Raw genomic sequence first — 52,565 nt, forward strand, 5'->3', positions numbered from 1 at the left:
ACGACGTCACCGCCGCCTTCGTTCTGGGCGGCTCGTCCCAGGAGAGCGTGATCAACGCGGGCTACGCCTACGCCGTCGTGACCTACGAGGCGGCCAACAAGCAACGCACGCTGATCGACTACATCACCAGCCTCGAAGTGGCCGCCGACGAGTGACCTACACCCCCGGCCGCGATCCGCAGGAGGAGGCCGCCATCGGCCATCACCACCGCCACCAGCAGACGGCGTTCCACACCCAGGACGCCTGGAACGCGGCCACCACCAAGTTCACCGATCTGGTGGCCCAGGGCGCTGCGCCCTGGATCATCGAGCAGTACCGCCTAGAGGCGGTCGCCGCCTTCGAGGCCCTCCTCGACAGCGCCAAGGCCGAGAGCGAAGCGCTCGCCCAGCTGGCCGCCCTCCAACGCCGCAAGAAGCGCTAGCCGCCCACCCATGCCCCACCTCTCCAACCAGAAGCACGAGCAGTACGCGCGCCACCGCGCTCGCAACATCCCCGCCAACAAGTCGGCGCTGGCGGCGGGCTTCTCGGCCGGCAGCTCCACCACGCACCTGGAGACCGACCCCGACATCCAGGCTCGCATCGTCGAGCTGCGCGAGGAGTTCGAGAACCAGCGCCGGCAACAGCGGCTGGCGGCCGAGGAAAGCGCGCGCATGGTCGGCGAGATGACCGGCATGGGGCGCGGCTGGGTCATCACCAAGCTGGCCGAGAACGCCCAGAACGCCGCCCACGAGGGCGACTTCAAGGAGAGCAACGCCGCGCTCAAGCTGATCGGCGAGGAGCTGGGCATGTTCAAGGGCGATCAGGGGGAAGCCGGCGGCTCGCCCGTGCCCCACACGCTCAACATGGACCTGCTGGAGGGCGTGCTCGACGCGGCGCAAGGCGCGCTGCCGGCGGCCGAGCTGAAGCCGGGCGAAGCCGAGCGGATCATCGACCCTGCCGTGGCGCTGACCCTGATCGAGGGCCAGGGCAAGAAGGCCGCCACCGAGGAAATCGCCGGCCACGAGCCGGGCGACTTCGGGAGCTTCGACGATGAGTGAGGTCCTGGGCGTCGCCGTCAACGTGCCGGCCCTGCTCCTGGGCGCAGTCTGCCTCGTCCTCTACGCCATGGTCGAGATGGCCCGCCGCCAGCTGGTCAAGGACGCCGCCGAGATGACCAAGGCGCGTCTCCAGCTCGACATCTACGCCGACGCCCTGGTCGAGATGGAGCAGGCCGTCGCCCAGGCCGCCCAGCTCGCCGACGAGCGCCGGCAAACCCAGGCCCGCTGGCTGATCTGCGCCGTCCAGATGGAAGCGCTGCATCAGCGGGCCGAGAACATCCTGACCGGCGCCCACCGCGCCATCGCCCGCGAGCCGGGCTGACCTTCCCTGCCGCCGGCTCCTGACGCCGGCGCCTTCGCATCCCACACATATCGACGCCGGGGCAGCGGGGGCCGCTCCGACCGGCGCCGCCCGCTCATGAGAGCCCCTTGACCTTGATCTACCCTCACGAGGATCGGGCGCGCACCCGCGCGGCCGTCTCTCGCCTCACCGACCTTGCCTCCAGCGCAAAGGGCGCGGCCCAGTCGGGCGTCCTGCTGCCGGAGATCACCCGCAAGTCGATCATCCAGCTGACCGGCACGAGCGACACCAGCCGGCAGATCGACGCGCTGATCTCGATCGGCGACGACATCCAGAAGAAGCACCTGGACAAGCTCCTGGTGCTGGCGCCGAACGAGTTCAACGCCTTCTGCGAGTACGTCAACCCGGACGAAGCGCCCGCCAGCCGCTGGCACCAATACCTCACCGACCAGCTGCAAGCGATCGAGGCCGACCCTCACTTCGACCGCTTCATCCTCAACTGCCCGCCGGGCCACGCCAAGCCCTTGCACGTGGACACGCCCGTGCTGATGGCGAGCGGCGCCTGGAAGCGCCTGGGCGACATCAAGGTCGGGGACAAGGTGATCTCCGACGCCGGCCGGGCCCGGCGCGTTACCCACGTCCATGAGCAAGGCGAGCTGCCGCTGCTGAAGATCACTACGGCCGCCGGCCGGGTCATCCATTCGGCGCCCGACCACAGCTTCCGCGTCCTCTACCGGGGCAAGTCCCACGACGAATGGGTCGAGGCCAGCCACCTGCTGCCGGGCGACCTCGTCGAGATCGTCGGCGGGCACGCCGCGCCCATGGACGCTCCGTCCAGCCCCGAGCAGCTCAAGCTCGCCCAGCTGGCGGGCATGTACGGCGCCTGCGGCACGCGGGCCCACCGCACCATCAAGACCGCCACCGGCGAGCGCCGCTACAGCTACCTGGACCTCTACCTCTTCGACCGCACCGACGCGGTCGCGGCCCAGGCTCTGGTGGCGTCGATGGGCTACCGCTTCCACGGCGGCAGCCAGCAGAAGGGCAAGTGCCACCAGCTGCGGCTCGCCGGCAGCCACACCAAGGCCCTGACCGATGTGCTGGGCCTGGAGGCGACCGTCTATGAGCGGCGCGTGCCGGCCTTCGTGTTCGAGGGCGGCGACGACGTGGTGCGGGCCTTCCTGCGCGCCTTCTTCGAGATCAAGGCCGTGGCGATCACGAGCCTGAAGACGCCGACCCTGCACGCGGCGCTGAAGTCGCCGGCCTATGCCGAGGACATCCAACGGCTGCTGGCGCGCCTCCAGGTCCAGAGCGTGCTCAAGCGGCGCGACGGCCGCTCCACCCTGGTCTCGATCTCGGCGGGCGCGATCAACAACCTGATCAACGCCGGCATCGAGCCCAAGGCGCTGAAGCTCTTGGAAGCGCGCCTGCCGCAGCTCGCCGGCCGCTGGCACGACCCTGAGGACGAGATCGCCTCGGTGGAGGTCGTGGGCAAGGGGCAATGCCGCTGCCTGACGGTGGAGAAGGACCACACCTTCCTGGCCGACGGCGTGGTCGTCCACAACTCCACCTACGCCTCGCGCCTCTTCGTGGCGTGGCGGCTGGGCCGCAATCCGAACCTGAAGATCATCGGCGGCGGCCACAGCCAGCGCTTCGTCGAGAACGAGTTCTCCAAGAAGATTCGCGGCCTCGTCAGCGCGCCGGACTTCCGCCGGGTCTTCCCCAGCGTGGTCATCGCCCATGACAGCCGGGCGGCCGACCAGTGGGCGATCGCCGGCGCCAACGGCCAGTACGTGGCCAAGGGCGTGGGTCAGGCCGTCCACGGCTTCCGCGCCAACTTCATCTGCGTCGACGACCCCTACGCCAAGGTCGAGGAGGCCGAGAGCCCGGTCCTGCGCGAGAAGATCAACACGTGGTTCATCTCCGACATCGGGTCGCGCCTGCTGCCGTTCGGCAAGATTTTCTTGATCATGACCCGGTTCCACGAGCACGACCTCACCGGGTACATTCAGGAGCTGAACCCGCGACTGCCGGAGTACGCGCGCTACAAGATCATCGAAGCGCCGGCCATCTGCTACGATCCTGAGAACGACGTCCTGGGCCGCAAGCTCGGGGAGGTCCTCTGGGACTACTACGATCTCAGCTACTTCGTGGCCAAGAAGATCGAGTGGAAGTACCAGCGCTTCGCCCTGGTCTACCAGCAGATCGCCGACGCTGCCTCCAGCGACAGCATCGCCGGCAGCTTCCAGTTCTATGAGCGCGCCCCTCACCAGACCGACGAGGCCATCCGCGAGGCCAAGGCCGCTGGCATGGTCGACGAGATGGGTCGCGGCAAGCCTGACCGGCGCGCCTACTTCCGCCGCATCGTCCTGTCGGTGGACACCGCCGCCAAGCCGACCGAGCGGGCCGACTACACGGTGATCCAGACCTGGGGCGAGACCCAGGACCGCAAGCACTACCTGCTGCGCCAGACGCGCCTGAAGGTCGACTTCAACGGCCTGATCCAGGCCATCGAGCGTCAGGCCAAGAAGGACGAGGTGGACGCCATCCTGGTCGAAGACAAGGGCCAGGGCACCGCCTACATCCAGGCGCGCGGCGCCACCGCTGCTCAGCGCCGCCTTGCGCCGGCTCCGATCATCCCGATCGACCCCAAGGGCCAGAGCAAGGAGTTCCGCTTCGACGAGATCACGCCGCTGATCGAGGCGGGCGAGGTCTATCTGCCGTCCGGCGCGGACTGGCTGGACGGCTTCATCAAGGAAGTGGGCCAGTTCCCCGAAGGCGCCAACGACGACCAAGTCGACACCATGACCCAGTACCTGCGCTGGGCGAAGTCCACCCGCACCAAGTACGGCTCCCGCAAGGCCAAAACCTTCGGCTAGGGCGCGAGCCGCGCCGGGCGAGACTTATCTCGGCTTATCTCGGAGTGCCTGGTTAATCGCGGGCCGTGGGAGCTGGGACGGGCGTTGCTCGGAAGAAAATACGGAGGATTTGGGGCAATTTCGTGAGATATGGTGGAAAAGGGCCTGAGGTTACAAGGGCTTAGACTCATCGACTCTCGGAGGGGGCTCTTAACCTTTAGGCGGCCGGGGTTAAGAGCGGGGGACCCTTGGAAATTAATGGCGGGGACCCTGGGGATTTCGCCTCGGGGACCCTGCCGATTTTCAGACGGGGACCCTTGGAATTCTCGGGCGGGGACCCTTGGGATTTTCGAGCCGGGGACCCTCGAAATTCATGGGCCGGGGACCCTGAGAATTTTCCCGCCGAAGGGCCCGGATTTTCGAAATCGCGCGCCAGCGAGCCAGGAAGGGGATTTTCGGGCCCAAATCCCCGATTTTCAGGCGATTTGCATGGATTATCCATGAATTTTCGCCCTAAACACCTGATTTTGCAAGGTTTCTCGCCCTCCCGACTCGAAATCCCTCCGCCACACCCCCGCCCGGCCTGGACGCCACCTCCCAGCTCCTCCAGGATGCACCAGGAGGTGAAGCCGCCTCGGTATCGGGTCCAGGGTCGGTGACCCTGGTTGTCTTCTGTGCGTAAGCTAACTGGGTCTGGCCTTCGGGCCTAAGATGTTGAAATTGCTCGGGTTGGCAGTTGTCTTTGTCGGATCGAGGCCTGGAGGGAGTGTTTCACGACCGAACGGCGTTCGACGAGACCTTGAAAGTCGCCCAAAATGGCTGTTTCACGGGCCCGTATGGGCCTCTCGGAGGCTGAAAGCTAACTGGATATCCATTCGCAACGGCCCCTGGCGGTCCAGCTGCCTCGGTTCTGCCCGGCGCGGCCTCGCGCCCAACCGCCAGGACGGGCGCGGTGTCAAATGGCCTAGTTGAGAGCGGTTGGCGAGTTGTCTTCTATGGCTAGGACAACAGTGTCGCCGGCGCCACGGCTCTGATTTCTCGTAAAGCCCTGCCCTGGCGGGGCTTTTGCCGTTTCTGGGCCCTGGATCGGTCCTGGGCGCATTCCCCGCACGATCTGCGGTGATTAGGCCCTCTATTCTCCGCATGGCGCGCCCAGCTGGCGGCCCGCCTTGACGCGGGCGCGTTCTGCCGGCTTGACGCGCGCCCATTACGGACTTGACGCGAGCGCATTTGCTGGCGCGCGGTCGACTTGACGCGGGAGCATTTTCTGGAACGGGCGACTTGACGCGAGCCCATTTTCTGGAGCGCGCGGCCGACTTGACGCTCGATCATTCTGACTTGACGTTGGTTAATTTGACGCGAGAGAATTCTGGAGCGCGTTTACCATGGCGCGGGAAAGGTTAATCCCAGTATTAACCACGTCCGGCCGGCCGTTAACCTTCAGGCCGTTAGGGTTAAGGCCCCGAGCGGGGTTCGGTAACCTTTCCAGCGTTAGGGTTAACACATCCGGCCCGACCTGTTAACCAATCGGCGTTTGGTTAACAGGTCCGCCCAGGCGGCCCAGGTAGGGCCGGCCCTAACCTCGCCCAGGCCGAACGCCGAAAGGCCGGCGGAGCATGGCCCCGCCGGCTGGAGATGGTGCAGGAAGCGCCGCCCTCGCGAGCGGCGCCCAGGCGGCGGGCTTAGGCCCGCTCGACCGCGAGCCAAGGATTGTTCGCCAGGGCGTCAATCCGGGCGCGGGCCTCTCGGATCGTCTCTAGCAGCGCCTCGACCTTGTCGCGGACGGCCTCGCAAACCGCCGGGGTGTAGCCGCCGGCCTTGCGTCCGGCCTTGGCCTCGCCGATCAGCGCCAGGGCCGCGCGGCGGGCGTCCTTGACCTCTTGGGCCTTGTCTTCCATCTCGCGTTCGGCTTGGAACTTGGCGTCATGCTCGCGAGCCGCCTCCGCCTCGATTTCGGCGTAGCGGTCGGCGCGGCCGGCGGCGTCGCGGACATCGTCGAAAATCTCCAGCGGATAGAGCGTCACCCCCGACCATTCGGAGTGCGCCACGGCCGCGATATAGCGCGCCGCGCCGCCCTTGCCGGGCAGTTGCAGCACGTGGCCGCTGTAGGTCTCGCCGGCCTCGTTATCCGAATACCAGCCTTTGTGATCCACGCGGCGCGAGCCCTCGCGCTTGCAAGCCTCTTCCGCCGTGCCCAGGTGGCGCCAGCCGGCGGGGAAGTCGTCGCAGTAGTAGGCGCGCGAGTCCGGCGCGGCAAAGGCGCCCATTGTCTCGCGATCCTGCCAAGCGCCGGCATGGGGCTTGGAAAAGCGCCCGGCGGCTTTGGCCCGCCAGTCGCCCGACCCGTAGGCGGCGACAAAGGCGGGGGCGGCGTCGGGATAGTGCTTGGCGATCGCGGCGGCGGACTTGGCCGCTTCGTTGCGGTAGCGGGCGAGGCGTTGGCGGGCGGTCATCACATCGACTCCAGTGTCTAAAAGCCGCGTCACTCGCGGCCGATGAGTGACGTGTATTCGCGACATATGGGCTTGTCAACGCATCGTGTCGGGATGTATGACGCCTTCACCGGTCATCGAAGGCCGGCAATTGGCGTCACTCGACGCCTAGCCCTTCGGAGTCGATATGTCCCGCCAACTCGACAGCGCGCTTGCGCACGACCTCGCCTTGTTCACGGTCAACACGGGCGACCTCTACCGCTCGCGCGCCGTGCCCATCATCGACAACCTCGCCCGCAAGATCGCCGCCGGGACCTATGACGCGTCCAAGGCTCTGACGCTCTGGGGGTATCTGGCGACGGACGGCGCCAAGCGGTACGCGAGCGACTTCCGCATGAGCGAAATCGCCAACGCCGCCACCCGCGCCGCCGCCGCCGTCGAAATCGCCGCGCACTACGCCGAGAACGTCCAAGAGCGCGGCGCCGACCTCACGGCCGAACGCGAGAATCGCAAGCGCTGGACCCTGGCGAGCGTGCGCGCCGCCAATGAAGCCGCCGGCCTCTATTTCTTCAGCCCTCAGACAATGCGCTTTTGGGGCGACACCATGAAATCGTTCGCCCTGGCCTTCGCCGGCCCGGCTATCTACGTCGTGCGCGTCAAGGCTCCGGCCAAGGCGCCCGACAGCCGGGCCGGCGCCCAGATGATCGGCGAGCGGCGTCTGTTCGATCCGACGACGGGTGAAATCGGGACCGTGATCCGCGAAAAGGCCGCAGCATGAGCGGCGTCGTGTCCGACCTCGCCGCCGTGGCCGCTGAAGCCCGGGCGGCCCTGATCTTCTCCGACGCCCGGGCCGATGACGCCCCGGCTTTCGAGCGGGTCCGCGTGGCCCTGGCCCGCCTCGATCGCGTGCCCATGGTCGCCGGCTTCGTCACCTGGGGCGGGGGAAAGCCGCCCCTCCCCGCCGGAACGCCCGTTGACGTGATTTACCGGGACGGCTCGCAAGCCCTGGCGTGCGTCCTGGGCAAGGATTGCGGCGGCGCCGACGACTGGACTCACGACTGGACGGACGGCGGGCCGGGCGACCCCTGCGATATCGTCGCCTATCGCTACGCCAGGACGGAGCCGAACCGATGACGCATCTATTCGCCGTCCCGCGCGAGCGGCTGGAGCACGCCAACGACGAGGAGCCGTTATCTAGAAGCGAAGGCCGGGCGCACTGCCCGGCCTTCGCCGTTTGAGTGTCGCCATTTTCTGACATTTGCCGCTTGTCAACGCATCGTGTCAGGATGTATGAGAGTCGGGCCGGGCGCGGTTGGCGCGCCCTCTAGCCTCTCTCGGAGTCGACATGACCACCGCCCGCCGCAAGCCCCGCAAAGACCGCCGCGTCCAAATGTCCGTTTGCCTGCCGTTCGATGGTTTCTATGAGTCGAACTATTCGCACGCAATCGACGGCATTGAAGAACGCGAGATTGAGTATCAGGCGAACGAACGTGAAAACGGCGAGCAATCTTTCGCGCCCGAACTGCGCCTTTCTGAGAGCGAGCTTGTCGATATCTACATGGACTGCACCGACTATGCGACGTGCTACGCCGCATTGACACGTATGTATGTTGACGCCTTCGAGGAACTGGCCAGCGACGCGCTTGGCCTAGGCGCCCTGGGCTTGAAGTTCGAAACCATGACTTCGCCCAAGTTCTACAATTTCGAGACCGACCGCATTTTCTGCGACATCCCGCAAGCTTCGGTTCGCGCCATGTTCAAGCTATCGGCCGCCGACAAGCACGCGACGCTAGCCAAGATCATTCGCCAGCGCTTTACGTCCTATGACGGGTTTTACTCGCATTACTCAAACTGCCTTGCCGATTGGCTGGATAAGCCGGTCAAGACTTGGGATCATAACGAGGTTCAAACCCTCTTGCTCGCCGCCCTGGCGATCAAGGGCGTTGACTACGAGTCCGAATTCCGGGGCGACCTCTTCGACGCGACCGTAGGTAACGAAGGCGACGACCAAGCTTGGAGCGAGGGCGTTGACTGGACCAAGTTGGAACGGAAGCTTTCGGAAGCGCGCCAGGACAAGGCCGACGACCTGCGCCAGGACGACCCCGAAACGGCGATCAAGCTTGGCTTGATGGAAAACCCGGACGTGGCGGCCCTGCCGGTCCCCTGCCCCTACACCCTGCCGCTCTTCCCGGAGGCCTGACCCATGGCCTTTGACGCTGAAGCCCTGGCGCCCGTCATCTCGACGGGCGCGGCCCTCCCCGACCTCGCCAGCTATGACCGGATTTGCATCGGGTTCAGCGGCGGCAAAGACTGCCTCGCCGCGCTCCTCGCCTTGCTGGAGGCCGGCGCCGATCCCGCCAAGATCGAACTGCATCACCATGAAGTTGACGGCGGCGGGCCGCTTTTCATGGACTGGGCGATAACGCCCGCATACTGCCGCGCCGTCGCCCAGGCTCTTAGCCTGCCGCTCTTCACGTCCTACAAGCTCGGCGGCTTTGCCCGGGAGATGGACCGCGACGGCGCCCCTACCGCGCCCATGTATTACGAGACGCCAGCCGGCCCGATGACGTCGGGCGGCAAGGGTCCGGCCGGCAAGCGCGGCCTCTTCCCACAAGTGGCCGCATCCCTGGCCGTGCGCTGGTGTTCGGCGTACCTGAAAATCGACGTCATGGACGCCCTGATAAACAACGATCCCCGCTTTCGAGGCTCGCGAACCCTCGTCGTGACGGGCGAGCGGGCGGAGGAAAGCGCCAACCGCGCCCGATACGCCCCATTCGAGCCGCACCGCGCCGACAACCGCGACGGCAAGAAAACCGCCCGCCATGTCGACCACTGGCGCCCGGTCCTGGCGTGGAAGGAAACCGCCGTGTGGGCGATCATCCGCCGATGGGGGATCGTCCCGCACGTGGCCTATCAACTGGGCTGGAGCCGGCTTAGCTGTCTGGCCTGCATCTTCGGAAGCGCCAACCAATGGGCCACCATAAAGGCGGTGTTCCCGGGCCGCTTCTGGACAATCGCCAAGCGCGAGGCCGAGACCGGGCAAACGATCCAACGCAAGGCCTCGATTGCCGCCCTGGCGGCGGCGGGAACGCCCTATGCGGCGGCTCTGGCGCGGCCTGACCTCGTCGCCCTGGCGCAGGCGGAAGAATGGTCCGGGCCGATCCGCGTAGACCCCGCCGCCTGGGCGCTTCCGGCCGGCGCCTTCGGAGAAAATGCCGGCCCCGTGTGAGTGACGCCATTTTCTGACAAATGCCGCTTGTCAACGCATCGTGTCAGGATGTAGAAGGATCGGGCCGGGGCGCGCTGCACCGGCCTTGAACCTCTCGGAGTCGTTATGACCAAAGCCGAAACCCTGGCCGCGATCAAAGCCCTTGGCCTCAACGCCCGTTGGAACCGCGACACGGGGGAATTCATCGTCGCCCCCTACGGCAAGCGCTCCGACCTCATCAAGGCCGCCGGCGCCACCGACAAGACCAAGGCCGCAGCCCTGCGCCGCATCGAAGCGGCGACCCACTACACGCCCGACGCTGAAGACGCCCTGGCGACCGCCCAGGACATGGCCAAGCGCCTGCGCCTGCCGGTCTGGTCTGAGGAACTGGACAAGGCTTGCGGCGCCGTCGCCAACGAAGACGACGCGGCCATTTCCGCCGACCTCTACAGCCGCGCCAACGAAGTTTTTCACGGCGCCAAGGTTGGCCAGCGCGTCACCGCCCTGAACGTCGAATTCATCTCCGCCATGCGCGGGCGCTTCCCCTTCGGCCACGCCGCTTGCGAGGCCTTCGAGTCCGCCTGGGCCAAGGCCTGGGACGCGGCCCGCGCCGGCAACTGCACCGTATGAGGTACGCCCCGACCATCAAGACGGACTCCCCGGAGTCCGTCACCGGCCAGCCTGGGCAATGGATCGACTACCAAGGATCGATCGGCCGTTTCATGGGCCACCGCCGGGGCGTCGTGTGGATCGCCTGGGGCGCCACCGCAACCAAGCGCTTCAAGGCCTTCGCCGCCGCCTACCGCGCCGACCACGGCGCCCGCATCAACGCCGCGCGCCTCGCGGCCTAAGCCTTCCCGGAGTCAGATATGCAAATCCACATCGCCACGGTTTCCCATAAGCACGGAATGAACGTCTACGCCGCGTTCAGCGTTGACGAGGCCGTTTCCAAGGTCGTCGCCTACTGCCGTGACAACTGGAGCGACCGCGCCAACGAAGACGCCCCCGACAGCCCCGACGACCTGGACGAGTCCGCGATCCTCACGGCCTATTTCGAGGAACACCCGTCCGAATATTACGACCTGGGCACGGATGACGCCTCGCCCCTCTCGCCGGCCGCCCGCCACGGCCTGGGCTGGCTCTTGCTGGACGGCTTCGACACGGCGGGCGAGCGTTGGCAAGCGGTCGATGACAACGAAGCCCTTTCGATCATCGGCGATATGGACTCGGTCCTGGCCTTCGTTCGCCCGTTCCTGAACGAGGAAGCCGCCGACAACCTCGCCGGCTGTCTGCCCAAGGAAGAGGCCCGCGCCGCGCTCATGGCCCGCTTGGACGCCCAAGAGGCGGCGCTTTGGGCCTCGCCGCCGCCGGCCGCTGGCGACGTCATCCTTTCGACCCTGGCGGGCCTGATCGGCCAAGCCGCCGCCGAGTCCACCTGCGACGCCCTGCTAGACGCTCTTGAAGCGGCGGGCGTGGAATTCACCGTCAAGGCGCAGGCCTAAGACCATGACCAAGCCCCGCCCCTATATCGCCGTTCCGCCGGTCCTGGCTTCGGCCATGGCGCACGCTCTGGACGCCCTCCGCTTCGCCCCCAAAACGGGCGCTAGGCGCCTCGAACTGGACTCGCACGCTGGCGACCTCTTGCTAGTGCTCAACGGCGCGCCGCTGGGCTTCCGTGGCCCGCTGAACCCTGACGCGCCGGTCTATCCTGACGCGGACGCTGATCCCGTGGTCATCAAGGCCCGGCAGGTCCTGGCCAATCTGCCGGCGGCGCCCGCCGACCCGGTGAAGATCGCCGCCGCCCGCCTGCTCGACCTCGTCACGCGCCGGGGCGGCATGAACGGCAACCCGTGGGGTAAGCCGGAGGTCCAAGCCCTGGCCCTGGCCTTGACCGGCTCGACGACGGGCGACGTGCTCAAGGCCTGCCCGGAATGCTTCGCGGACCTTTTCGAGGTCATTGGCCGCGAGACCAACGGCCAGGAATGGCGCGAGGGCGACGGCAAGCCCCTGACCCGCGAGCAAGCCGACGCCCTGGCCGCGCACAAGACCCGCCACGCCCACGGCGGCGACACCTACCGCGTTCAGCCCCTGGCCAAGGAAGCCGCCCAATGAGCGCCTACGCCGCAAAGCAAATCGCCGCCGCTCAAGCCATGATCGACGGCCACACGGCCGCCATGGGCCTAGAGGAAGGCAACGGCGCGGCCGTTGACCTCTTCCACGTCCTGGCCGCGCTCCTCGAATGGGCGGACGGCTACGCGGTGGATTTCGACGCCACGCTAGAGGCGGTTCGCCGCGACTTTGCGGAGGAAGCCGCGCGCCAAGCCCAAAAGCCCGCTAGCCCGGCCGCGCCCCCGCCGGCTTTCTCCAGCGAGCAAGCGCACGGCGAGGGATGGGACGTCTTTTGGACGGACTACGAACACGGCTCGGGCCTGGAAATCCAACGCATCGACGATCCGGCCGGCAACGCTCTTGGATACGATGAACCCAAGTTCGCCGATGACGGCGCCGCCCTGGCCTTCGTCCATGCCCAAGCCGCCAGCGGTTCGGCCTATCACGTTGCGGCCCTGGCGCATGTGGCGACTTCGCCCGTTCCTGCCGATCCTGACGCGCTCCTCGACGCAAACGGCCCGGTGACGATCGAAGACGAGACTTTCGCGGTCGTCGGGCGCTTCGCCACGATCAAAGCCGCCGAGGCGTTCCTTTCGACCTCTCCGGCCATCGACCAAGCCACCTTGCTCGCGGGCGGCTACACCATCGACAGCCCCGAAGACATGGCGGAAGCTTACGCCATGGGGACGGCCGCCCAATGAAGCGCCGCCACCTGACAGCGGCGGAAGTCGTCGAGAAAATCCGCGCCGCGTGCGCGGCCATGGGCCAGGGGCGGGCCAGGGCGTCGGCGGGGGCCACGGCCTGGGCCAGGGCGCACGGCCTGGGCGCGGGCAACGTGCTTTCGATCCTTTCGGGCGTGAAGTCGCCCGGCGGGGCGGTCACCCTGGCGGCGGGCTATCGGCGGGCGGTCTTCCAAACCTTCGTTCCGGTGGAAGGCGAGTTTTCGCCCCCGGCCGGTTTCGAGGAAGTCACCCGCTAGGCCAGGGTCGGCTTTTCGTTGTCTTTCCCCTCAAAGACAACTTCCACCCTAAGGATTTTCAGGCACTTATGAGCCCGGTTGCTTTCCCCCCGAAAGACAACAGGCCAAACGAAAGGCTGTCCCACATTGGAACACTTCCTCTCGGGCGCGATCAAGGCCGCAGCTTGGTTTTGGGCGCTGCTCTTTCTCTTCGTTTTTTGGCACTAGGCCAATTGACGGTGTATTAGAAAGCCTCTAGAAGGCTCGGGGCGGGCGACGCGGTGTCGCCCCTAACCCCCTCTGGAGTCGATCATGCGCCCCTCCGACCGCCACAACGAAAGCGTCAAGGTTCTCGGCGATCACCTGATGACCATCGCTCGCGCCGTGAAGCGCTCGGGCGGAGAGATCGACAAAGCCGCCCTCGCCTACGCCCTGCGCTCCTATGAGGCCGTCATTGCGTGGCGCCGTGACACGACCGAAACCGCACGCCGCATCGCCGCCACCAACGCGGGCGGCTGCATCGCCCTGGCCCTGGCCCCCATCGACGGCTCCGGCTCGCTGGTGCGCCAAGCCCTCGCCGGCTACGCGGGCGCTGTCATGACGCACCTTGACGGCGACACCCGCAAGGCCTCGCTCGCCGCCGCTGGCGCGGCCGGCCTGCTCTACGTCTAACCCCTTCGCCTGGGCGACCTCTCCCCGCCCAGGCCCTTCCCGGGCCGCCCTGGCCCATCCCCCTAGCCCATGGAGTCGTTATGTCCCGCACCTACCGCAAGTCCCCCGACCAAGCCGACCGCTTCGCCGATAAGCGCGCCAAGCTGGAAGCCCGCAAGGCCGCGCGCGCCCGCGTCTACCACGCCCGCGCCGACCACGCGGGCGACGTCGCCCGCTTCCACTAGCTGCGCACGCGGCGCGCCGGGGGCGTCGCGCCGCGCTGAACAAGGCGCTTGACGTCTCATTAGAAACCCTCTAGAAAAGACGCATGGGCGCGGCCGTCGCGCCCCTCACCTTCGGAGTCGGTTATGTCCTTCGCGCTCAACGGCATGTTCGCCCCGCCCGCCACCTTCTCGCCCGTCCAAGCCCAAGCCGACGCCTTCGCCGATCTTCGCGCCATCGCCCCGCGCCCCTCGCGCGAGGCCTTCCAAGCGCGCTTTGCCGCCTTCAAGGGGGGCGACCCGCTCGCCGCGCCCCGCACGTCGCCGATTTTCGGCCGGCGCGCCCAGTAGGGCCGGCCGGTAGGGCCTGGGCCGGGGCCATACCCCCGGCCAGAAATTAACGAAGGTAGGGACCCAAGGCCCCCCACCCTTGTTAACCAAAACGCAGGGCGCCTAGCGACTCCGGACTCAATTGATCTCCAGGGCCTCGGGCCCTGGACCCGTAACCGAGGCGGTTGAGGCGGCAGGGGGCTACCCCCCTTTTTTCTGGGAGGGGCGGGGGACCCGGGGGCCGGGTGGCCTTGCGATCGGGGCCGTTTGGGAGGTTCAGGAAATTTTGATGTGGCGGGCGGCCCCTGCAACCTTGCGCTGCACGAGCCGGCGCGGCAGGCTCGGCCATAGCGCCCGGGCGTCCCCCGTTCTTCCAGTCCAGGCGCCGGCGGGCCGGGAGCTTGTCAGGCCGCCCGGCCCGCCCACCCGTGCAGCGTCAGCGTTCCAGTGCAACTTGCGTCGCTGAGGCTGCGGCTCGAAGCACACACCCGCCATCCTCCGCATCTCTCCATTATCCACTCAGGAGGATTGTCGATGAAACGCGCGATCGCGCTGACAGCCGCACTTTTGATACTCGCCCCGACAGCCCCGCAGGCCGACAGCGCCTCGACGATCCTCACCGACGTGCCGAGCTACATCAATGCTCAGCTTGGCGCCCTGGGTCAGGTCACCAAGTACCGCGACGTTGAGATCGAGTACGAAGATTGCCACCCCTCGCGCCACGAGTCTGACATCTGCTGGCGACGGAAGAAAAAGGTGTCACGCCCCGTCCAGGAGTTGCTCACCACGGCCTCTTGGGAGATCGAAGACGCCAAGGCTGTAATGGAGGAAGCCAGGGTTACCCGTATCGCCGATACCTACCACGTCCATGCCGTAGAAAGCATCAATTGCACCAGCGCCCCCACATCGGGCTCTGAAAGCCTCGTCCTCAATCTCACCGAGACCCGGTCTTTCACGGCGACGAAGACCATCGCCAACAGCCTCTCAGTGAAGATTGACTACAAGTTTCCAGGCCCGCCAGGGGTTCCGGGCGCGGGAGCCGGCGTCGGCGCCAGCGCGTCGACGACCATGACCCTGACACAGGGCAAGACCGAAACCACAAGCACGGCGATCACCCGCACCAGCAACTGGGTTTACAAAACCCAGCCTGGATACGCCACGCGCGCCGAGATGACCGTCACGACCTACGGCTTGAGCGCGCCTTTCAAAGGTACAATCCTGGTTCGCGGCTTAACCGACGTCGAGAAGGACGGCACGCGTGAACTTGCAAAGCTGCTGACGCCCGATCAGCGAAGCGTCCCGCTGGAAGGCGTCGTCACCGCCACATCAGCCTCCAACGCCGTCGTCGTGCAATCAGAGCGCCGACTTACCAAGGACGACTGTCCAGCTGGAGCCGCCACGGGCGCCTATGTCACCAAGGCCACGGCCGACACCTTGGAGTTCAAGCCAGCGCTGCTCCGCGCACCTGCTCTGCGCGGCGCCGTTGGGTTTTCCGCTCCCGGCCCGCGTCTGATGTCCAAGAAGCCGCCTGCCGCTCTTCCGGCCCATTTCCTGCGCCTGCTCCCCACGGGTTCGGCCGGTGGCCTTTGCTACATCGGCCCCTGCGACCTGCCGCTCGATGGGACCCGGCAATTCTGCTACCTCGACGATGACGGCGCCTGCAACGCCTGCACATGGGAGAGCGATCCGGTGTGCGAGGCTCCAGCGGAACCAGACCCGCCCGCTAACAGCCCTAGCCGATAAACGAGAAAGCCCCGGCGATCGCTCGCCGGGGCCTCTTCATTCCATCAACTAGTCTAAGCGGCGCGGACGCCGGCTCCTGGGTTGGGTTAGCCGCTCGCCCTTTCGCGCCATCCGAAGGCTATTTCGACACTGCTGACCCTCCGTGGCTTCCCGAGCGCCGCTTCCGCGCCGCCCTGTCTGTGAAAGCCAAGCTCTCACGACATTTGAGCCTCGTCAAGCATGTGTGTCGCCATTTCTTGACATAAAAAGCGAGGCGTGCGACGAATGCAGCGTCGAGGCGGCCTCCGCCTCCTGAATGCCGGCCAGAGCCCTCGGGCAGCCGGTTCTTTCGCTTCTTCGTCAAGTCTTAGCGGTCGCGGCGACCCCGTCGCGACCGCCCTTTTCTCCGCGACATCACCACATCATGGCGGGTCTCTCCCCCAATAGCGCGAACATCGCGCGGACGGCGCGCGCCATCTCGCAGACCGTCCACCTCGTCTGCCACCCCGAGTACGACTACTGGCGCCACCAGTGGTCCAAGATTCGTGACGCCCTCGCCGGCCAGCACGAGATCAAGCGCAAGGGCGCCCTGTACCTGCGGCCCATGAAGGGCTCCGACAAGGACGACTTCGCCGACTATCTCGACCGCGCCCTCTTCGTGAACATGTCCGACCAGACCCGCGACGGGATGCTCGGGCAGGTCTTCCGCCGCCCGCCCCAGGTCCGCAAGCTTCCGCCCAAGTTCAAGAACGCCATCCGGCGCTTCGCCAAGGACGGCGCCTCCCACGTCGCCATGGCCAAGACCGTGGCCTCCGAGCAGATCGCCATGGGGCGCTTTGGCGTCCTGGTCGATGCGCCCGCGACCGTCTCCCTGCGCCCCTCCAGCTATGCCGTCGGCTACCCGGCCGAGAACATCCTGGACTGGACGATCGAGGAGGTGGACGGCTTCTACCAGCCGACCATGGTCCTGCTGCGCGAGTTCGAGCGCACCGAAGCCGAGCCCTCCCAGGCCAACCCCTGGCTCAGCGCAGTCAAGATCGCCATCAGCGGCCAGACCTTCGCCCGCCCGGCCCGCTTCTCCAGCGCCTACAGCTACAAGACCGTCTACCGCGAGCTACTCCTCGTCGAGAACGAGATCGGCCAGCGCGTCTACATCCAAAACGTTTATGACGAGGACCCCACCGGGACCCCGCGCGCCACCTTCACCCCCCAGGTGCGCGGCCGGCCGCTGGACTTCATCCCGTTCGTCTTCTTCGGCGCCTCCTCCAACAGCGCCGACGCCGAAAAGCCGCCGATCCTGGAGATCGTCGACCTCAACCTCTCCCACTACCGCACCTACGCCGAGCTGGAGCACGGGCGCTTCTACACCGCCCTGCCCACCTACTACGCCCCCGGCAACGCCGACGCGGACGCGGCCGAGTACCACATCGGCCCGGGCATGGTCTGGCAGACCCCCGAGGGCCAGACCCCCGGCATCCTGGAGTTCAAGGGCGAGGGCCTCAAGACCCTCGAACGGGCCCTGGACGACAAGGAGCAGCAGATCGCCGCCATCGGCGGCCGGCTCATGCCGGGCAACTCCAAGTCCGTCAGCGAGAGCGACAACCAGTCGACCCTCCGCGAGGCCAACGAGCAGAGCCTGCTCCTCAACATCATCATGGCGCTCGAAGACGGCATGACGCTCGTCACGCGCTATTGGCTGATGTTCCGGGACGTTCCCCTGGAGGACACCGAGGACCTCACCTACGAGATCGACACGACGTTCCTGTCCACCGCCATCGACGCGCGCGGCCTTCGGGCCATGCAACAGATGTACGAAGGCGGCGCCATCCCGATCGACGTCCTCTACGAGTACCTCGTCAAGAACGAGATCGTCCCCTCCTCCATGACCCTGGAGGACTTCACCGCCAAGATGAACGACCCCAAGTCCTTCATCGGCCAGCCGGACGCCATCGCCATGCGCCGTGGCTACGCCAGCCGCGCCCAGGAGCTGGAGCAGGCCCGCGTCGCCCGCGAAGCCGACCGCGACCAGCGCGAACTCGATCTGGCCGAGCGCGACGTCGCCATCCGCGAGAAGAACCACGAGATCGCCGCAGCCGTCGACAGCACCAGCGTCTCGGCCTCGCGCAAGCTGGGCGATCCCGAGCAGGCCAAGCCCGCCCGGGAGGTGGAAAAGCCGGCGACCACGCCGGCCGTCACCCCCGCCGCGCCCGCAGCGGCCAAGCCGGTCGCCAAGGACCAGGTCTGATGTCCTGGGACCTGGACGACGCCCTGGCCGAGATCGAGGCCGATGAGCGCTTCGACGCGGCCTTCGACGGCGAGCTGGACGACGAGGACCTCGCGCTCCTCAAGGCCATCTCGCCGGACGCGCCCCGCCGGCGCCGCGCTCCTGCCGCCCCCGCGCCCAAGAAGCGCGGCCGGCCCAAGAAGACCACCTGATGCGCATGACCCCGACCATCACCCTCAAGCACGAGACCACCTACCGGGTGGTCCTCGACGAGCGCGAAATCCACGCCCTCCTGGCCCAGGCGCTGATCGAGCGCTGCGGCCTGGAGCATCTGCCGCGTGAAGCGCGTCCCGCCGAGGTGCGCATCCGGCAGAAGGAGCGCTGCGGCACGGCCGGCTACGAGCACTACGCCGAGGTGTCGATCGTCATCCAAGGCCCGCCGGTCGACGCCGGCCGGTCCTACACCCCTTCATAGCCTCCGCATTCCTCCCAGCGGCCTGACCGGGCGAGGGCTGGGAAATCAACCGGAGGGGATGCGACGCGCGAGACGGCCAAGGCGCCGCCCGCGCTTAGTCAAGGACGAGCGGAGGGCCCGAGAGGGCACATGAGACGTCCAATCCCCACCACACCCCCGGAACACCTTTCACCCCGCTACGCGGCCTCCTGGCCCTTGGAACCCCGATGTCCGAAGACGTGACCCTCCGGTGCAGCATCACGGTCGACCCGATGCTCAAGAAGCTCCTGCCCCGGCTCGCGCCGATCGCCGTGGTCGTCTCGCCCTCCGCCCTGCGCGGGGTGGAGATCAACACCGGTCTGGCCGAGCCTGAAGACGAGGACGACCTGCTGGCGCGCAGCTGCTCCCAGCTGGTGGTGCTCACGCCCCTCCAGGACCTCGGCGACCAGCTCTTCTCCCAGGTCCTCTTCTGCATCGACGCCGACCAGGGCCTCGACAGCAGGCAGGTCAGCGCCTGGGTGCGCGACCTCAACAGCAAGCTGCCCGACGGCCGCTGCGTCACCTACATCGCCTAGCCCCATGTGCGTCACCTCCGCCATCTTCGACTACGCCGGCGCCCTGCCCGAGCAGACCTGGACGCCCGGCGCCTTCGAGGCGTTCGATGCGCTCAAGCGCGCCGCCGACAGCTTCGACACGGCCGCCGCCCAGCCTCACTGCGAAGACCCGCAGAAGGTCGCCACGATCGAGCGCATCCGCGCCCGCCTGGACAAGATCGACAGCCTGATCGAGGCCAAGCTCGCCGCCGAGCGGCCCGCCGCGCCGGTGCTCCCCGCGAAGCTCCGCAAGTCCATTCAGGACCTGAGCGGCTCGATCTGGATGTGCGAAGAGGGCAGTCTCCTAGGCCTGGAGCTGCAAGAGCTGGCCTCCTACGGGCTGGTGCGCCGCAATAGGGACCACTCCAATGGCGACGCCGTCTACGTCCTGACCATGGCTGGAAGCGCCGAGCGCAAGCCCGACGAGCCGTTCACCAAGGCGATAATTCAGGCCGCACGCGTTGTGATCGCCGCCGAAGCGGGTTTGGAAGGTCGCGTCGTTGACTTCGATCTCCTCCCGATCGCCGAGCGCTCCGCCGCGCTCAATGCAGCCTGGGAACTGTGGGGGACGCCCGGCGCCATCAAGGCCGATAGCCCGGTCGCGGCTGTCATCGTCCGGTCCCTGCGCGCTGCCTTTTTCGACGCACACCCGCAGATCGAATGGCGCACCCTCGTCAAGGCGGGCGAGTTCGCTGGCTACGACCAGGATGGCAAGGGCATCCCGGCCTCCGACGTCGAGGTCATCGACAAGGAGACCGGCCTGCCCGTCGCTGACGCCGAGGGCACGCCGCTCCTGGTCACGGCCGTCGACACCCACCAGGGCTGGCTCGAAGCCTACGACACGCTGGGCTTCGGCTTCGTCAGCACCTTCCGCATCAAGGGCGACTTCGAGCTGCGGCTCAAGAAGCCGTGAGCACGCCGGTTCGCCGGCCGCCGACCCGCTATCAGCCTGCGGGTCGCTAAATATGAGGCAGGGTGACCCCCTGTAGGCCCGCGCCAGCACCGTGTTCCGAGGTCGTCTCGTAAGGAGAGCGTATCGGAAGGCCTCGAAGCGGGAGGCGCCCATTCATCCGAGACGCCATGACCCCGCCCATCGAACAGGACGCCCGCGACTGGCGCGCCCAGCAGATCGCAGAGCGCGATCCGGCCTTCCCGCATGCGCAGCTGCGGGTCTTCACCGCCTACGGGTCCCGTCAGGACGAGCTTTGCCTGGAGCTGGTCCGCCAGGGCCTCGCCACCCAGATTTTCAGCCCCGGCTCGATCGTGCCGGTCGGCGAGTTCGAGATCAGCCTTGAAGACTGACACCGTCACCATCGGCGCGGCCTACCGCGACAACGACAAGCGCCAGGACCGCCGCGTCCACGTGGTCGAGGCCAGCCCCGACTTCGTCTGGGTCCAGCCCTACGAGATCAACGGCGTGGCCTGCACCTGGGCCCGCGTGACTCGAGTACGGCGTGACCGCTTCGCCAAGGCTTTCACCCGTGTCTGGTAGGTTCTTCCTCGGCAGCGACGGCGACTGCCGCTGGTTCCTCGTGCCGCTCTCGCGCCGCATCGAGTTTCAGGCCTGGGCCGACCTTGCCGGCGATGACATGCGCAAGTGGGTGGACCCCGAGTTCGCCACCGCCGTCGACGGGCCCGAGATGGTCACCTTCGAGAGACCCCAGCCGCGATGACCCAGAACCCTCTAGGCCTTCTCAGCTACATCGACGAGCTGACCGCCAAGCCCGGCGCCGACGTCGTGGTGGTGCGCGTCGATCGCCTGCGCCAGCTGGCCAAGCTCGCCCGCGACAGCCACCGCTTCAGGCAGGCCCGCCGAAACGCCCGCCAGCTGCAAAATCCCTGACCCAGCAAGGCCCGCCAGCTGCAAAATCCCTGACCCAGCAAGGCCCGCCCGCTCTCCAGCCGGCGGGCTTTGTCGATTTTTGGCGTCATTCGACGATTCTTGTGTCGTCATTTCTTGACACTGGATTTCTAGCCGGCCTACAACGTGTGTCAGAAAACGACGACACACGGCGACCACCTTGTTCTACATCATCAACTTCCTGGCCTTCGCGATCGGCGTCATCGCCCTCATCGTGATCGGCATCGGGGCCTGCAACGGCGCCCAGCTGGCCGCCGCTTCGGACCAGACCTCCGCCAAGACCGACGAGGCGCGCGAGCGCCTGGAAACCGAGCGCAAGGCCCGCCTGCGCCGCTGCGTGCGCACGGCCTTCTCGGGACTGGCGCTGATCGTGCTGGCCTGGGCGATCCTGGCCCTCAACACCTTCCTCTGCTCGGTGCTCGCATGATCGGCGCGCTCCTCTCGCTCGCCGGCCACCTCGTGCCGCTGGTCCTGGGCATGCTCCTCCTCGTCGACGGCTGGACCGGCTTCGTCGACGCGGCCGGCGACCAGACCCACCCCTTCACCGACATCGAGATCAACACCGCCACCGTCCTGCGCGGCATCGAAGCGGCCGTCGGCGTGGTGCTGATCCTCACGGGGCTCTTCTGATGGTCGAGTTCGCGATGGAGGCCTTGCGCCTCGCTCTCATCTGGCTGGGCCTGACCCTAGCCATCATAGCCGCCATCCTGATCCGCAGCGGGCTGCAAGAGCCGCTGATCCTCTGGGACTGGCAGGGCGACCAAGCCGCTGAGCGCCTACACGCCGGCATGGAGATGGGCTTCGCCTACGTCCTGGCCGCCTGCGCGGCCGTCATGATCGCCAGCGGGGTGTTCCTGCGATGAGCGTCCTGGAGATCATCGTCCGGCTGGGCTTCTTCTTCGCCGCCTTCACGGCCAGCTTCTACAGCGGCAAGACCCTCGCCATGGCCCAGTTCGGCGGCTGGCCCAAGGTCACCTACGTCTCGGCCGCCACGCTCTGCCTGCTGGGCGGGCTGCTGAGCCGAATAGCCTTCTCGGGGGTCCACGCGTGATCGCCGCCGTCCTGATCATCTTCGCCAAGCTGACCGCCCTCCTGGCGGGCGTCGCCTTCGCCTTCAGTGGCCTGCTGGTGCTGGCCCTGCACCGCAAGTTCGAGCCGCGCCCCAGCCCGACCGCCACGGTCCTGACCTGGATCGAGCTGCTGTTCGGCGCCGTGGCGCTGCTGCTGATCGTCTTTGGGCTGACGCCATGATCTATCCAGCGATCCCCGCCAACTGGGTCGTGGTCGAGGACAACGGCGACCACAGCATTATCGGCCCGCCGGGCGCCGAGCGCGGCTCCATCCTACACATGACGCCCGAGCAGCTCCAGCAAGCCGCTTTGCGCCTCTACAGCAGGACCTATCCGGTCGATGACCGGGTCAGCCGCGACGCCGCCATGGTGGCCCAGGCCTTCCTCGTCGCGACCGGGGTCTTCAGCCCGTGATCGCCTCCAGCTTCCACGACCGCCTCGGCAGCGCAGGTCTCTTCCTTCTCTGCGTCGCGGTCATCGTCCTGGCCGCCCGCGCACTTGATCCGGAGCGCACGCCCAGCGTGTCGGCCCGGGTTCTGCTCCTGGCCCTTCTTCTCATCGTCTCGATCGGCTCGGCCGGCTTCCTGGCCGCCGCCCTAGGCTGATCCCAACCCTGGAATTCCCGTGATCCACTCCCTGGACATGATCCTGCGCTTTGGCGCGTTCATCATCGGCGTCCTGGCCTCGGCCTACATGGCCCTGGGCATCTGGTACAGCCTCCCCGACCTGATCGCCGAGCGCCCACCCGTCGGCCAGTACGTGGTCTTCGCCGTGGTCGTCCTGATCCTGGCGGGCATCGCTTACGCCGCCTTCCGGTACGCCCTGCCGTGAGCGCGCCGCAGATCAACGAGCGCCGCCCGCTCGACATGCTGGCCCTCTACGCCCACAAGGCGCGCGCCGGCACGCTGAAGCTGCTGGAGGTGGCGCCGACCATCAAGCAGCTGGCCGAGTTCTACCTCGCCGAGATGCAACCGCGCCTGAAGATGGCGCCGCGCATCCAGCTGGCCTCGGGCGCCTACTTCGACTTCCAGCGACCCGACAGCACGCCGCTGTCGATCGAGGACATCGCCCACGGCCTGTCCAAGCAGTGCCGCTTCAACGGCCATACGGTCGACGAGGACCGCATCTACTCGACCGCCCAGCACTGCGTCCTGGCGTCCATGTACTGCGAGCCCGGCTACGAGCTGGAGGCGCTCCTTCACGACGCCACCGAGACCGTGCTGGGCGACAAGGTCTCGCCGCTCAAGCAGCTGCTGCCCGGCTACATCCGCCTGGAAGCGGCCGTGCGCCTGTCGATCGCCAAGACCTACGGCCTCGCCAAGGAAGAGCCCGAGGCGGTCAAGCGCATCGACATGCTGATGCTGGCCACCGAGAAGCGCGACCTGATGCCGCCCGGCGCCTGGGATAACCTCCCCGAGCCGCTGCCGGTGAAGATCACGCCGTGGACGCCGCGTCAGGCCAAGCATGCCTTCATCGCCCGCTGGGCCGAGCTGACCGACAAGGACGGGCCCTACGCCCAGCCGGTCGAGCCTACGCCCTCGCCGCCCAAGCGTCCTCGCCCTGACTTCGCCGAGTTCGCCCGGCGCGTCGTCGAGAAGTACCCCAACGTCTTGGCCCACCTCGCCGAGGCCGAGGCCGCCGAGAAGGCTCAAGCAGCGAGCTACGCCGAGGGTGGCGTCCTGCCCAGCCCTTCAGCCGTCCCGGCGGACCTCTTCGCCCATCCCGCGCCAGTGATCGTGGGCAGCGACTACGTCATCACCAACGAGCGCGCCGAACGCCTCCGCAAGGCTCTGGCGACCACCGTTTCGGCCAGGGCCCAGGTCCAGGCCGCCTTCCCTCACGACCAATCCGCCTTCCAAGGAACCGCCTGATGGATTTCAAGCGCTGGGCCAAGTGGGACATCCAGAACCCGCAGTTCTATGACCTCTTCAGCCTCTTCACCCGCAAGGCCGTGCAATCTGGCCACCGCAGCCTCTCGGGCTGGCTGATCGCCAACCGCGTGCGCTGGGAAACCGAGATCGAGACCGAGGGTGAGGAGTTTAAGGTGCCCAACGGCGCCATCGCCTACTTCACCCGCCTGTTCATGGTCGAGAACCCCGACCTGGGCGCGGTCTTCGACACCAAGCCGATGAACGAGGCCCTCACCCCTCAGATGTTTGAGGATCACCTCCTGGAGCGCTGGGAAAAGGTCGGCCTGAGCCCCGACGAGCGGGCGTTGCGCGCCGCGCGGGCCCCGGGCGCGCCCTTCATGGGCCAGATCGCCGGTCACGCCTGATGTTCACCTCCAAGACCCGCAAGAAGCGGCCCAAGTTCGACCAGATGGCGGGGCTCAAGCCCCACGAGGTCAGCAAGACCCTCCGGGACGAGCGCACCGAGCAGCGCAACCGGCGCTACCTGGACGATGAGGAGGTTTCCGTCGTCGTGCGTCTGCCCAAGAAGCTGCTGGCCGACATCGAAGCGCGCCAGAAGGCCGTTGGCAGCGACGTCGACACCTTCTTCCGCATGGCCGCCTACAGCCTGCGCCGCCGCCCGCCCGTCTACGCCCTGTCGATGACCATGGCCTTCGGCAAATACCGCGAGGAGACGGTCGAGCAGGTGATCCGCACCGATCCCGACTACATCCGCTACTGCCTGCGCGACATCCAGGGCTTCGCCCTCGACGACAAGGCCGTGCAGCTCCTGGAATGGGCTGAGAGCCAATGAGCTTCACCTCTCGCGCCACCGCCGTGCCACCTGACGAGGTCTTCGAGGTCCTCCTGGGCGCCGTCGACACCCACCTGCTCGACTACAACCGCGCCCGCTCCCTGGTCCGCACCGTCTCGGACGCCTTCTCCGAAGCCGGCATGTTCATCATCAGGGGCGAGACGCCCCCGGCGGCTCCAACCGCCGTCGCAGGACTCGCACCCGTCGCTGAGCTGCGCCTGAGCGGCACGCTTGAGGAGCTGTCGGGCTTCTTCGAGCAGCGGGAGCGGATCGCTGAGCTGGAAGCCGAGGTGGCCGCCCTCAAGGCCAAGGACGCTCCTTCGCAGGAGAAGATCCTCATTCTGGTGCCCGGCGAAGACGACGCCCTCAGGCTCGGGCGCGCGCTCGACCCCGAAGGCAAGCGCATCATCGTGCGTTCGCTCCGCGCTCCCCTCATGGGCTACCGCGCCAGCGACATCTTCGTGGTTCGCCCGCAGCCGGGCCGGATGAACGGCGCCTTCGACGACGACGGGACCTTCCAGAAGACGCTCGACGAGAACATCCGCCTGAAGCTGCGCCCCGGCGGCTCCCTGTGCGTGGTCCAGTGACCATGGCCGACCTCAAGGCTCTGATCGTCGTCGAGGACGAGACCACCGCCAAGGTGATGCGCGAGCACCTGGACCCCCGGGAGGAGCGCATCCTCTTTCGGCCCGCCATGCAGCCGCTGACCGGCGTCCATGTGTCGGCCGCCTACGTCCGCTATCCGAGCGAGACTTGGTTCCGCAGCAAGTCGCTGACGGCCGAGGACTTCGCCGGCTGGTTTTTCGCCAACGTCCGGCCCGTCATCGCGCGCGGCGGCGACTTCCTGTTCATCTGATGACCCTCAACTACGACCAAGTCATGAAGGCCGCCGAGCTGGTGCGCGAATGCGTCGAGCTGAAGGAGGCCGACCTCCAGGTCGAGGCCGTGCTGACCGCCCTGAAGGCCGCGCCTTCGCCGCTGACGATCGCGCTGGCGTCGGCCTGCCACCGCAGCGACGAGTCCCCGGCCGAGATCACCATCGAGCCGGCTCTGGCTAGGCGCATCCTGGAAAGCATGCGCTGGCACATCGTCCGGCGCGGCGCCCGCGCCGAGGGCATCCTGGAGACCATGGGGATTGCCGAATGATCCGTCTCACCCTTCGCGGCGCCGCCCCCGACCACGCCTTGGTCGATCCCGACCTCATCCGCTTCATCCTGCCCACGGCCGATGGCGGCAGCGACGTCTTCATCGACGGTGAAGGGCCCTTCCACGCCATGGAGAACCCAGCCTCCGTTCAGCGCCTGCGGGTCTACTGGCCCCTGGTCTACAAGACCAAGGAGGCCCAGGAGGGCAACATCCCGCTCTACGTCTACACCGACCCCGACGGCGACGTCGGCGTCACCTTCTGCGAGCGCATGCACCAGCATCAGGCGCGCCGGCTCCAGGCCCTCTCCGACCGCAAGCAGCGCAAGGACGGCGACCACATCTTCCCCCGCCTGCCGCTCTTCGGCGGGCTCTTCTCCAGCCTCATCCGCTAACCGGAACCCTCCCATGACCCTGAAAAAATACCTCGTCGGCCACTCCTCGCTGCGCCCGCTCCTGAGCCCAATCGAGGGCGAGCGCCGGCGCCAGGAAGCCATCGTCCGCGCCACGGCCACCCGCGAGGTCTCCACCGAGGCCACCCAGGAGATCATCGACAAGGTCGAGGCCGCGATCGCCGAGCACGACACCGTTCTGGCGGCCTAGTGGCCGAGCGCTTCTTCATCGTCAGCCGGCAGGTCGAGGGCCATCAGCATCAAATCGACCACGTCGAGACCCATCTGGACGAAGAGCGCGACGCCTACGTCACGCGCTACGTGCTGAACATGCCGGCCCTGGCCTTCCAGCCTGCGGCCGGCGTGCTCGATGTCGACAATCGCTCCCTGGCCGACTGCAAGGCCCGCTTCGGCAACCCTCAGCCGTTCCGAGGCGTCGCCATCGACTGGATCGCCGGCCTCTCCATCGGCCAGGATGGCTCCATCGCCCAGCACGACTTCAAGACCGGCGTTTCGACCTCCACGCCGCCCGACATCGACGACGGCGACGACGACACCCGCCTCTAGACCCCCGCACATGACCGACACCACCCAGCCCAAGACCATCGAGAACGGCTTCTATCTGGCCGTCATCGCCGACGACGACGATGTGGCTGAGCCCATCCGCGTCCAGGATGGCCACTGGTACTCCACCGGCTGCGCCGATCCCCACGACCTGGGCAGCATCGAGATCATCAAGAAGATCGAGACCGAAATCGAGCCCCGCGAGCTGCGCGAGGACCGCGCCGCCATGGCCCAGCTGCGCCGGGACAACTACCGGGCCTGGGCCAAGGAATACAAGCGCCGTCACGGCCGCGAGCCGTCCCACCGCCGCTGGTCCTGACCTGACCGCCCTTCCCCCGAACTAAGCCCGCCGGCCCGCCCGGCGGGCCTTTGACGTTTCGCTGGCCCGCCCGGCCCGCTCCGCCCTCGGCGTCGAGCCCCTCCCCAAGATGACCAAGTTCAATCACCGCACCCATCCGGCGGTGCTGTATCGGCCCGCGCCCGGCTACTGCCGTTGGTGCGGCTGCCCGATCATGCGCCCCAACGGCGCCCTCAACCGTCGCAAGTCCTGGTGCTCCCAGCGCTGCTACGGCGCCTTCCTCCTGCGCACCGACAGTCGCACGCTGCGCCGGCACGTCTTCTTCCGCGACGGCGGCCACTGCGCGTCCTGCAAGAAGGTCTGGCGCTACCTCGACGAGCCCTGGGAAGCCGACCACGTCATGCCTCTGTTCATGGCCTTCGGAGACTGGGAATTCTGGGAGCCGGAGAACGTCCAAATCCTCTGCAAGTCCCCGTGCCACAAGGAAAAGTCGGCCGCGGACCGCCGCAAGTACGGCTTCGTCCACAAGATGGCCAAAGGGCCGGCGACTAGCACATAGCGAGTCGGCGCGCAACCCCTCAGTGACGTCATTTCTTGACATTTAGCATCTTTTTTGCTAGATGTGTCGTCAATCCCGAACACATAGCCCGGCGCACCGACGCTCTGGGTCTCATTCTCGCGACGCGACGGGTCGTCACGCCATTGCCTGTGGGTCACAGGCCTCCTGAGAAGCACGAATGCCGATTTTCACGTTCGAGTCCCTCGAACAAATCCCCGAAGCCCTGCGCAACGACGCCAAGGTCGAGGGCGACAAGATCACCATCAATCTGACCTCGCAGAACCGTCTCGACGAGTTCCGTGAGACCAACATCAATCTGGTCAAGGAGCGCGACGCTCTGAAGGATCAGGTGGCTGTCCTGGCGCCGATCGTCGGTGAGGACGCGACCGCCTTCACCACCGAACTGGCCGAGCTGCGCGCGACCGCGACGCGGGTCAAGGACGGTCAGCTGACCGACAGCCGCAAGATCGAAGAAGAGGTCCTGCGCCGCACCGACGACATGCGCAAGCAGTCCGAAGAGCAGCTGCGCGGCCAAAGCCGCGAAACCGGCCTCTGGAAGCAGAAGTACACCGACCTGGACTCGGCCTACCGCCGCGACAAGGTCACCTCGTTCATCAAGGACGCGGCGATCGACCCGGCTTCGGGCGTCCTGCCGCACGCCGTCCCGGACATCCTCCAGCGCGCCCTCGGCGTCTGGCGCTGCAACGACGACGGCAAGGTCCTGGCCTACCAGGGCGACCTCCAGGTCTACGGCGCTGACGGCGGCTCGCCGATCCAGCCCAAGGAGTGGATCGCCAAGCTGAAGGACGAGTGCCCGCACTACTTCGCCGGCACCCACGGCGGCGGCGCGGGCGGCTCGGGCGAGAAGCGCGGCCAGCACGGCAAGACCCAAGCCGACCTGCTGAAGCTGCGTGGCGGCGACCTGCTGGCCCTGGCCAACGGCGACCGCTCGCAGGGCCTGTAAGCCTCACGAAATTCCGCGCCCAACAGACCGGGCGGGAGGGTGTGGACCGCCTACCAAGGGTCCCGACAACGCCGGCAGCGTCAAGGCCGGCACGCCGCTCTCCCCCTAGCGGCAGGGTGTGCCGGACACCCGAAAAACCGGCGACCAATTTGCTCGATCGAGCCTTCGACAGAGCCCTGACTGCGCGCCCACGGCAGCGACCAGGACAGCTCTTCGCACCCCATCCGGGCCCGCCCAAGCGCGCGCCCTGAAATCCATTCCCTCGGTGCTCGCTGGGCGACCGAGGGGGAGCCCGAGGCGGGGGCCGCCTCCTCAAACCGCTCAGCTCACATCACCTAAGGAGCAAGCCAAAGTGGCTGCACTGACTCTTATGGAAGCCTCGGCGCTGGCCCTGGGCGCCGACGAGGTTAAGCGCGCTGGCGTCATCGCCCTGTTCGCGCATCCGGACCTCCTGAAGGTCATCCCCTTCATGGACGTCCCCGGCGGTTCCTACGCCTACGCCCAAGAAGGCAAGCTGCCGGGCGTCGCGTTCCGTGGCTTCAACGAAGGCTACACGAACGGCGTCGGCGTCATCAACAGCCAAGTCGAAGTCCTCCGCATCGTCGGTGGCGACCTGGACGTCGATACCGCCCTGATCAAGACCCACGGTCCGAACGTGCGGACCCAGCAAGAGAAGATGAAGGTCAAGGCCCTCGCTCTCTTCCTGGCCGGCAAGATCATCAACGGCGACAGCGAGAACGACCCGCGTGAATTCGACGGCCTGCGCAAGCGCATCGTCGGCTCGCAGCTGTTCGCCGCTGGCGAGACCGCAGGCGGCGACCCCCTGTCGCTCCAGGTCCTGGATGAAGCGATCGACGCCGTCGACGGCGCCACCCACCTGCTCATGTCCAAGCGCATGCGCAACCTGCTGTCGGCTGCTTCGCGCAAGACGTCGATCGCCGGCTTCATCACCTGGGACAAGGACGACTTCGGCGACAAGATCGCGTTCTACAACGATCTGCCGATCATGGTCACCGACTACGATGACGAGGGCAACCAAGTCATCGACTTCAACGAAGCCTGCCCGGGCGGCGGTGACGACGAAGGCACCTCGATCTACATCCTGAAGATCGGCGACGACGGCGTCATGGGCCTCCAGAACGGCGTCATGGAAGTCGAGGACCTGGGCCACGTCCAGGACAAGCCGGTGTTCCGCACCCGCATCCAGTGGCTGATCAGCCTCGCCGTGTTCCACGGCCGCGCTGCGGCCCGCATCTACGGCATCAAGAAGGCGGCGGTGGTCGAGTAATCGACCACCCAACCCTCTCGCCCTCCCCCTTTTGAGAACGGACCTTCTTAGATGAACTCCAAGATCAAGCACATGTACGACGCGTCGCTCGCGCTTCGTGCGCCGGGCAGCGCCGCTGTCACGGCTGACGGCGTCGGCGGCGGCGTCATCGACCTGCACCGCCTGTACGCCGGCCGTGGCGACCTGAAGGGTCTCTTCGGCCAACCGCCCTTCGACGTGGTCATCTACGTCTCGGGCCTGACCGGCACCGCCTCGCTGAAGCTCCAGACCCTGGACGCCAACAAGGCCAACGCCACCGACGTTCCGGCTGGTACGGTCGTCCTGGCCTCGGGTCTGGTCGGCGAGCCGATCGTCCTGAAGTTCGACCCGGCCACCCTGGCCCTGGGCGACACCGACGCCGGCTACCTCCAGATCGCCCACGACCTGGACGCCAACTCGTCGGTCACCTACTACGCCTTCGCGGCGCCGCTGTCGAAGGCCTAATCAGCCTCCGTCACGGACAAGGACTTGAAGGGTCGGCCCCCTGGGCCGACCCTTTTTCTTTGCCGGAAGCCACCCCCAGAAACGCTGCGAGTGACGCCGTTTCTTGACATTGAGGGGGTTGTATGCCAGAAAATCCCTACGCGCACGCGTGAGCATCTCCGCGTCTACGCCCTCCTTCCCCTTCCCAAAAAGTAGAACATGGCTGACCTCGTTCCCGTCTATTCGCCCGATGGCACGCGCCACCTGAAGTCCAAGGCCAACGCTCGCGACAAGGTCGTCGGCTCGGGCTGGACGTGGCACCCGCGCCTGCCCTCGCAGCCGGCCGCCTACGCTCCGAACCTCCGGACAAAGGCCCCCTCGGACAAGCCGCAGTCGCAGGAAGTCCTCGACCGCGCCGGCAAGAACACCGAGACCAATTCGCCCAGCACCCTGCCCCAGCTCGACTACACCGGCGCCGTCGACTACGACGCCCTGGACGCTGAGGCCGACGTCGAGGCCGAAGCTGAAGCCGAAGCCGATGTGGCTGAAGAAGCCCCGGCCAAGCGCGTGCGCACCCGCAAGACGGCCGCCTAAGGCTTAGCGGCGTGCCCAACCTCTCCTACAGCACGCATTCGGCGATCCTGGCAGCCTGGGGGGATGACCTCTACCTCGGGCTGCTGACCGGCGCGCCGAACCCGGACGGCACCGAGGTGACCGAGCCCGACACGGCCGCTGGCTACGCGCGCCAGCCGGTGTCGCTCACCACGACCCGGGACGAGGGCGTCACGCTCCTGAGCAACAGCGCCGCCGTGACCTTTGGCCCGGCGGTGACCTCCGACTGGGACGCGGTCTCCTACTTCGGCATCTTCGACGCGGCCGGCGACCTGAAGATTTACGGACGCCTGCGCACCGAGCGCACCGTCCTGACCGGCAAGGCCGTCGCCCTCCCCATCGACGACATCAACATCCGCCTGCGCTAACTCGATGGCCACCGTCGACATCAGCGTCGACGCTGGGATCGACGTCACCCTGCGCGCCGTCACCGAAGCCGCACCCGCCCAGGCGCTCAGCCTGTCGATCGAGTGCGACATCCACGCCGACGCCAACTGCGACTTCGAGACCCGGCGGGCGAGCGTCCTGACGATCATCGCTCCGCCTGAGGCCGAGGGCGTGACGGCCGGCGTCATGGACGCGGCCGTCGGCGCCAGCTGGTCGACCTCCACCAGCTCGTCCTCCTCCACGGGCGGCGACGGCTACTCGATCCTCCTGGGCGACGCGGCCGTCGACGGTGACGGCAGCTTCGACGGCGGCGCGGTCAACCTGACCAGCGTCACCCCCGTCTCCGAGGCGATCGACCGGATGAACGAGGTCCTGGCGCTGCTGCTGCCCAGCGCGCCTGCCGACTTCCCCGGCTCGACGGCGCTTTCGGTGTCCAACAGCTCGGGCAACACCCCGCGTCTGGCCACCGGCTTCACCGACAACGCCTCCAGCACCCTGGCGGCCGGCGGCTCGGTCACCCGCATCGTCGCTGCGGGCGTCAGCTCCAACACTTTCTCCACCATGGGCCCGGGCAAGTCCGGGACCATCAGCCTCAAGATCAACGGCGCCCTCGCCGCCTCCCACGCCCTCACCGGCGCGGGTGATGACGGGACCTACGACGGCCTCGTGATCTCGGGCCAAGCCGACTATCCGGCCAGCACGCCGGGCTTCTACAAGTCCATCAACATCGCCGTCAGCGGCGCGGCCGTGCCCGTCGGCGTCGACAAGTTCCAGCTGCTGCACTCCGAGGCCGGTTCGACCTCGGAGGTGTTCTTCGTTCGGGACAGCTTCACCAGCTCGCCCACCGTGTCGGGCGTCTCCCTCGCCGAGAAGTCCCAAGGGACCCTGGCCTACTCTTCGGGGGTCCCCCACTACGGCACGGGCGCCACCCTCACGGCGGGCCTGACCATCGCCGGGCTCTCGGGCCAGACCTACTACGGCGGCTCGCCGGTCACCTTCTCGGCGACCAACAGCATCCTCTCCTCGTCCTCGCGGTCCTGGAGCGACATTGGCATCTCCACGCCCCTGGCGGTCGACGACACCGCCGCACACGTGCTCCCCGCCCAGACCATCAGCGTCAACGGCTCGGTCACGGCCAAGGGCACGGTTTCGGTCGCCGTGACCAACGTCAACGGCTCCACCTCCAAGGCGCTGGCCTCGACCATCCTCCTGGTCAAGAACGGCTCCAATGGCCTGGACGAGATGAGCATCCCGGTCACCGACCTGGGCTCTTCGCCAAACGCCCTGAACGCCTACCGCATCGCCATGATCGACGGGGACACCCCCGACGAGCTGGGCGGCGACTGGGACCAGAGCGCGGCCCTGGACATCTGGGAAGCCGCCTGCGTGGCCGGCGTCCTGGCCCACGACCAGACCAACTATTCGGCCGGCGTCCTGCCTCAGGGCCCCGACCTGTCGAGCGGGCGCAGCGGCGCCCAGTACGCCACCTTCGCCTTCCAGCGCTCGCGGCTCTCGGCCTTCAAGATCGCCATCACCGGCTCCTACGCCGGCTGCTGGATCAAGCTTCCCGGCGTGTCGGACGACACTGCCATCAGCCCCAACGCCCCCGGCGGCTGGTGGAACGCCTTCTCCCCCTACGACGGAGCCGGCGCGCCGGGCGAAGCCGGCGACACCCTCTGCGGGTGCGCCCTGGGCACGGTGATGAGCGGCGGGTCGGGGACCTTCCAGATCACCCTCGGGACCCAGTCCTCCACCTCCTCCGACGACAACGAAATCCTTGTGCGGATCAAGCTGACTGCGGGGCAGTCCCTCACCGCTCTCGCCTTTACCTCTTAAGGAGCGCCCTGAGTGGCCATTCTCGATTCCGAGAAGATCGACTTCCTCTGGAAGCGTCTGATCGGCGGCGTCAGCAAGACCGCTGCCGCCAGCACCAAGTTCGCGTCGAACGAAACCGTCTCCTCGCCGATCATCGTCTATCCGACAAACATCTGGAAGGACGCCGCCTCGATCCCGGCCGCCGCCCCCAGCGTCACGACCGCGCCCGTGCGCGTCTACGCCGGCGCCGACCGCATCGCCATGACGGCCGACCCCACCGCGCCGGCTAACGTCGCGTGGTTCGCCACCTCCACCCAAGGCGACGTCTCCACGCGCCTGACCAGCTTCATCCCCTACACCTTCGGCTCCAGCTACGCCGTGAAGGTCTACCTGGGCGACCCCAATGTCGGCCCGGCCGCGCGCATTTATCCCGACACCACGGGCGAGGAGTTCGTCTTCGACTACGGCGCGGGCGTGCTGATGTTCACCGGCACCATCCCCTCGGGCAAGGCCGCCACCGTCGGGTCCGGCACCCTCTCGGCCGCTGACAACGGCGTCTTCCTGGAGGCCTACGGCTACAACGGCGCCACCGGCGTCGGCGACGCCAGCGCGACCTCGGGCTTCGACCTGCCGCTGGGCACGGCCGCCACCGACACCGGCGATGGCTCCTGGGGCGACGGCGCCGTCGAGCTGGCCGACGACACCACCATCAGCGAAGCCATCGACCTGCTCAACGAAGAGCTGCTGGCGGTCAAGCAGACCGCCTCGGGCGCGGCCGGCTCGATCGCCACCGACGGCTTTGCGATCCCGCTAGGCGGCATCGTCACCGGCGGCGACGGCAGCTGGGCGGACGGCGCGATCTCGCTCAGCGATGAAACCCCCGTCTCCGAGGCCGTCGATCAGATCAACGAGGTCTTGGGGCTGCTGATCCCGGCCCAGCCGACGGCGTTCCCGGGCTCGACCAGCCTCACCGTCTCCAACAGCGCCGGCAGCACGCCGTATCTGGCCTCGGGCGTCACCGACAACAGCGGCGCCTCGACCCTGACTGCTGGCTCCTCGGTGACCCGCATCACCGCAGCCGGCGTCACCTCGAACGCCTTTTCGACCATGGGCCCGGGCAAGTCCGGCACCGTCTCGCTGCTGGTCAACGGCGCGGTCAACGGCTCGCGCGTCCTGACCGGCACGGGCGACGACGGGACCTACAACGGCCTCGTCATCAGTGGTCAGGCCGACTACCCCACCGCCACCCCCGGCTTCTGGAAGTCGATCAACATCCAGGCCACGCTCGCGGCCGTCTCGGCCGGCGTCAACAGCTTCCAGATCAAGCACTCGGGCGCGGGCAACACCGGCACCGTCTTCTTCGTCCGCGACAGCCTGACCGCCAAGTCGGTGATCTCCGGCGCCAGCGTCGTTCAGAAGGCCGCCGGCACGCTGGTCTACAGCTCCAGCGTCCCACACTACGGCTCGGGCGCGACCCTGACCGTCAACGGCTCGATCTCCAACCTCTCGGGCGAGACCTACTACGGCGGGACCGACCCGCTGACGATCGCCGGCACCAACTCCATCATCTCCAGCCAGACCTACACCTGGGCCAACCTGGGCGTGACCACGCCGATCGCCGCCCAGACGACGGCCGCCACGGCCATCACCGCCGTGACCGTCAACGTCAACGGCTCGGTCCATGCCTCCGGCAAGCTGACCGGCTCGGTGAAGAACCCCAACGGCGCCTCCACCGCCGCCGACCTCAACGGCCCGACCATCCTGGTCAAGTCCGGCACGGCCGCCGCCACCAAGGTCGACGAGACCTCGATCCCGGTCAGCGGCCTGGGCTCCTCGCCCAACAGCAACAACGCCGTGCGCGTCAGCCTGGGCACGGGCGACACCCCCACCGGCTCGACCGCCGCCTGGGACGCCGCCGCGACCCTGGCGACCTACGAGGCCACGGTCGTTGCCGGCGTTCTGGCGCACGACCAGACCAACTACTCGGTCAACGTCCTGCCTCAGGGCCCCGACCTGTCGTCCGGTCGCTCGGGCGCCCAGTACGCCACCTTCAGCTTCAACCGCAGCGCCCTGTCGGCCTTCAAGATCGTCATCACCGGCTCCTACGCCGGCTGCTGGGTGAAGCTGCCGGGCGTGACCGACCAGTCGTCGATCGCCCCCAACGCCACCAACGGCTGGATGAACGCCTTCCAGGCCTACGACGGCGCGGGCGTGCCCGGCGAGAGCGGCGACACCAACGCCGGCTGCGCCCAGGGCACGGTGATGGCCGGCGCCTCGGGCACCTACCAGATCACCTTCGGCACCCAGTCCTCCACCAACGCCACCGACAACCAAATCCTGGTGCGCATCAAGCTCACCTCGGGCCAGTCGGTCACGGCGCTCAGCTTCACCAACTAACCCATGGCGATCCTCGACAGCGAGAAGATCGACTTCCTCTGGAAGCGGTTCTTCGGCACGTCGAAGACGGCGGGGGCGAGCGCCAAGTTCGCCTCGAACGAGACGATCCCCTCCGCCGCCCCGGTCCTGCCGGCGAGCATCTGGTCCGACGGCGGGGACATCCCTGCAAGCCCGCCCTCCTCGACCACCTTCCCGGTTTCGGTCCTCACCGGCGCCTCGCGCGTGCGGATGACGACCGATCCCACCTCTCCCAACATCGCGTGGCTGGCGACCTCGACCTACGGGACGACCAGCACCCGCCAGACCAACTTCATCCCGCCCTCCTTCGGGTCGGGATACGCCGCCAAGGTCTACCTGGGCGACCCCAACGGCGGCCCTGCCGCCCGCATCTACCCGGACACGACCGACGAAGAGTTCGTGTTCGACTACGCCGCCGGTGTCCTGATGTTCACCGGCACGATCCCCTCGGGCAAGGCCGCCACGGTCGGGTCCGGCACCCTCTCGGCCGCCGGCAACGGGGTCTACATCGAGGCCTACCGCTACGTCGGCGAGACCGGCACGGGCGCGGGCACGGCAGACCTCGGCACCATGGCCGAACAAGACGCCGACGCAGTCGCCATCACCGGCGGCACGATCACCGGCGTGACCTTCACCAACGTCACCATCGACGGCGGCGAATTCTGACCGGGGGCCGGTCAGTCCTTCCACCCAATCAGTTCTAACCGGCCTTCAGGGAGCACCTAATGGCTTCGCTCGTCTATATGTCTTATCTGAACGATGTCCTCACCGGCTCGATCGATATGGACACCGATTCCTTCTACGTGATGCTGGTTACTTCCAGCTACACCGCCAACAAGTCCACGCACCTCAAGCGCTCGGACGTCACCAACGAGGCCAGCGGCACCGGCTACACCTCCGGCGGCGTGGCCACGACCGTGACCGTCACCAAGGACACCACCAACGCGCGCCTGGACCTGACCTTCTCGGCCGTCACCTGGACGACCGCGACTGTCACCGCCCACGGCGCGGTCATCTACAAGTCGACTGGCACGTCCTCGGCCGATCCGCTCGTGGCCTACATCGACTTCGGCCAGGACGTCTCCTCGACGAACGCCAACTTCGCCGTGTCGTTCTCCAGCCCGCTCCGCTTCCAAAACTAATCGAGGCTCCGTCCTCTTGATCCTGCCGCTTGAATTCGAGCGCGTCGGGGAGGCTGGCTAATGGCCAACCTTCCTTACGGCGCTACGTCCGTCGCCTACTCCGGCGCCGAAGTCAGCTACACGGTGGCATACGCCGGGCAGCTGACCTTCGAGCTGTGGGGCGGCGGCGGCGGCGGCTATGACGCAACGGCCTACGGCGGCGGCGGCGGCTACACCACCTACGTCGCCAACGTCCCGGCAGGCGCGACCATTCGGATCATGGCTGCGGGCGGCGGTGGCTATGGCAACACCAGCGCGGCCGGCACGGGAGGCTATCCCGACGGTGGCTCCGGCGGTCGCAACACCTCCGTCACCACCTACAACTGCGCGGGCGGCGGCGGCTCTCGGGTCTACATCAACGACGTCCTCGTGGCGGTTGCCGGCGGCGGCGGCGGCGGCCAGCTAACGTCCTCGACCAGCTACCGTGCAGGCGGCGGCCCTGGTGGCGGTGCGTCCGGCGCGGACGGCGGCGCAGCCACGGCCACCTATGCCGGTAAGGGCGGGACGCAGACGGCCGGCGGCGCCGGCGGCAACAGCGCCACCGCAAAGGCCGGCGGCTACCTGACCGGTGGCCTTGGCGGCACGTCGACCTCCACCACGGCCGCCGGCAACGGCGCGGGCGGCGGCGGCGGCTACTACGGCGGCGGCGGCTCCTATGTCACCTCGACCTCGATCCGAGGCGCGGGGGGCGGCGGCTCGGGCTACATCAACACCAGCTACTCGGGTTACGTCTCCGGCGCGACCACCGCCGGCACGACCTACAATACCGCCGGGACGACCTCGGCCAACTACGTCTCGGGAATCGGCGTCGGCTCGACGAGCTACAACAACGCCACCGGCGGTAACGGCCTCGTGGTCGTCACTTTCCCGCCGACCGCTACTGGCGCGCTGACCACCGTCACGGTCACAGCGCCTGAGGCGACGACTGACGTTTGGTCGATCGGGACGGCGCCGGCCGGCGGAACGTTGGTCAATACCAGCGCCGGCTACAAGACTGACTATCCCATCACCCGCGACGGCGTCTTGTTCTTCGAGCTATGGGGCGCGGCAGGCGGCTACTACTCCACCACCTACGGCTTGGGCGGTGGCGGCGGCTATACCTCGGCCCTGTTCAAGATCAAGGCGGGCGACACGGTCCGCGTCATGGTTGGCGCCTGCCCGGGCGCTGGCTCGGCTGGCGCGGTCAATGCGGGCGGCTGGCCTGACGGCGGCGATGGTGGCATCGGCTACAGCAGCTCGATCACGACGACGGGCGGCGGCGGCTCCACGCGCCTCTACATCAACGGCACGCTGATGGCCGTTGCCGGCGGCGGCGGCGGCGGCATTCGCTACAGCTCCAGCTATGCCTACACCGGCGGCGCGGGCGGCGGTGAGACGGGCGGTACGGGCGGCGGGACCACCGCCGTGGCGGGCACCGGCGGCTCGCAAACGGCCGGCGGCACGAACACCACCTCGACGCTATCGGGCGGCTCGCTGGCCGGCGGCGACAGCGGCTCCAGCCCCGGCGGCTCGGGCGGCGGCGGCGGCTATTTCGGCGGCGGTCCTGGCCACTCCACCTCGAACCAAGCCCTTGGCGCTGGCGGCGGCGGCTCGGGGTACGTCAACAGCGCTTCTGACAGGTTTATCAGCGGTTCGACGGCGGCCGGCAGCGGCGCGACCTCGGGCGGCACCACCTCTCTCAATTATCAAACCGGCTACGGCACGGGCGGCACGACGTCGGGCGGCGCAGGCAAGGGCCTTGCGGTCCTCAACTTCAGCTACACCCTCTCCCAAGGTGTCTCCGGCGTGGGGGCAGCAACTGCCGGCGACATCTACTATTACGCCTCCGAGCCGGGGGTTGCGACCTTCGACCTTTGGGGCGGCGCAGGGGGCGGCGGCTCGGCTTCCTCCTATAGCTACGCGCGAGGCGGCGCCGGCGGCTACCTCCAATACCTTCTGACGCTTTCGGCGGGTGACCGGGTAAAGGTGCAGGTCGGCGGCGGCGGCGCTGTAGCATCAAACTCTGCGATCTCGGCGGGCGGCTATCCTGACGGCGGCGCGGGCGGCTTCTACTCCACCAGCTCCGGCTACAGCGGCGCGGGCGGCGGCGGCTCGACGCGCGTCTACGTCAACGACGTGCTCGTCGCCATTGCCGGCGGCGGCGGCGGCGGCAACTCCAAGGCCTCTTCGTCCAGCGGCGGCCAAGGCGGGGCTGGCGGCGGCACGGCTGGTTCCGACGGGGCCTACGCCCTCTCGACAGGCTACGGGTCGGCCTACACCGCCTACCAGGGCAAGGGCGGGACGCAGACGGCCGGCGGCGCGGGCGGCAACTCGACCACGGCCCGAGACGGCGCCTACCTGACCGGCGGTCTGGGTTACAGCTCCACGGCGTCTTCCAACACCGCAGGCGGCGGAGGCGGCGGCGGCTACTACGGCGGCGGCGGCGGCACGGGCACCACGGCCATCCCGGCCGGCGGCGGCGGCGGCTCCAGCTGGGTCAACAGCTCCATCAGCGGCTATCAGGCCAGCTCGATGGTTGTTGGAAGCTACTATGCAGCTCCCAACACGACCTCAACCCTCTACACCGGCTCCGTGGCTGTCGGCGGCAGCGCCACAGCGGCCGGCTCGGGCGGCGCGGCCTATTGCAGCTTCTCTACCGTCACCCCCGGTAACGCCATTGGCGCGGGTGTCGACATCACCCTGACCTCGGCGGCAGCCAAGGCTTCCGTCCCTATCAGCGTGACCGGCGCGGTGGGAACCGCCGCCGGCATCTCGATCGTCGTGCCGGCCGCCAAGGCGGAGCCCGGCAACGTCCTCTACATTGACACCATGCCGTCGGTCACGATCAGTCGCGTGCCCGAGGGCGGCATCGTGGCCAACGCATACCTCTCGATCCCGGTCAACGATCAGACGTCAATCAAGCTGACCGTCCCGTCGCTGACGCCGTTCTCGATCCCCCTGGACTTCACGGCGCTGAAGACGGCCATCGGCCCGACCATCACCGTGATGGGCAGTAAGGCGTCGGCGACCCAGGACCACGTCATCAACGAGGCCCTGCCCCAGGTGGACGTCACCGCGCCCACCGGAGCGGGCGGGACCGCCGCCGACAGCGACAACGGCAACGCCGAAGTCTCGCTGCCGCAGATCGCGGTCACGACGGTTGACGCCCTGATGACGGCCGGCGGCAGCGCGGCCAACAAGACCTTCTACTTCTCGCCGTCGAAGATCACGATCACCAAGCCGGCGGGCTACATCCAGGGCGACTTTGGTCTCTGGAACGGGCCGATCAACGAGGAAGTGGCCCTGGAGGTCACCGCGCCCGAGGGCGGCTCGATCACGCTGGACCAGCTCTTTGAGTCCATGGCCGAGCCTGTCCAGGCCGCCGCGCTCACCGCGCCCGAAGCCGGCTCCAAGGGCTACGCCTACATCGAGCCCAAGCCGCTCAACGACGGCGCCGGCACGGCCGAGGAGTTCCTGGTGCGCGCCGTGGTCGTCGCGCCCGCGACCGTGCAGTACGAAGGTCACGTCTTCCTCCAGACGCAAGTCGAACTGCCCATTCTGATCGGCACGGTGACGGCCCAGCCGGACACCGAAGCCACGATCGTGGCCTCGCTGCCCGCGCCGATCACGATCAACAGCGCCGACGCCTACTGCGACGTGAACCTCGAAGGCGGCGCGATCGGCACGATCGCCATGGGCGCGCCCTCGGGCATTCCGTCGGCATCGTTCGGCGGCTACCTGCCGACCCTCAATCTGACGGCGCCGGAAGGCTACACCTTCGTCGGCAACGCCGCCGACGTGGCCGCCTCGTTCGACCTGAAGATCACGCTGGTCACCACCGAGGCCGGCAACGTCTCGGGCGCCTACGTCAGCCTGCCGCTCGACCAGATCACCCTCCAGCCCTTCGAGGGCTCGGCCGCCGCCGGCCAGAACATCACCAAGGCCTTCCCCAGCGCGATCGCCGTCACCTCGGCGGCCGGCGCTGCGGGCGTGCGCGCCACCGCCTTCGTCGACGTGGGCGAAGTCCAGGTCACCGCCCTGGACGCGGTGACCTATGTCTCGCTGTCGAGCGAGGCCAGCGGTGTGATCGGCACGCTGACCTACACCGCGCCCGAGGGCTCGGCCCTGGGCAAGGCGTCGGCCGTCGCCGCGCCGCCGTCGCTGGCGGTCGCTGTTCCCGCCGTCACCTTGACGGCCGGCGCGCTCTTCGACGCCGACGCCGACGACATGCCGGTCCTGGAGCCGCTGAAGCCGCCTGCCGGCAGCGTCGAGACCAGCGTGGACGCCCAAGGCGACCTCGGTTCGGAGATCGACGTCTCCGAGCCCAAGCTGCGCGCCACGGGCGACGCCCTGATCACCCGCGACGCGCCCAGCGTGGCGATCGTCTCGATCGGCGGCCAGGGCTATCTCTGGGCCGACGCCGCCGCCAGCGGCGCGGGCCCGGACGCTGTGACCTCCACCAGCCCCGAAGGCGGCGCCGTGGTCATCGGCCTGCCCAAGGGCGAGGTCGGCCAGATCACGATCAACCACCAGGGTCTAACCGCCCTCACCGCCGGCTCGTCCGTGGCGATGAAGGACGAGATCGCGGTCGTGGTCAGCGCCCCGGTCGGCGAATACTTCCGCGTCGCCCAGGTCGTGGCGGGCTTCCCCTGGGTGTACGTCACCGTGGCCGGCGTCACGGTGCGCGGCGACCAAGCCCCCGCCAATATCTTCGTCGAGCTGCCGACCTCGGCGGTCTACGCGCCCGAGGGCTGGGTGGACGACGGTGCGTTCGGCAAGCTGCGCTTCAAGCGCACGCTCGTGTCCGGCCGCGCGCCGGACGCCATCCGCGCCCGCGAGCTGGTGCTCAATGAGGCCGATGGCGTGCTCTACTATGCCGACGCCAACGCGGTCCTGGCGTCCACGCCGTTCGGCGCGGTCATGGACGGCCTGGTTCCCAGCGGCGGCGCCGACGGACAGGTCCTGACCGGCGAAGGCGGCTGGGTGGACGCCTCGGCCGTCTACACCGCTCCGATCCGCTTCGCCCTCCAGGACAGCGTGGTCCTGTCGGATGGCTACGGCGAGAAGACGACCAGCACGCCGACCCTGGCTCGGATCATCTATCGGCCGTTCTTCAACCCCAAGCCCATCACCCTGACCGCGCTCTCGATCGAGGTGACCCAGGCGTCCGACGCCGCCGCCCATCTGGGCATCGTTCAATGGTCCCTGGACGGCGCGCCCACCGCGCTGCTCGCGCAAGGATCGGCCTCGTGCGCCACCACCGGCGTCAAGTCCGTCGCGATCAACGCCGAGCTGGGGGTTGGCTGGCACGCCGCCGTCCTGGCGCTGAGCGGCTCGACCGCGCCGGTGCTCGCCGGCTATCCCGCTCCGCTCGACTTCGGATCGGGCTTTGCCGGCCTGGGCGACCTCTCGGCCGCCTTCGACGGCGCGCTTTGGGCCGCTGCTCCTTCCACCCGCGAAGCTGACGCCTTCGCCTATCTCACCGCCGAGGTGGCATGACCATTCAGATCAAGGACTGCGTGATCGGCGCCGAACTGATCGAAATCCGCGCCGACGAAGACACGCGCCCGACCGCGCTCGCCGACGGGGAGGCCTACCTGGAGACGTCGGGCCCGAGCCTGTGGTTCGACTTCGCCTCGGGCATGAAGGCCCTGCCGCTGGATGTGCAGGGCGTGCCCACGCTCTCGGGCGATATGTCCGAAATTTGCGTACAAACTTCGGACGGACTGGCCTTCCGCACCCTCTCCATGGGCGGCGGCGGCGCGCTCTACGACACCCAGTCCTGGCGCGTGCCGGGCCTGACCATCACCAGCGCCCAGACCCTGGCCTTGACCACCGATGGTCATGAGGCCGCGTTCGAGCTGGCGCGCCCGGCCGGCCTGACGGGCCTGCATGTCGCGCTGGAAGGCGCGGCGACCGTCACCTTCGGGATCAAGGACACCGACGGCGCGGTCGTGTTCTCCACCAGCCGCACCTTCACGGCCGCCGGCAGCTTCACCACCACGGCGGCGTTGTCGCTTGCCCTTGGCCGCTACTCCACCTTCATCACCCCCTCGGTCGCGGTCGGCGCCAAGGCGGTTTGCGGGCACCTGGAGGGCGGCGGCCTTCTCACCCACCCTGTCCACCTGCGCGTCGCATGAGCACCTACCAGCTGAAGCACTCGCGCACGGCCGGCGCCGTGCCCAACATCATCCCCGGCGAGATCGCCGTGAACCTCGTCGACGAGATCGTCTACATGCGATCCGACGGCGCACGGCTGGCGATCGACGTGGCTGCGCTCACCGCGCGCGGCGCCCGCCCTGGCCCGACCGACGCCCCGCTCTGCCGCAGCGGCGCCTCGGGCATCAGCTATCGCCAGGACCTGATCCCCTCGTCCTTCGCGGACGGCAAGGCCATCACCGACTTGCCGCCGGCCGCCGGCCACCGCGTGCCGGGCGTGGCCCTGCGCGCCTCCTCGGTGCTCGCGCTCTCCGAAGATCAGCGGATCATCGAGCCCTTCGCGGTGACCAGCGACGGCTTCACGCTGACGCAGCTGGCCTTCTGTCTGGCGGCGGCTACCGGCGGCTGGGTCCGCGTGGGCGTCGCCGACGCCACCGGCGCCATCGTGGTCGACAAGGTGGTGCTCTCGCCCGTGGCCGGCGTCAACACCGTCACCGTCGGGCAAGCCTTGGCGGCCGGCCGCTACTACGCCGTGCTCTGGACCATGAACGCCGGCAGCTTCACCCAGGCGTCCGGCTGCGCCGCCGGCCAGGGCTTCGCCGTCGCCAGCGACGGAACGCCCACCTTCACTCGGCGATGGTTCGCGCCGCAGGTGGACCAGTCGTCGGCGCTGTCGACGCTGGTCTTCTCCAGCCCAACGACGAGCACCTCTCCAGGCGAGGACCACGCGGTGCTGATGAGCTGGACGCTGGAATAAGAAAAGGCCGCCCGTTTGCGAACCGGGCGGCCTTTGCTTTTTCCGATTTGGGGACGCCTGTACGGCCGACATCCTCGCCTAAGTGTCTGAATAACAACCCGTCTCGGCGCGTCCTTTCCTTGCTGTTGAATGGACCGGCCCTCTTGGCCGGCGAGACGGTGTATGCCGGCTTTACCGTCACTGGTCAAGCGCCAGTGACGCAATTTCTTGACATTGACCACGATTGCGTTTAGTAGTCAGGCTCCACTTTAGGACGCCACCGTGACCAAGACCTGGGTCTACCATCCCGAGACGAACGAAGGCTTCGAGGTAACCGCCTCGCGCGCCAACACGCTCGTGCTCGACAAGGGGTGGACCAAGACGCCCTGGCAGCGCGTGGAGACCGAGCCGACCATCAGCGAGGTGATCCTCCTGGACGAACCCGAGGTCGAGGCCAAGCCCGCCCGAGGACGAGGTCGCAAGCGCGTCAGCGCCGTGGAAGAGGTCGTTGAAGCCGCAGAGGCTCCGACCGAAGAAGCAGCCGAAGTCGTTCAAGACGACGGTCTGGCCGCCTAACTCTCCCCCGTCGCTCTCCCCCGTCGCTCTCGCGCCAGCTCTCCATCACCAGCCGTTTGAGTCGCGCTTCGATTGAACGCGCGCCCGATCGGCCATGGCGGTCTAGCTCATGGGGTAGAGCATCGGTCTCCAAAACCGAGTGTGCAGGGTTCGAGTCCCTGGTCCGTCGCCATCACGCGCGTCAGTAGCTCAGTCGGAAGAGCGCCTGGGCCCCACCCAGGAGGCCGCCGGTTCGAGCCCGGCCTGCCGCGCCAAGCGCGTCCGTCGTATAGAGGGATTATCCCGGAGCGCCACTCCGGAGATGCGGGTTCGAGCCCCGCCGGCCGCACCAACCACCCGACATTCAGTGTCGCCATTTCTTGACACACGATCCGAGTTGTGATTTAAGCAGTACCACTATGACGCACCTGCTGAACATCCGAGAGCGAGAGGCCCTGACGGGTCGAGATACGCCCGCCGCCTAATTGGCGGCGTAGCGATCGGCCCGTCGTGTTTATGGCCCGATCGTCTAGCGGTTTGCAGGATACCCGCCTTTCAAGCGGGCGAGCGGAGTTCGAGTCTCCGGCGGGCTACCACCCACACCTCACAAGGTGCGTTCGTATATCGGTCAATACACCGGACTGTCGATCCGGGAAGAGGGGTTCAATTCCCCTACGCACCGCCAACATTCGTAGGTCCACCATGTGCCTTGGCACTCTCTACGCCCAAGACAAGATTGCGAGCGCCCTTCGGTGGCTGCTCGATCTTCGCCTCAAGGCCCTGGTGAACAAGCTCGCCAAGCTCCCTGACGGCTGAGGTTCTTCTCGAAGAACCAGCCAAGGGACCGTCCGCCATCCTGGCCGACGGCCCGCAGGGAGCCCACGATGGCCCACAATACTACCCGCGCCGAGCGCATGAAGACCGTCTCGATCGGCGATCTTCGCCTGATCGCCAAGAGCGGGTCGCTCGCCGCCGCCGCCGCCCGCTTCGAGCTGGCGCGGCGTGAGACCGAAGGCCGGCAGCCGCCGGCCATCGCCGCCTAACCTATCACCTGCACCGAGACCATGACCCACCTGACGCATAAGCCGAGCACCGCCAAGACCGCCGCCTCCCCGGCGACGTCTTTGCTCGCCCATGCGTCGGCGCTGCTGCCTTCGAGCAAGCTGCGCTCCGGGTCGCTCTCGGCGGACACCCCCTAAGGTGTCCGGCTCGGATGCGGCCCCAAGGGGGTCCGCACCTGAAGAGCCTTTCCCAGCTCCATCAGATGCAAGGCCCCCGTCCCCAGGACGCGGGGCCTTTTCTTCGTCTGCGTGTAGCTCAGCCTGGGAGAGCCGCCGGTCCGGAGCCGGAAGGTCGCGGGTTCAAATCCTGCCACGCAGACCATCATTCCAGGTGCAGTCCAGGGTGTAGCTCAGCGGAAGAGCACGGGGTCGGGAGCCTCGGGGCCGCTGGTTCGATCCCAGCCATCCTGACCACCTCAACCGCATTGCCCGTCTGGTCCAGTGGCATGGACGCGCCCTTGGTATGGGCGAGACCCAGGTTCGATTCCTGGCTCGGGCGCCACGTCAACGCCGGCATAGCTCAGGTCGTAGAGCGCCTGCCTCGTAAGCAGGAGGCCGGGGGTTCAAGTCCTCCTGCCGGCACCAATCAGGAACCAGCAACAAGTTCGCGCATGTGGCCCGAGTGGCGAAGGGTGTCGACTCTTAATCGACTGGGGCTCCAGCCCCCACCGTGGGTTCGAGTCCCACCTTGCGCTCCATTTTCAGTCCCGGCGTGGCGGATGCTGGTAGACGCGCCGCGCTCAGAACGCGGTGGCCGAAAGGTCGGGGAGGTTCGAACCCTCTCGCCGGGACCAAACAACAACGTGCCAGTCTGGCGGAAACGGTAGACGCGGGGGTCTCAAAAACTCCTCCCGCTTGGCGGGGACCGAGTTCGACTCTCGGGACGGGCACCACGGGGGTGTGGCGAAGTTGGTAGCCGCGCCGGAATGAGAGTCCGGTAGCCGTAAAAGGCTGGGGAGGTTCGAGTCCTCTCACCCCCACCACTTTCTCTGTGCTGTCGTCGGCAGGGCCGGCGCCTGTTTGTGTCACAGGTGTGCTTGGTTCGATCCCAAGCGGCAGTACCAGAGCGGGGACATAGCTCAGATGGAAGAGCGCCTGCCTTGCAAGCAGATGGTCGCCGGTTCGATCCCGGCTGTCTCCACCAAATTCGAGGAAGGCGAACCGGCTGGGCCGGGTAAGTCTCGAAAGCTGATCGGCCCTCCTGGGGCTGGGGATCGTGCCCTCCGCCTTCCGCCATCATCACGAGGAGAGCGAACCTGCCGGGCGGCCGGGGCCGCTTGGAAGGCGCGTCGGACCTGCAAGGGTCTGGGGATCGAGACCTCCGCTCTCCGCCATCACCCCGGCGGGTGAATCTGGCGGGAGCCAGGGGCCGATTGCTAGTCGGAACGAGCCGCAAGGCCTGGGGATCAAGACCTCCGCCCGCCGCCAATCAGTAGGTGCGTTGAGCCTCACTGGAAGTCCGCGCTGGCTGCACCGCCGGCAAAGGCCTGATGGGCCCGAAGTCGATCCAGCAGTCATAGTCAGACGCGTAGTAGTGGACGGCCACGTTCTTCGCCGCCGACTGCCAGAACCTGTGTGTCCGCCCGTCGACGAACTCAGGCTTAGTCGACGCGCCGTAGATCGAGGTCAGCCCATTGACCACCCTGCGGCAGGCTTCGTCGCCATCGAGATCGGGCTGGCCCGCCCACCGCATCTCGACGGCGGTCAACCGGTCCTTAGTGAAGGCGAACTCGACCATCAGATCGACACCGTCCGCGCGCAGCTCTGCGTGATGGAAGTGGCGCACCACGGCCTTGGGCGCCTCCAAAGGGTATGAGCGCACCACCCGAGGATCGGAGGCCGCGACTTCGTCTGGCGACATTCCCCAGCGCGTGAAGTTCCAGTCCGCCAGGGCCGGCGTCGACGCCGCGAGCGCGCCCAGCGTCAGGATCGTCCCCAAAGTCTTCTTCATCACGCCCTCCTACCATCAGCGGCGCCGAGCGCCGGATTCCTCGTCCTTCTAAAATCGTCCTGGTTGATCGACCGTTACGAACGACGCCGTTTTCTGACACTCATCTAGATTGGCGTCAACACATAGTGTCACCCAATGGCATCTGAGCTGGCGGACACGGGCGGATCGCGGGGACTGACAATTCGGCAACGAGTGACGCCATTTCTTGACATTGAGCACCAAGCTGTGCTAGACACTCCCTCATGACTTCCTATCGCCAATTCGTGCGCAACATTCAGGTCGTCCGGAATTTCCGGGCGGGCCGTTCGCGTGCGTTGGTGCTTCCGATCAAGGACGACTAAGTCCAGATCAAGTCTCCAGCTTCTCGAAAGGCCCGCCAGGAACACCCTGGCGGGCCTTTTGCATTTCAGCCCTCAGCACACGCGGACAACAATGACCGGCGGCGACTAACAACTCTGGATGGTTATGCAAGCGGTCAACGCAGCGGGATTGTAGCTCCCGTCCCTTCGGGGTTCCCAGGTTCGAATCCATGGACCATCCACCAATCCACTCGTAGCTCAGATGGAAGAGCGCCGCCCTGAAGACGCGGAAGCCGGTGTCTCGAAAGCACCCGAGTGGGCCATATCCCATCCTTCAACCCGGCGTCCGGGTAGCTCAGTGGGAGAGCAGCGCTTTGACGTAGCGCGTGCGGGGGTTCGATTCCCTCCCTGGACACCATCCTAGCTTAGCTCAGTCCGGTAGAGCAGTGGATCGATAATCCATTGGCCCCAGGTTCGAATCCTGGAGCTAGGACCAAACATTCCGCGTGGGTTCTTAGTTCAGCGGAAGAACATCGGTTTTACGCACCGAGTGTCGGGAGTTCAAATCTCTCAGAACCCACCACTGCCGATTGGTGTAATGGTAACACGTCCGGTTTTGGTCCGGAAATTCTAGGTTCGAGTCCTAGATCGGCAGCCAAGTTTCATTGGCATGTAGCTCAACGGTAGAGCGCCTCGCTGTTAACGAGAGGGTTGTGGGTTCGAGTCCCGCCTTGCCAGCCAATTCCTCCCCCCGCGTGGGCGTAGCTCAACAGGAAAGAGCGCCGGTCTACGAAACCGAAGACGCAGGTTCGAGCCCTGCCGCCCCCGCCATACGTCCTGGTAGCTCAGCCGAACAGAGCGCCGCCCTCCGAAGGCGGAGGTCGGCGGTTTGACCCCGCCCCAGGCCACCACACACACAAGCCCGCCGGACGCCCCGGCGGGCTTTTCCATGCTCGCCTGCGGCGGGAATACGCCGTTCATCGAGTGTCGCCATTTCTTGACATTGAATGGGCCATCGGGTAGATGTTCCAGCATCCATTCAATCGCGTAGCTACCGTCGGGGACGAGGCTGTGTCGGCAATCGACCATGCCCGGATGCATCCGCCGACGGGCAATCTCAGCAAGCTCCAGGGCTGATAGCCCGTCTGAACGCGCCCTGCGCGGTCAGTCCCCGCACGTCTGCGCACCATCCAGTCGAGATGCCGTCCATGCCTGAATCCGGCGCTGCTGTGCCCATCGATCATACGCGGGAGATCGAAATGCGGCTGATCCAAGAGTTCGGCGCCCAGCTGAAGAGCTTCGGCGAGGTGCTGCGTGACATCTCCGGCGAGATGAAGGACGTGCGCGAGCGCCTCATCCGGATCGAGGCTCAGGACCAGCCCAAGAAGCTGGCCAAGCTCGAAGAGAGCCTGTCTGACGCCCATGACGAGATCGCCCGGGTCGAGCGCGACGCCGCCGCCGAGCGGACCAAGCTCGAACAGCGTCTGCAACGAGTCGAGATCATCATCGCCCCCGTCACCCTGGCCGGCTCCAGCCTGCTCGCGGCCGTGATCGGCGCGATCGTCACGTGGTTCTCCAGCCAGGGCCATTAATTTTTTGAGCGGCGTACTACAGGTTTGTTGCGGCGTCGCAATGCTTGGACGAGTGCCCAAAAGCCACGATTATCGGGGCTCTTAGACCTTCACCGCAGCCTTTTGCCGACATTCGATAGCCGCGAAAGACGCCATTCGACGTCATACGGAAACATAATCCTTCTTGCGGGCCTCAGGGCGGCTGTCTAGGTAGCCGCCATCAAGTTCCAAACCGCATGAGGGGTTTCTATGAACGACCTGACCGATACTCTGGTTCCCGGCGTCGTCGCACCGATCGTAGTGCGCGCTAAGCTGGCCCAGACGGCCCAGGCACTGTCGGGCGCCCAGTTCACCAGGACTGTCGCCCCCGCTCCCAAGACCGCCCGCGAAGGGCTCAAGGCCGACGTCCGCTACCTTCTGGACGAACTGGACATCGACCTTCCGGCCTCGGCCCTCGCGGCCCTCCTGCCCCTGATCGACGAGATCAAGCAAGGCCTCCAGGCAGTGATCGCCGAGGAGGCCACCCTCTCATAAATCGCCCCTCCGGAAAGGGAGAGACGTTGACGTCCAGCGCTGAGTACCAACCGCTCGCAGAGTCTTTCGAGCGGCCTCCCTTCACTCCCAAGACCAAGGCCCAGGCCCGCGCCGAACGGCGCGCTGAGAAGGCGGCGAAGCAGGCCCACACGGCCGGCAAGCCCCTCCAACCCAAGACCGAGAACCAGCGCCGCTACATCGAGCTGCTCCGCTCGGGCGCTTCGGTCATCGCCACCGGCGGTGCGGGCACCGGCAAGACCTACATCCCCTCGCGCATCGCGGCCCGCAAGCTGGTCGACGGCGAGGTCGACAAGATTTACGTCGCCCGCGTCACGGTCTCCAAGGCCAAGCACGCCCTGGGCTTCCTCCCCGGCAATCTCATCGCCAAGCTGGCGCCGTGGATGGTCCCCGTCATGGACGGGCTGCGGGCCGAGGTTTCGGCCAACACCATCGACAAGTGGCGCCAGGAGGACAAGTACGAGACCATTTCGTTCGAGCATCTGCGCGGCCGGACGCTCTCGAACGCCTTCGTGATCCTGGACGAGGCCCAGAACGCCGACATCGACGATCTGGCCCTGTTCCTCACGCGGATCGGCACGGACACCCAGGTCGTGGTGACGGGCGATCTGGATCAGATCGACGTGCCGGCCTCGGGCCTGGGCATCGCCTGCGCGCTGGTCGAGGAGCACGACATCCCCATGTCGCTGGTTCAGTTCACCGACGAAGACGTCGTGCGCTCGCCCATGGCCAAGGCGTGGGTCAAGGCCCTCAGCGCCTACCGCAAGTCCGTCGCCTCGGCCAAGGAAGCCAAGGCCTTCGACGGCCCCGCCCCCCAGGGCTTCTCGCTGCCGGCCTTCCTCACGCGCTAGCCGGCGCGCCCTTCCCGCTCCCCGACAATTCACCCCACCCAGCGCCGGCCGAAAGGCCGGCCTCCTGGAGCTGCTGCCGCAATGGCGTTCAAGTTCGTCGTCGAGGATGGTTCGGCCAATCCCGACGCCACATCCTACTGCTCGGTCGACTTCGCAGACGACTACATCGAGGCCAATCCCCACGCCTCCTCGGACTGGCTAGCCCTGGACGAAGAGGTCAAGGAGCGCCTGCTCGTGCGCGCCAGCCGCCAGCTGGATGTCCGCTTCAAGTGGAACGGCACGCGGGTAGAGCCCGACAGCGGTCTGAAGTGGCCGCGCGCCGGGGCCTACGATGAAGACGGCGACGTCATCCGCGACACGGTGATCCCCCGCATCCTCAAGGAAGCTACCGCCGAGTTCGCCTCCTACCTGATGAACGACGACTGGACCGCTCCGCGCGCTAACGACGAGTTCAAGGAAATCCAGGTCGACGTCATCGACGTCAAGTTCAACACCGACTTCAAGCGCGCCTACATCCCCGACACCATCGTCAAGATGCTGCGGGACCTGGGCACGGCCGACGCCGGCCAGCGCCCGAGCTTCAAGCGCATCGTGCGGCACTGATGGGCTTCACCAGCAACGTCAGTCGCGCGGTCAAGGCCGCGTTCAAGGCCCTGGGCGACGCCGTCCAGAAGGTCACCTACCTGTCGATCGACACCTCGTCGTCGGCCTGGGACGAAGAGGCCGGCCGGCTCGTCCCCGCCGTCAAGAAGTACACCCTGCCCATGGTCGCCATCGTCGGGTTCTCCGAGAAGGAGATCGACAAGGACCCGACCCTGGCCATCGACCAGAAGATGCTCTTTCCCCGAGCTGATCTGGCCGTCGCGCCCAAGTCCCAGGATCGCGTGACCGACAAGGCAGGCGTGACCTGGGAGGTGGTGCGCCGCCTCTCCGATCCGGTCTCGGCCGTCACCATCCTGCGCGTGCGCACCCCCTGATGACGCGGTTCGCCACCTCGGGCAGTCGGCTGCGCCTTCAAGGGGACAACCCCCTCCAGCACGCGTTCAAGAACTTCTTCGACAAGGCCGTCGCGGTCGCCGACGCCCAGGAGGACCGGCTTCTCAAGGCGCTGAACGAGAAGATTCTGGCCAAGACGCCGGTCTGGGAAGGCGACACCATCCACAACTGGCGCTGGTCTACCCGCGCGCCCGACATGCGCCACGATGAGCCCATCGACAGCGGCCCAACCGGGCGCACCAACCACATGGCTCTGGGCGAAGAGCCGCGCCGAAAGGCCAACGAGGCCCGCCCTCGCCAGTCGCTGGCCGGCGCCCTTCGCGCCAAGGAGCCCGTCGACATCTACCTGACCAACACCGCCGACAGCGCCGTGGCGCTGGAATACGGCCTGCTGCCCACCCCCGCATCGTCCCGCGTCGACTCCAGCTTCGGCATCCTGCGCCTCGCCCTCGCCGAGCTGCGCGAAGGCATCTGACCTCCAGGCAACCATGGACCCCTTTGATCAACTGCGGCGCCTGCTTGAGAGCAAGGCGCTGGACGCAGCCAGCCGCGCCGACATCTCCGGGCGCCTGAAGATGCCCAACTCCGATTTCATCCAGCCCCAGGCCAAGCTCTGGGCGGAATTCCGATGGGCGACGGGCGGCACCAAGAAGCTTGACGCCTCGGGCGGCCGGAAGGGCTACCGCCGCACCGTCGGCTTGATCCAGTTCACGGTCATGGCGCCGGAGAACACCGGCACCGGTGAGCTGTCGCGCGTCTGCCGCAAGCTGGCGGATCGCTTCGACCTGCGTGAGTGGGCGGTCCCCACCTTCGGCGCGGTCACCTTCCTGTCGGGCAACGTCAAGCACCCGCTGGGCATGTCCGCCACCAACGGCTGGTATCGGTTCGTGGTCGACGCCGACTTCAACTACGACTGGCGCGACCCCGAGGCAGGCAACTTCAGCGACTAAATCGCAGCCTCACCACCCCAGAGATTTTGAATTATGTGTCGCCATGTGCTTGCACTGGATGACTAGACGTGCTTGAGTGACGGGTTTTCTTGACAT

At 67.3% G+C, this 52,565-nt stretch carries 70 protein-coding genes and 23 tRNA genes (1 of these 93 running past the window's edge); 91 read left to right on the forward strand and 2 right to left on the reverse strand.

Annotated features, from left to right (window positions below; all coding sequences use genetic code 11):
• The 5 genes from AC07NS_RS17640 to terL all read left to right on the forward strand — a co-directional run.
• Window positions 1-155, forward strand: the 3' portion of a protein-coding gene (locus tag AC07NS_RS17640) for a hypothetical protein (protein WP_494605296.1). The gene continues 103 nt to the left of window position 1, outside the view; 155 of the gene's 258 nt are visible here — the last part of the coding sequence; the start codon falls outside the window, past its left edge; it ends in the stop codon at window positions 153-155.
• Complete coding sequence (locus AC07NS_RS17645; RefSeq protein WP_494605297.1) at window positions 152-421, forward strand: hypothetical protein; 270 nt, start codon at window positions 152-154, stop codon at window positions 419-421. Before AC07NS_RS17640 ends, AC07NS_RS17645 begins: the two co-directional genes overlap by 4 nt.
• A gap of 10 nt (window positions 422-431) precedes the next feature.
• Window positions 432-1,037 (forward strand): hypothetical protein, encoded by a 606-nt coding sequence (locus AC07NS_RS17650; protein WP_494605299.1) that lies wholly within the window; start codon window positions 432-434, stop codon window positions 1,035-1,037.
• Window positions 1,030-1,359 (forward strand): hypothetical protein, encoded by a 330-nt coding sequence (locus AC07NS_RS17655; protein WP_494605300.1) that lies wholly within the window; start codon window positions 1,030-1,032, stop codon window positions 1,357-1,359. The genes AC07NS_RS17650 and AC07NS_RS17655 overlap by 8 nt, the downstream gene beginning before the upstream one ends.
• Window positions 1,360-1,466: 107 nt before the next feature.
• Window positions 1,467-4,214, forward strand: a complete 2,748-nt coding sequence (gene terL / locus AC07NS_RS17660) for a phage terminase large subunit (protein WP_494605302.1) — start codon at window positions 1,467-1,469, stop codon at window positions 4,212-4,214.
• 1,661 nt (window positions 4,215-5,875) lie between these two features.
• Here the strand turns inward: terL and AC07NS_RS17665 are convergent.
• Window positions 5,876-6,646, reverse strand: a complete 771-nt coding sequence (locus AC07NS_RS17665; protein ID WP_494605304.1) for a hypothetical protein — start codon at window positions 6,644-6,646, stop codon at window positions 5,876-5,878.
• Between the two features lie 166 nt (window positions 6,647-6,812).
• Here AC07NS_RS17665 and AC07NS_RS17670 point away from each other — a divergent pair, with 166 nt between their 5' ends.
• The 70 genes from AC07NS_RS17670 (at window position 6,813) to AC07NS_RS18015 (ending at window position 46,443) form a co-directional block, all read left to right on the forward strand.
• Window positions 6,813-7,403: a hypothetical protein gene (locus tag AC07NS_RS17670; protein WP_494605306.1), complete on the forward strand. Its 591-nt coding sequence runs from the start codon at window positions 6,813-6,815 to the stop codon at window positions 7,401-7,403.
• On the forward strand, window positions 7,400-7,759 hold the full coding sequence (locus tag AC07NS_RS17675) for a hypothetical protein (RefSeq protein ID WP_494605308.1): 360 nt from the start codon (window positions 7,400-7,402) through the stop codon (window positions 7,757-7,759). The genes AC07NS_RS17670 and AC07NS_RS17675 overlap by 4 nt, the downstream gene beginning before the upstream one ends.
• 211 nt (window positions 7,760-7,970) lie before the next feature.
• Window positions 7,971-8,825 carry a hypothetical protein gene (locus tag AC07NS_RS17680; RefSeq protein ID WP_494605310.1) on the forward strand — a complete coding sequence of 285 codons (855 nt, stop codon included), beginning with the start codon at window positions 7,971-7,973 and terminating at the stop codon, window positions 8,823-8,825.
• 3 nt (window positions 8,826-8,828) lie between these two features.
• On the forward strand, window positions 8,829-9,854 hold the full coding sequence (locus AC07NS_RS17685) for a phosphoadenosine phosphosulfate reductase domain-containing protein (RefSeq protein WP_494605312.1): 1,026 nt from the start codon (window positions 8,829-8,831) through the stop codon (window positions 9,852-9,854).
• Between the two features lie 105 nt (window positions 9,855-9,959).
• On the forward strand, window positions 9,960-10,463 hold the full coding sequence (locus tag AC07NS_RS17690) for a hypothetical protein (protein WP_494605314.1): 504 nt from the start codon (window positions 9,960-9,962) through the stop codon (window positions 10,461-10,463).
• Window positions 10,460-10,684, forward strand: coding sequence for a hypothetical protein (locus AC07NS_RS17695; protein WP_494605316.1), 225 nt, complete (start codon window positions 10,460-10,462; stop codon window positions 10,682-10,684). The genes AC07NS_RS17690 and AC07NS_RS17695 overlap by 4 nt, the downstream gene beginning before the upstream one ends.
• An 18-nt stretch (window positions 10,685-10,702) precedes the next feature.
• Entirely contained in the window at window positions 10,703-11,335 is a 633-nt protein-coding gene (locus AC07NS_RS17700) for a hypothetical protein (RefSeq protein WP_494605318.1), read from the forward strand.
• A 4-nt stretch (window positions 11,336-11,339) separates the two neighbouring features.
• Entirely contained in the window at window positions 11,340-11,945 is a 606-nt protein-coding gene (locus AC07NS_RS17705) for a hypothetical protein (protein WP_494605320.1), read from the forward strand.
• Window positions 11,942-12,643: a hypothetical protein gene (locus AC07NS_RS17710; RefSeq protein ID WP_494605321.1), complete on the forward strand. Its 702-nt coding sequence runs from the start codon at window positions 11,942-11,944 to the stop codon at window positions 12,641-12,643. Before AC07NS_RS17705 ends, AC07NS_RS17710 begins: the two co-directional genes overlap by 4 nt.
• A complete protein-coding gene (locus AC07NS_RS17715; protein WP_494605323.1) occupies window positions 12,640-12,921 on the forward strand; it encodes a hypothetical protein in 282 nt (93 codons plus the stop codon). Before AC07NS_RS17710 ends, AC07NS_RS17715 begins: the two co-directional genes overlap by 4 nt.
• A 291-nt stretch (window positions 12,922-13,212) precedes the next feature.
• Window positions 13,213-13,572 carry a hypothetical protein gene (locus tag AC07NS_RS17720; protein WP_494605325.1) on the forward strand — a complete coding sequence of 120 codons (360 nt, stop codon included), beginning with the start codon at window positions 13,213-13,215 and terminating at the stop codon, window positions 13,570-13,572.
• A gap of 80 nt (window positions 13,573-13,652) precedes the next feature.
• Window positions 13,653-13,796 (forward strand): hypothetical protein, encoded by a 144-nt coding sequence (locus tag AC07NS_RS17725; protein WP_494605326.1) that lies wholly within the window; start codon window positions 13,653-13,655, stop codon window positions 13,794-13,796.
• Between the two features lie 123 nt (window positions 13,797-13,919).
• On the forward strand, window positions 13,920-14,123 hold the full coding sequence (locus AC07NS_RS17730) for a hypothetical protein (protein WP_494605328.1): 204 nt from the start codon (window positions 13,920-13,922) through the stop codon (window positions 14,121-14,123).
• A 513-nt stretch (window positions 14,124-14,636) separates the two neighbouring features.
• Window positions 14,637-15,845: a hypothetical protein gene (locus AC07NS_RS17735; protein WP_494605330.1), complete on the forward strand. Its 1,209-nt coding sequence runs from the start codon at window positions 14,637-14,639 to the stop codon at window positions 15,843-15,845.
• Window positions 15,846-16,248: 403 nt separating this feature from the next.
• The gene (locus AC07NS_RS17740) at window positions 16,249-18,069 is read left to right on the forward strand and encodes a DUF4055 domain-containing protein (protein ID WP_494605332.1); all 1,821 of its coding nucleotides are present in this window, start codon (window positions 16,249-16,251) and stop codon (window positions 18,067-18,069) included.
• Window positions 18,069-18,260 carry a hypothetical protein gene (locus AC07NS_RS17745; RefSeq protein WP_494605334.1) on the forward strand — a complete coding sequence of 64 codons (192 nt, stop codon included), beginning with the start codon at window positions 18,069-18,071 and terminating at the stop codon, window positions 18,258-18,260. The genes AC07NS_RS17740 and AC07NS_RS17745 overlap by 1 nt, the downstream gene beginning before the upstream one ends.
• Window positions 18,260-18,523 (forward strand): hypothetical protein, encoded by a 264-nt coding sequence (locus tag AC07NS_RS17750; protein WP_494605336.1) that lies wholly within the window; start codon window positions 18,260-18,262, stop codon window positions 18,521-18,523. The genes AC07NS_RS17745 and AC07NS_RS17750 overlap by 1 nt, the downstream gene beginning before the upstream one ends.
• A gap of 206 nt (window positions 18,524-18,729) precedes the next feature.
• On the forward strand, window positions 18,730-19,077 hold the full coding sequence (locus AC07NS_RS17755) for a hypothetical protein (protein ID WP_494605338.1): 348 nt from the start codon (window positions 18,730-18,732) through the stop codon (window positions 19,075-19,077).
• 4 nt (window positions 19,078-19,081) lie between these two features.
• Window positions 19,082-20,008, forward strand: coding sequence for a hypothetical protein (locus AC07NS_RS17760; protein WP_494605340.1), 927 nt, complete (start codon window positions 19,082-19,084; stop codon window positions 20,006-20,008).
• Between the two features lie 167 nt (window positions 20,009-20,175).
• A complete protein-coding gene (locus AC07NS_RS17765; RefSeq protein ID WP_494605342.1) occupies window positions 20,176-20,397 on the forward strand; it encodes a hypothetical protein in 222 nt (73 codons plus the stop codon).
• Window positions 20,387-20,587: a hypothetical protein gene (locus AC07NS_RS17770; RefSeq protein WP_494605344.1), complete on the forward strand. Its 201-nt coding sequence runs from the start codon at window positions 20,387-20,389 to the stop codon at window positions 20,585-20,587. The genes AC07NS_RS17765 and AC07NS_RS17770 overlap by 11 nt, the downstream gene beginning before the upstream one ends.
• On the forward strand, window positions 20,577-20,768 hold the full coding sequence (locus AC07NS_RS17775) for a hypothetical protein (RefSeq protein WP_494605346.1): 192 nt from the start codon (window positions 20,577-20,579) through the stop codon (window positions 20,766-20,768). Before AC07NS_RS17770 ends, AC07NS_RS17775 begins: the two co-directional genes overlap by 11 nt.
• Entirely contained in the window at window positions 20,765-20,938 is a 174-nt protein-coding gene (locus AC07NS_RS17780; RefSeq protein ID WP_494605348.1) for a hypothetical protein, read from the forward strand. Before AC07NS_RS17775 ends, AC07NS_RS17780 begins: the two co-directional genes overlap by 4 nt.
• A gap of 178 nt (window positions 20,939-21,116) precedes the next feature.
• Complete coding sequence (locus AC07NS_RS17785; RefSeq protein ID WP_494605349.1) at window positions 21,117-21,383, forward strand: hypothetical protein; 267 nt, start codon at window positions 21,117-21,119, stop codon at window positions 21,381-21,383.
• Complete coding sequence (locus AC07NS_RS17790; RefSeq protein ID WP_494605351.1) at window positions 21,380-21,586, forward strand: hypothetical protein; 207 nt, start codon at window positions 21,380-21,382, stop codon at window positions 21,584-21,586. Before AC07NS_RS17785 ends, AC07NS_RS17790 begins: the two co-directional genes overlap by 4 nt.
• Window positions 21,586-21,819, forward strand: coding sequence for a hypothetical protein (locus AC07NS_RS17795; RefSeq protein ID WP_494605352.1), 234 nt, complete (start codon window positions 21,586-21,588; stop codon window positions 21,817-21,819). Before AC07NS_RS17790 ends, AC07NS_RS17795 begins: the two co-directional genes overlap by 1 nt.
• On the forward strand, window positions 21,816-22,007 hold the full coding sequence (locus AC07NS_RS17800) for a hypothetical protein (RefSeq protein ID WP_494605354.1): 192 nt from the start codon (window positions 21,816-21,818) through the stop codon (window positions 22,005-22,007). Before AC07NS_RS17795 ends, AC07NS_RS17800 begins: the two co-directional genes overlap by 4 nt.
• Window positions 22,004-22,207, forward strand: a complete 204-nt coding sequence (locus AC07NS_RS17805) for a hypothetical protein (protein WP_494605356.1) — start codon at window positions 22,004-22,006, stop codon at window positions 22,205-22,207. Before AC07NS_RS17800 ends, AC07NS_RS17805 begins: the two co-directional genes overlap by 4 nt.
• Complete coding sequence (locus AC07NS_RS17810) at window positions 22,204-22,440, forward strand: hypothetical protein (RefSeq protein ID WP_494605358.1); 237 nt, start codon at window positions 22,204-22,206, stop codon at window positions 22,438-22,440. The genes AC07NS_RS17805 and AC07NS_RS17810 overlap by 4 nt, the downstream gene beginning before the upstream one ends.
• Window positions 22,437-22,631, forward strand: coding sequence for a hypothetical protein (locus AC07NS_RS17815; protein WP_494605360.1), 195 nt, complete (start codon window positions 22,437-22,439; stop codon window positions 22,629-22,631). The genes AC07NS_RS17810 and AC07NS_RS17815 overlap by 4 nt, the downstream gene beginning before the upstream one ends.
• 19 nt (window positions 22,632-22,650) lie before the next feature.
• A complete protein-coding gene (locus AC07NS_RS17820; protein ID WP_494605362.1) occupies window positions 22,651-22,857 on the forward strand; it encodes a hypothetical protein in 207 nt (68 codons plus the stop codon).
• Window positions 22,854-23,897: a hypothetical protein gene (locus tag AC07NS_RS17825; protein ID WP_494605363.1), complete on the forward strand. Its 1,044-nt coding sequence runs from the start codon at window positions 22,854-22,856 to the stop codon at window positions 23,895-23,897. The genes AC07NS_RS17820 and AC07NS_RS17825 overlap by 4 nt, the downstream gene beginning before the upstream one ends.
• On the forward strand, window positions 23,897-24,301 hold the full coding sequence (locus AC07NS_RS17830) for a hypothetical protein (RefSeq protein WP_494605365.1): 405 nt from the start codon (window positions 23,897-23,899) through the stop codon (window positions 24,299-24,301). Before AC07NS_RS17825 ends, AC07NS_RS17830 begins: the two co-directional genes overlap by 1 nt.
• Window positions 24,301-24,729 carry an exodeoxyribonuclease X C-terminal domain-containing protein gene (locus tag AC07NS_RS17835; protein ID WP_494605367.1) on the forward strand — a complete coding sequence of 143 codons (429 nt, stop codon included), beginning with the start codon at window positions 24,301-24,303 and terminating at the stop codon, window positions 24,727-24,729. Before AC07NS_RS17830 ends, AC07NS_RS17835 begins: the two co-directional genes overlap by 1 nt.
• Window positions 24,726-25,316, forward strand: coding sequence for a hypothetical protein (locus tag AC07NS_RS17840; RefSeq protein ID WP_494605369.1), 591 nt, complete (start codon window positions 24,726-24,728; stop codon window positions 25,314-25,316). The genes AC07NS_RS17835 and AC07NS_RS17840 overlap by 4 nt, the downstream gene beginning before the upstream one ends.
• A gap of 2 nt (window positions 25,317-25,318) precedes the next feature.
• On the forward strand, window positions 25,319-25,585 hold the full coding sequence (locus AC07NS_RS17845) for a hypothetical protein (protein WP_494605371.1): 267 nt from the start codon (window positions 25,319-25,321) through the stop codon (window positions 25,583-25,585).
• A complete protein-coding gene (locus AC07NS_RS17850; protein ID WP_494605374.1) occupies window positions 25,585-25,875 on the forward strand; it encodes a hypothetical protein in 291 nt (96 codons plus the stop codon). Before AC07NS_RS17845 ends, AC07NS_RS17850 begins: the two co-directional genes overlap by 1 nt.
• Complete coding sequence (locus AC07NS_RS17855) at window positions 25,872-26,267, forward strand: hypothetical protein (RefSeq protein WP_494605376.1); 396 nt, start codon at window positions 25,872-25,874, stop codon at window positions 26,265-26,267. The genes AC07NS_RS17850 and AC07NS_RS17855 overlap by 4 nt, the downstream gene beginning before the upstream one ends.
• A gap of 13 nt (window positions 26,268-26,280) precedes the next feature.
• Window positions 26,281-26,475: a hypothetical protein gene (locus AC07NS_RS17860; RefSeq protein ID WP_494605378.1), complete on the forward strand. Its 195-nt coding sequence runs from the start codon at window positions 26,281-26,283 to the stop codon at window positions 26,473-26,475.
• Window positions 26,475-26,831 carry a hypothetical protein gene (locus AC07NS_RS17865; protein WP_494605380.1) on the forward strand — a complete coding sequence of 119 codons (357 nt, stop codon included), beginning with the start codon at window positions 26,475-26,477 and terminating at the stop codon, window positions 26,829-26,831. Before AC07NS_RS17860 ends, AC07NS_RS17865 begins: the two co-directional genes overlap by 1 nt.
• A 10-nt stretch (window positions 26,832-26,841) precedes the next feature.
• Complete coding sequence (locus AC07NS_RS17870) at window positions 26,842-27,147, forward strand: hypothetical protein (protein WP_494605382.1); 306 nt, start codon at window positions 26,842-26,844, stop codon at window positions 27,145-27,147.
• 109 nt (window positions 27,148-27,256) lie between these two features.
• On the forward strand, window positions 27,257-27,685 hold the full coding sequence (locus AC07NS_RS17875; RefSeq protein WP_494605384.1) for an HNH endonuclease: 429 nt from the start codon (window positions 27,257-27,259) through the stop codon (window positions 27,683-27,685).
• A 178-nt stretch (window positions 27,686-27,863) separates the two neighbouring features.
• Window positions 27,864-28,649: a hypothetical protein gene (locus AC07NS_RS17880; protein ID WP_494605386.1), complete on the forward strand. Its 786-nt coding sequence runs from the start codon at window positions 27,864-27,866 to the stop codon at window positions 28,647-28,649.
• Window positions 28,650-29,001: 352 nt separating this feature from the next.
• Window positions 29,002-29,937 (forward strand): major capsid protein, encoded by a 936-nt coding sequence (locus tag AC07NS_RS17885; protein ID WP_494605387.1) that lies wholly within the window; start codon window positions 29,002-29,004, stop codon window positions 29,935-29,937.
• A 51-nt stretch (window positions 29,938-29,988) separates the two neighbouring features.
• Window positions 29,989-30,420 carry a hypothetical protein gene (locus AC07NS_RS17890; protein ID WP_494605388.1) on the forward strand — a complete coding sequence of 144 codons (432 nt, stop codon included), beginning with the start codon at window positions 29,989-29,991 and terminating at the stop codon, window positions 30,418-30,420.
• A gap of 198 nt (window positions 30,421-30,618) precedes the next feature.
• Complete coding sequence (locus tag AC07NS_RS17895) at window positions 30,619-30,993, forward strand: hypothetical protein (RefSeq protein WP_494605390.1); 375 nt, start codon at window positions 30,619-30,621, stop codon at window positions 30,991-30,993.
• Window positions 30,994-31,004: 11 nt separating this feature from the next.
• A complete protein-coding gene (locus AC07NS_RS17900) occupies window positions 31,005-31,379 on the forward strand; it encodes a phage tail fiber protein (protein WP_494605392.1) in 375 nt (124 codons plus the stop codon).
• 4 nt (window positions 31,380-31,383) lie between these two features.
• Complete coding sequence (locus AC07NS_RS17905; protein WP_494605394.1) at window positions 31,384-33,234, forward strand: autotransporter outer membrane beta-barrel domain-containing protein; 1,851 nt, start codon at window positions 31,384-31,386, stop codon at window positions 33,232-33,234.
• Between the two features lie 12 nt (window positions 33,235-33,246).
• Window positions 33,247-35,610, forward strand: a complete 2,364-nt coding sequence (locus tag AC07NS_RS17910) for a hypothetical protein (protein ID WP_494605396.1) — start codon at window positions 33,247-33,249, stop codon at window positions 35,608-35,610.
• A gap of 3 nt (window positions 35,611-35,613) precedes the next feature.
• Window positions 35,614-36,294 (forward strand): hypothetical protein, encoded by a 681-nt coding sequence (locus AC07NS_RS17915; protein ID WP_494605398.1) that lies wholly within the window; start codon window positions 35,614-35,616, stop codon window positions 36,292-36,294.
• Between the two features lie 59 nt (window positions 36,295-36,353).
• Window positions 36,354-36,770, forward strand: coding sequence for a hypothetical protein (locus tag AC07NS_RS17920; protein ID WP_494605400.1), 417 nt, complete (start codon window positions 36,354-36,356; stop codon window positions 36,768-36,770).
• A 60-nt stretch (window positions 36,771-36,830) separates the two neighbouring features.
• A complete protein-coding gene (locus tag AC07NS_RS17925; protein WP_494605402.1) occupies window positions 36,831-42,287 on the forward strand; it encodes a glycine-rich protein in 5,457 nt (1,818 codons plus the stop codon).
• A complete protein-coding gene (locus tag AC07NS_RS17930; protein WP_494605404.1) occupies window positions 42,284-42,928 on the forward strand; it encodes a hypothetical protein in 645 nt (214 codons plus the stop codon). The genes AC07NS_RS17925 and AC07NS_RS17930 overlap by 4 nt, the downstream gene beginning before the upstream one ends.
• The gene (locus tag AC07NS_RS17935) at window positions 42,925-43,704 is read left to right on the forward strand and encodes a hypothetical protein (protein ID WP_494605406.1); all 780 of its coding nucleotides are present in this window, start codon (window positions 42,925-42,927) and stop codon (window positions 43,702-43,704) included. Before AC07NS_RS17930 ends, AC07NS_RS17935 begins: the two co-directional genes overlap by 4 nt.
• Before the next feature lie 261 nt (window positions 43,705-43,965).
• Window positions 43,966-44,259, forward strand: coding sequence for a hypothetical protein (locus AC07NS_RS17940; protein WP_494605408.1), 294 nt, complete (start codon window positions 43,966-43,968; stop codon window positions 44,257-44,259).
• A 96-nt stretch (window positions 44,260-44,355) separates the two neighbouring features.
• Window positions 44,356-44,431 (forward strand) — tRNA-Trp (locus tag AC07NS_RS17945).
• 6 nt (window positions 44,432-44,437) lie between these two features.
• Window positions 44,438-44,513: transfer RNA gene (locus tag AC07NS_RS17950), tRNA-Gly, on the forward strand.
• A 3-nt stretch (window positions 44,514-44,516) separates the two neighbouring features.
• Window positions 44,517-44,590 (forward strand) — tRNA-Gly (locus AC07NS_RS17955).
• A gap of 166 nt (window positions 44,591-44,756) precedes the next feature.
• Window positions 44,757-44,834 (forward strand) — tRNA-Glu (locus tag AC07NS_RS17960).
• Window positions 44,835-44,848: 14 nt separating this feature from the next.
• Window positions 44,849-44,923: transfer RNA gene (locus tag AC07NS_RS17965), tRNA-Asp, on the forward strand.
• Between the two features lie 199 nt (window positions 44,924-45,122).
• Complete coding sequence (locus AC07NS_RS17970) at window positions 45,123-45,281, forward strand: hypothetical protein (RefSeq protein ID WP_494605409.1); 159 nt, start codon at window positions 45,123-45,125, stop codon at window positions 45,279-45,281.
• Between the two features lie 263 nt (window positions 45,282-45,544).
• Window positions 45,545-45,621, forward strand: a tRNA-Pro gene (locus tag AC07NS_RS17975).
• A 17-nt stretch (window positions 45,622-45,638) separates the two neighbouring features.
• Window positions 45,639-45,713, forward strand: a tRNA-Pro gene (locus tag AC07NS_RS17980).
• Window positions 45,714-45,726: 13 nt separating this feature from the next.
• Window positions 45,727-45,801, forward strand: a tRNA-Thr gene (locus AC07NS_RS17985).
• Window positions 45,802-45,808: 7 nt separating this feature from the next.
• Window positions 45,809-45,884: transfer RNA gene (locus AC07NS_RS17990), tRNA-Thr, on the forward strand.
• A 22-nt stretch (window positions 45,885-45,906) separates the two neighbouring features.
• Window positions 45,907-45,997: transfer RNA gene (locus AC07NS_RS17995), tRNA-Lys, on the forward strand.
• Between the two features lie 8 nt (window positions 45,998-46,005).
• Window positions 46,006-46,093: transfer RNA gene (locus AC07NS_RS18000), tRNA-Leu, on the forward strand.
• A gap of 11 nt (window positions 46,094-46,104) precedes the next feature.
• A tRNA-Leu gene (locus tag AC07NS_RS18005) sits at window positions 46,105-46,192 on the forward strand.
• 1 nt (window position 46,193) lies between these two features.
• A tRNA-Leu gene (locus AC07NS_RS18010) sits at window positions 46,194-46,282 on the forward strand.
• 85 nt (window positions 46,283-46,367) lie between these two features.
• Window positions 46,368-46,443 (forward strand) — tRNA-Ala (locus AC07NS_RS18015).
• 285 nt (window positions 46,444-46,728) lie between these two features.
• Here the strand turns inward: AC07NS_RS18015 and AC07NS_RS18020 are convergent.
• A complete protein-coding gene (locus tag AC07NS_RS18020) occupies window positions 46,729-47,250 on the reverse strand; it encodes a hypothetical protein (RefSeq protein WP_494605411.1) in 522 nt (173 codons plus the stop codon).
• A 457-nt stretch (window positions 47,251-47,707) separates the two neighbouring features.
• Here AC07NS_RS18020 and AC07NS_RS18025 point away from each other — a divergent pair.
• From AC07NS_RS18025 to AC07NS_RS18100, 16 genes are all read left to right on the forward strand, one after another.
• Window positions 47,708-47,794: transfer RNA gene (locus AC07NS_RS18025), tRNA-Tyr, on the forward strand.
• 2 nt (window positions 47,795-47,796) lie between these two features.
• Window positions 47,797-47,872: transfer RNA gene (locus AC07NS_RS18030), tRNA-Phe, on the forward strand.
• Window positions 47,873-47,893: 21 nt separating this feature from the next.
• Window positions 47,894-47,967 (forward strand) — tRNA-Val (locus AC07NS_RS18035).
• Between the two features lies 1 nt (window position 47,968).
• A tRNA-Ile gene (locus AC07NS_RS18040) sits at window positions 47,969-48,045 on the forward strand.
• A gap of 12 nt (window positions 48,046-48,057) precedes the next feature.
• Window positions 48,058-48,132, forward strand: a tRNA-Val gene (locus AC07NS_RS18045).
• 1 nt (window position 48,133) lies between these two features.
• Window positions 48,134-48,207, forward strand: a tRNA-Gln gene (locus AC07NS_RS18050).
• Between the two features lie 8 nt (window positions 48,208-48,215).
• Window positions 48,216-48,290: transfer RNA gene (locus AC07NS_RS18055), tRNA-Asn, on the forward strand.
• 14 nt (window positions 48,291-48,304) lie between these two features.
• Window positions 48,305-48,380, forward strand: a tRNA-Arg gene (locus tag AC07NS_RS18060).
• A gap of 3 nt (window positions 48,381-48,383) precedes the next feature.
• A tRNA-Arg gene (locus AC07NS_RS18065) sits at window positions 48,384-48,460 on the forward strand.
• A 348-nt stretch (window positions 48,461-48,808) separates the two neighbouring features.
• Window positions 48,809-49,141, forward strand: coding sequence for a hypothetical protein (locus AC07NS_RS18070; protein ID WP_494605413.1), 333 nt, complete (start codon window positions 48,809-48,811; stop codon window positions 49,139-49,141).
• Between the two features lie 228 nt (window positions 49,142-49,369).
• Entirely contained in the window at window positions 49,370-49,654 is a 285-nt protein-coding gene (locus AC07NS_RS18075; RefSeq protein WP_494605415.1) for a hypothetical protein, read from the forward strand.
• Between the two features lie 26 nt (window positions 49,655-49,680).
• Window positions 49,681-50,523 (forward strand): PhoH family protein, encoded by an 843-nt coding sequence (locus AC07NS_RS18080; RefSeq protein WP_494605417.1) that lies wholly within the window; start codon window positions 49,681-49,683, stop codon window positions 50,521-50,523.
• 81 nt (window positions 50,524-50,604) lie between these two features.
• Complete coding sequence (locus tag AC07NS_RS18085) at window positions 50,605-51,126, forward strand: DnaT-like ssDNA-binding protein (RefSeq protein WP_494605419.1); 522 nt, start codon at window positions 50,605-50,607, stop codon at window positions 51,124-51,126.
• A complete protein-coding gene (locus tag AC07NS_RS18090) occupies window positions 51,126-51,500 on the forward strand; it encodes a hypothetical protein (RefSeq protein WP_494605421.1) in 375 nt (124 codons plus the stop codon). The genes AC07NS_RS18085 and AC07NS_RS18090 overlap by 1 nt, the downstream gene beginning before the upstream one ends.
• Entirely contained in the window at window positions 51,500-51,994 is a 495-nt protein-coding gene (locus tag AC07NS_RS18095) for a hypothetical protein (protein WP_494605423.1), read from the forward strand. Before AC07NS_RS18090 ends, AC07NS_RS18095 begins: the two co-directional genes overlap by 1 nt.
• Before the next feature lie 13 nt (window positions 51,995-52,007).
• On the forward strand, window positions 52,008-52,469 hold the full coding sequence (locus AC07NS_RS18100; protein ID WP_494605425.1) for a hypothetical protein: 462 nt from the start codon (window positions 52,008-52,010) through the stop codon (window positions 52,467-52,469).
• Window positions 52,470-52,565: the final 96 nt, after the last annotated feature.

The sequence above is a fragment of the Caulobacter sp. GW821-FHT10A10 genome (assembly GCF_059415745.1).

Coding starts and splice junctions, on each gene's coding strand:
- AC07NS_RS17830 (WP_494605365.1), top strand. CDS start 23,897: ATGGATTTCAAGCGCTGGGCCAAGTGGGACATCCAGAACCCGCAGTTC.
- AC07NS_RS17810 (WP_494605358.1), top strand. CDS start 22,204: ATGATCTATCCAGCGATCCCCGCCAACTGGGTCGTGGTCGAGGACAAC.
- AC07NS_RS18070 (WP_494605413.1), top strand. CDS start 48,809: ATGCGGCTGATCCAAGAGTTCGGCGCCCAGCTGAAGAGCTTCGGCGAG.
- AC07NS_RS18090 (WP_494605421.1), top strand. CDS start 51,126: ATGGGCTTCACCAGCAACGTCAGTCGCGCGGTCAAGGCCGCGTTCAAG.
- AC07NS_RS17845 (WP_494605371.1), top strand. CDS start 25,319: ATGGCCGACCTCAAGGCTCTGATCGTCGTCGAGGACGAGACCACCGCC.
- AC07NS_RS17925 (WP_494605402.1), top strand. CDS start 36,831: ATGGCCAACCTTCCTTACGGCGCTACGTCCGTCGCCTACTCCGGCGCC.
- AC07NS_RS17710 (WP_494605321.1), top strand. CDS start 11,942: ATGAGCGCCTACGCCGCAAAGCAAATCGCCGCCGCTCAAGCCATGATC.
- AC07NS_RS17835 (WP_494605367.1), top strand. CDS start 24,301: ATGTTCACCTCCAAGACCCGCAAGAAGCGGCCCAAGTTCGACCAGATG.
- AC07NS_RS17725 (WP_494605326.1), top strand. CDS start 13,653: ATGTCCCGCACCTACCGCAAGTCCCCCGACCAAGCCGACCGCTTCGCC.
- AC07NS_RS17895 (WP_494605390.1), top strand. CDS start 30,619: ATGGCTGACCTCGTTCCCGTCTATTCGCCCGATGGCACGCGCCACCTG.
- AC07NS_RS18100 (WP_494605425.1), top strand. CDS start 52,008: ATGGACCCCTTTGATCAACTGCGGCGCCTGCTTGAGAGCAAGGCGCTG.
- AC07NS_RS17680 (WP_494605310.1), top strand. CDS start 7,971: ATGACCACCGCCCGCCGCAAGCCCCGCAAAGACCGCCGCGTCCAAATG.
- AC07NS_RS17875 (WP_494605384.1), top strand. CDS start 27,257: ATGACCAAGTTCAATCACCGCACCCATCCGGCGGTGCTGTATCGGCCC.
- AC07NS_RS17890 (WP_494605388.1), top strand. CDS start 29,989: ATGAACTCCAAGATCAAGCACATGTACGACGCGTCGCTCGCGCTTCGT.
- AC07NS_RS17750 (WP_494605336.1), top strand. CDS start 18,260: ATGCGCATGACCCCGACCATCACCCTCAAGCACGAGACCACCTACCGG.
- AC07NS_RS17855 (WP_494605376.1), top strand. CDS start 25,872: ATGATCCGTCTCACCCTTCGCGGCGCCGCCCCCGACCACGCCTTGGTC.
- AC07NS_RS17695 (WP_494605316.1), top strand. CDS start 10,460: ATGAGGTACGCCCCGACCATCAAGACGGACTCCCCGGAGTCCGTCACC.
- AC07NS_RS17780 (WP_494605348.1), top strand. CDS start 20,765: ATGACCCAGAACCCTCTAGGCCTTCTCAGCTACATCGACGAGCTGACC.
- AC07NS_RS17870 (WP_494605382.1), top strand. CDS start 26,842: ATGACCGACACCACCCAGCCCAAGACCATCGAGAACGGCTTCTATCTG.
- AC07NS_RS17850 (WP_494605374.1), top strand. CDS start 25,585: ATGACCCTCAACTACGACCAAGTCATGAAGGCCGCCGAGCTGGTGCGC.
- AC07NS_RS17700 (WP_494605318.1), top strand. CDS start 10,703: ATGCAAATCCACATCGCCACGGTTTCCCATAAGCACGGAATGAACGTC.
- AC07NS_RS17655 (WP_494605300.1), top strand. CDS start 1,030: ATGAGTGAGGTCCTGGGCGTCGCCGTCAACGTGCCGGCCCTGCTCCTG.
- AC07NS_RS17690 (WP_494605314.1), top strand. CDS start 9,960: ATGACCAAAGCCGAAACCCTGGCCGCGATCAAAGCCCTTGGCCTCAAC.
- AC07NS_RS17915 (WP_494605398.1), top strand. CDS start 35,614: ATGGCGATCCTCGACAGCGAGAAGATCGACTTCCTCTGGAAGCGGTTC.
- AC07NS_RS17880 (WP_494605386.1), top strand. CDS start 27,864: ATGCCGATTTTCACGTTCGAGTCCCTCGAACAAATCCCCGAAGCCCTG.
- AC07NS_RS17935 (WP_494605406.1), top strand. CDS start 42,925: ATGAGCACCTACCAGCTGAAGCACTCGCGCACGGCCGGCGCCGTGCCC.
- AC07NS_RS17745 (WP_494605334.1), top strand. CDS start 18,069: ATGTCCTGGGACCTGGACGACGCCCTGGCCGAGATCGAGGCCGATGAG.
- AC07NS_RS17920 (WP_494605400.1), top strand. CDS start 36,354: ATGGCTTCGCTCGTCTATATGTCTTATCTGAACGATGTCCTCACCGGC.
- AC07NS_RS17685 (WP_494605312.1), top strand. CDS start 8,829: ATGGCCTTTGACGCTGAAGCCCTGGCGCCCGTCATCTCGACGGGCGCG.
- AC07NS_RS17840 (WP_494605369.1), top strand. CDS start 24,726: ATGAGCTTCACCTCTCGCGCCACCGCCGTGCCACCTGACGAGGTCTTC.
- AC07NS_RS17650 (WP_494605299.1), top strand. CDS start 432: ATGCCCCACCTCTCCAACCAGAAGCACGAGCAGTACGCGCGCCACCGC.
- AC07NS_RS17665 (WP_494605304.1), bottom strand. CDS start 6,646: ATGACCGCCCGCCAACGCCTCGCCCGCTACCGCAACGAAGCGGCCAAG.
- AC07NS_RS17970 (WP_494605409.1), top strand. CDS start 45,123: ATGGCCCACAATACTACCCGCGCCGAGCGCATGAAGACCGTCTCGATC.
- AC07NS_RS17730 (WP_494605328.1), top strand. CDS start 13,920: ATGTCCTTCGCGCTCAACGGCATGTTCGCCCCGCCCGCCACCTTCTCG.
- AC07NS_RS17720 (WP_494605325.1), top strand. CDS start 13,213: ATGCGCCCCTCCGACCGCCACAACGAAAGCGTCAAGGTTCTCGGCGAT.
- AC07NS_RS17735 (WP_494605330.1), top strand. CDS start 14,637: ATGAAACGCGCGATCGCGCTGACAGCCGCACTTTTGATACTCGCCCCG.
- AC07NS_RS17715 (WP_494605323.1), top strand. CDS start 12,640: ATGAAGCGCCGCCACCTGACAGCGGCGGAAGTCGTCGAGAAAATCCGC.
- AC07NS_RS17740 (WP_494605332.1), top strand. CDS start 16,249: ATGGCGGGTCTCTCCCCCAATAGCGCGAACATCGCGCGGACGGCGCGC.
- AC07NS_RS17860 (WP_494605378.1), top strand. CDS start 26,281: ATGACCCTGAAAAAATACCTCGTCGGCCACTCCTCGCTGCGCCCGCTC.
- AC07NS_RS17800 (WP_494605354.1), top strand. CDS start 21,816: ATGAGCGTCCTGGAGATCATCGTCCGGCTGGGCTTCTTCTTCGCCGCC.
- AC07NS_RS17905 (WP_494605394.1), top strand. CDS start 31,384: ATGGCCACCGTCGACATCAGCGTCGACGCTGGGATCGACGTCACCCTG.
- AC07NS_RS17930 (WP_494605404.1), top strand. CDS start 42,284: ATGACCATTCAGATCAAGGACTGCGTGATCGGCGCCGAACTGATCGAA.
- AC07NS_RS17675 (WP_494605308.1), top strand. CDS start 7,400: ATGAGCGGCGTCGTGTCCGACCTCGCCGCCGTGGCCGCTGAAGCCCGG.
- AC07NS_RS17705 (WP_494605320.1), top strand. CDS start 11,340: ATGACCAAGCCCCGCCCCTATATCGCCGTTCCGCCGGTCCTGGCTTCG.
- AC07NS_RS17795 (WP_494605352.1), top strand. CDS start 21,586: ATGGTCGAGTTCGCGATGGAGGCCTTGCGCCTCGCTCTCATCTGGCTG.
- AC07NS_RS18075 (WP_494605415.1), top strand. CDS start 49,370: ATGAACGACCTGACCGATACTCTGGTTCCCGGCGTCGTCGCACCGATC.
- AC07NS_RS17790 (WP_494605351.1), top strand. CDS start 21,380: ATGATCGGCGCGCTCCTCTCGCTCGCCGGCCACCTCGTGCCGCTGGTC.
- AC07NS_RS18095 (WP_494605423.1), top strand. CDS start 51,500: ATGACGCGGTTCGCCACCTCGGGCAGTCGGCTGCGCCTTCAAGGGGAC.
- AC07NS_RS17755 (WP_494605338.1), top strand. CDS start 18,730: ATGTCCGAAGACGTGACCCTCCGGTGCAGCATCACGGTCGACCCGATG.
- AC07NS_RS17765 (WP_494605342.1), top strand. CDS start 20,176: ATGACCCCGCCCATCGAACAGGACGCCCGCGACTGGCGCGCCCAGCAG.
- AC07NS_RS18085 (WP_494605419.1), top strand. CDS start 50,605: ATGGCGTTCAAGTTCGTCGTCGAGGATGGTTCGGCCAATCCCGACGCC.
- AC07NS_RS17760 (WP_494605340.1), top strand. CDS start 19,082: ATGTGCGTCACCTCCGCCATCTTCGACTACGCCGGCGCCCTGCCCGAG.
- AC07NS_RS17670 (WP_494605306.1), top strand. CDS start 6,813: ATGTCCCGCCAACTCGACAGCGCGCTTGCGCACGACCTCGCCTTGTTC.
- AC07NS_RS18020 (WP_494605411.1), bottom strand. CDS start 47,250: ATGAAGAAGACTTTGGGGACGATCCTGACGCTGGGCGCGCTCGCGGCG.